The organism is Enterobacter sp. Ap-867 (assembly GCF_011752855.1).
Classification (GTDB): Bacteria; Pseudomonadota; Gammaproteobacteria; order Enterobacterales; family Enterobacteriaceae; genus Cedecea.
The window spans coordinates 1428057-1485727 of record NZ_VWWS01000001.1 but is presented as its reverse complement, the minus strand read 5'-3'; the positions used below and the strand labels follow the sequence as shown (position 1 = coordinate 1485727).

General features: G+C 57.0%; 50 protein-coding genes and 1 pseudogene (1 of these 51 only partly in view). 36 read left to right on the top strand and 15 right to left on the bottom strand.

The window, feature by feature from the left end:
* The first annotated feature begins 87 nt into the window (after positions 1-87).
* Together F3J26_RS06940 and F3J26_RS06935 are read left to right on the top strand one after the other, a co-directional pair.
* Complete coding sequence (locus F3J26_RS06940; RefSeq protein ID WP_166992647.1) at positions 88-1425, top strand: esterase-like activity of phytase family protein; 1338 nt, start codon at positions 88-90, stop codon at positions 1423-1425.
* Between the two features lie 693 nt (positions 1426-2118).
* Positions 2119-3087, top strand: coding sequence for a hypothetical protein (locus F3J26_RS06935; protein ID WP_166992644.1), 969 nt, complete (start codon positions 2119-2121; stop codon positions 3085-3087).
* 400 nt (positions 3088-3487) lie between these two features.
* Here F3J26_RS06935 and F3J26_RS06930 read toward each other — a convergent pair whose 3' ends face one another.
* The 4 genes from F3J26_RS06930 to F3J26_RS06915 form a co-directional block, all read right to left on the bottom strand.
* On the bottom strand, positions 3488-5224 hold the full coding sequence (locus tag F3J26_RS06930; RefSeq protein WP_166992641.1) for an ABC-F family ATP-binding cassette domain-containing protein: 1737 nt from the start codon (positions 5222-5224) through the stop codon (positions 3488-3490).
* Positions 5225-5712: 488 nt separating this feature from the next.
* Positions 5713-7854, bottom strand: a complete 2142-nt coding sequence (locus F3J26_RS06925) for a virulence factor SrfC family protein (protein WP_166992639.1) — start codon at positions 7852-7854, stop codon at positions 5713-5715.
* Positions 7851-10823, bottom strand: a complete 2973-nt coding sequence (locus F3J26_RS06920; protein WP_166992636.1) for a virulence factor SrfB — start codon at positions 10821-10823, stop codon at positions 7851-7853. Before F3J26_RS06920 ends, F3J26_RS06925 begins: the two co-directional genes overlap by 4 nt.
* A gap of 2 nt (positions 10824-10825) precedes the next feature.
* The gene (locus F3J26_RS06915) at positions 10826-12202 is read right to left on the bottom strand and encodes an SrfA family protein (RefSeq protein ID WP_166992633.1); all 1377 of its coding nucleotides are present in this window, start codon (positions 12200-12202) and stop codon (positions 10826-10828) included.
* Positions 12203-12481: 279 nt separating this feature from the next.
* Between F3J26_RS06915 and F3J26_RS06910 the strand changes: the two genes are divergently transcribed.
* The 4 genes from F3J26_RS06910 to F3J26_RS06895 all read left to right on the top strand — a co-directional run bounded on the left by F3J26_RS06910 (position 12482) and on the right by F3J26_RS06895 (position 15800).
* Complete coding sequence (locus F3J26_RS06910) at positions 12482-13033, top strand: flavodoxin family protein (RefSeq protein ID WP_008459077.1); 552 nt, start codon at positions 12482-12484, stop codon at positions 13031-13033.
* Positions 13034-13180: 147 nt separating this feature from the next.
* Positions 13181-13639, top strand: coding sequence for a MarR family winged helix-turn-helix transcriptional regulator (locus tag F3J26_RS06905; RefSeq protein WP_166992629.1), 459 nt, complete (start codon positions 13181-13183; stop codon positions 13637-13639).
* 48 nt (positions 13640-13687) lie between these two features.
* A complete protein-coding gene (locus tag F3J26_RS06900) occupies positions 13688-14749 on the top strand; it encodes an HlyD family secretion protein (protein ID WP_166992626.1) in 1062 nt (353 codons plus the stop codon).
* Positions 14739-15800, top strand: a complete 1062-nt coding sequence (locus F3J26_RS06895) for a DUF2955 domain-containing protein (protein WP_166992624.1) — start codon at positions 14739-14741, stop codon at positions 15798-15800. Before F3J26_RS06900 ends, F3J26_RS06895 begins: the two co-directional genes overlap by 11 nt.
* Before the next feature lie 2 nt (positions 15801-15802).
* Here F3J26_RS06895 and F3J26_RS06890 read toward each other — a convergent pair whose 3' ends face one another.
* Positions 15803-16321, bottom strand: a complete 519-nt coding sequence (locus F3J26_RS06890) for an Lrp/AsnC family transcriptional regulator (RefSeq protein ID WP_166992621.1) — start codon at positions 16319-16321, stop codon at positions 15803-15805.
* A 90-nt stretch (positions 16322-16411) separates the two neighbouring features.
* Between F3J26_RS06890 and F3J26_RS06885 the strand changes: the two genes are divergently transcribed.
* From F3J26_RS06885 to F3J26_RS22770, 14 genes are all read left to right on the top strand, one after another.
* Positions 16412-17611, top strand: a complete 1200-nt coding sequence (locus F3J26_RS06885) for an MFS transporter (RefSeq protein WP_166992618.1) — start codon at positions 16412-16414, stop codon at positions 17609-17611.
* A gap of 89 nt (positions 17612-17700) precedes the next feature.
* Complete coding sequence (locus F3J26_RS06880) at positions 17701-18420, top strand: glutamine amidotransferase (RefSeq protein ID WP_166992616.1); 720 nt, start codon at positions 17701-17703, stop codon at positions 18418-18420.
* Positions 18421-18555: 135 nt separating this feature from the next.
* The gene (locus F3J26_RS06875; protein ID WP_166992614.1) at positions 18556-20154 is read left to right on the top strand and encodes an ABC transporter substrate-binding protein; all 1599 of its coding nucleotides are present in this window, start codon (positions 18556-18558) and stop codon (positions 20152-20154) included.
* Positions 20155-20284: 130 nt separating this feature from the next.
* Entirely contained in the window at positions 20285-20518 is a 234-nt protein-coding gene (locus F3J26_RS06870) for a DUF2526 family protein (protein WP_008459060.1), read from the top strand.
* A gap of 12 nt (positions 20519-20530) precedes the next feature.
* The gene (locus F3J26_RS06865) at positions 20531-21403 is read left to right on the top strand and encodes an NAD(P)-binding domain-containing protein (RefSeq protein ID WP_166992611.1); all 873 of its coding nucleotides are present in this window, start codon (positions 20531-20533) and stop codon (positions 21401-21403) included.
* A gap of 209 nt (positions 21404-21612) precedes the next feature.
* Positions 21613-23409: an allophanate hydrolase gene (gene atzF / locus F3J26_RS06860; protein WP_166992609.1), complete on the top strand. Its 1797-nt coding sequence runs from the start codon at positions 21613-21615 to the stop codon at positions 23407-23409.
* A gap of 11 nt (positions 23410-23420) precedes the next feature.
* Positions 23421-27041, top strand: coding sequence for an urea carboxylase (uca, locus tag F3J26_RS06855; protein WP_166992607.1), 3621 nt, complete (start codon positions 23421-23423; stop codon positions 27039-27041).
* A 4-nt stretch (positions 27042-27045) separates the two neighbouring features.
* Positions 27046-27726 carry a GntR family transcriptional regulator gene (locus tag F3J26_RS06850; RefSeq protein WP_008459051.1) on the top strand — a complete coding sequence of 227 codons (681 nt, stop codon included), beginning with the start codon at positions 27046-27048 and terminating at the stop codon, positions 27724-27726.
* A 32-nt stretch (positions 27727-27758) separates the two neighbouring features.
* The gene (gene urtA, locus F3J26_RS06845) at positions 27759-29030 is read left to right on the top strand and encodes an urea ABC transporter substrate-binding protein (protein WP_166992605.1); all 1272 of its coding nucleotides are present in this window, start codon (positions 27759-27761) and stop codon (positions 29028-29030) included.
* Positions 29031-29214: 184 nt separating this feature from the next.
* Entirely contained in the window at positions 29215-30786 is a 1572-nt protein-coding gene (gene urtB, locus F3J26_RS06840) for an urea ABC transporter permease subunit UrtB (protein WP_166992603.1), read from the top strand.
* Positions 30786-31859 carry an urea ABC transporter permease subunit UrtC gene (gene urtC, locus F3J26_RS06835; protein WP_166992600.1) on the top strand — a complete coding sequence of 358 codons (1074 nt, stop codon included), beginning with the start codon at positions 30786-30788 and terminating at the stop codon, positions 31857-31859. Before urtB ends, urtC begins: the two co-directional genes overlap by 1 nt.
* Complete coding sequence (gene urtD / locus F3J26_RS06830) at positions 31859-32656, top strand: urea ABC transporter ATP-binding protein UrtD (RefSeq protein WP_166992988.1); 798 nt, start codon at positions 31859-31861, stop codon at positions 32654-32656. The genes urtC and urtD overlap by 1 nt, the downstream gene beginning before the upstream one ends.
* Before the next feature lie 9 nt (positions 32657-32665).
* On the top strand, positions 32666-33364 hold the full coding sequence (urtE, locus tag F3J26_RS06825) for an urea ABC transporter ATP-binding subunit UrtE (protein WP_008459042.1): 699 nt from the start codon (positions 32666-32668) through the stop codon (positions 33362-33364).
* Between the two features lie 94 nt (positions 33365-33458).
* Positions 33459-34637, top strand: coding sequence for a GNAT family N-acetyltransferase (locus tag F3J26_RS22770; protein ID WP_166992597.1), 1179 nt, complete (start codon positions 33459-33461; stop codon positions 34635-34637).
* Between the two features lie 14 nt (positions 34638-34651).
* Here the strand turns inward: F3J26_RS22770 and F3J26_RS06815 are convergent, their stop codons facing one another.
* Complete coding sequence (locus tag F3J26_RS06815; protein ID WP_166992594.1) at positions 34652-35863, bottom strand: MFS transporter; 1212 nt, start codon at positions 35861-35863, stop codon at positions 34652-34654.
* 199 nt (positions 35864-36062) lie between these two features.
* Here F3J26_RS06815 and eamA point away from each other — a divergent pair, with 199 nt between their 5' ends.
* Positions 36063-36965: an O-acetylserine/cysteine exporter gene (gene eamA / locus F3J26_RS06810; RefSeq protein WP_166992591.1), complete on the top strand. Its 903-nt coding sequence runs from the start codon at positions 36063-36065 to the stop codon at positions 36963-36965.
* 43 nt (positions 36966-37008) lie between these two features.
* Here eamA and marB read toward each other — a convergent pair whose 3' ends face one another.
* Genes marB through marR form a run of 3 tightly spaced genes read right to left on the bottom strand, consistent with a single transcriptional unit; the run spans position 37009 to position 38107 of the window.
* Positions 37009-37221, bottom strand: a complete 213-nt coding sequence (marB, locus tag F3J26_RS06805) for a multiple antibiotic resistance regulatory protein MarB (RefSeq protein ID WP_008459034.1) — start codon at positions 37219-37221, stop codon at positions 37009-37011.
* 38 nt (positions 37222-37259) lie between these two features.
* The gene (gene marA, locus F3J26_RS06800; RefSeq protein ID WP_008459033.1) at positions 37260-37652 is read right to left on the bottom strand and encodes an MDR efflux pump AcrAB transcriptional activator MarA; all 393 of its coding nucleotides are present in this window, start codon (positions 37650-37652) and stop codon (positions 37260-37262) included.
* Positions 37653-37672: 20 nt separating this feature from the next.
* Positions 37673-38107, bottom strand: coding sequence for a multiple antibiotic resistance transcriptional regulator MarR (gene marR / locus F3J26_RS06795; protein ID WP_008459031.1), 435 nt, complete (start codon positions 38105-38107; stop codon positions 37673-37675).
* A 186-nt stretch (positions 38108-38293) separates the two neighbouring features.
* Between marR and F3J26_RS06790 the strand changes: the two are divergent.
* Positions 38294-38962: pseudogene (locus F3J26_RS06790) on the top strand (MarC family NAAT transporter).
* A 46-nt stretch (positions 38963-39008) separates the two neighbouring features.
* Here the strand turns inward: F3J26_RS06790 and F3J26_RS06785 are convergent.
* Positions 39009-40208 (bottom strand): sugar transporter, encoded by a 1200-nt coding sequence (locus F3J26_RS06785; protein WP_166992588.1) that lies wholly within the window; start codon positions 40206-40208, stop codon positions 39009-39011.
* A gap of 196 nt (positions 40209-40404) precedes the next feature.
* Between F3J26_RS06785 and F3J26_RS06780 the strand changes: the two genes are divergently transcribed.
* Positions 40405-41196 (top strand): PhzF family phenazine biosynthesis isomerase, encoded by a 792-nt coding sequence (locus tag F3J26_RS06780; protein WP_166992585.1) that lies wholly within the window; start codon positions 40405-40407, stop codon positions 41194-41196.
* A gap of 122 nt (positions 41197-41318) precedes the next feature.
* The gene (locus tag F3J26_RS06775) at positions 41319-42155 is read left to right on the top strand and encodes an SDR family oxidoreductase (RefSeq protein WP_166992582.1); all 837 of its coding nucleotides are present in this window, start codon (positions 41319-41321) and stop codon (positions 42153-42155) included.
* Here F3J26_RS06775 and ptrR read toward each other — a convergent pair whose 3' ends face one another.
* Complete coding sequence (gene ptrR, locus F3J26_RS06770) at positions 42156-43025, bottom strand: putrescine utilization regulator PtrR (protein WP_008459022.1); 870 nt, start codon at positions 43023-43025, stop codon at positions 42156-42158.
* A 101-nt stretch (positions 43026-43126) separates the two neighbouring features.
* On the opposite strand from ptrR, the gene sad reads away from it, so the two are divergent.
* The 3 genes from sad to glsB all read left to right on the top strand — a co-directional run bounded on the left by sad (position 43127) and on the right by glsB (position 47318).
* Complete coding sequence (gene sad / locus F3J26_RS06765) at positions 43127-44518, top strand: succinate-semialdehyde dehydrogenase (RefSeq protein ID WP_166992580.1); 1392 nt, start codon at positions 43127-43129, stop codon at positions 44516-44518.
* Positions 44519-44720: 202 nt separating this feature from the next.
* Entirely contained in the window at positions 44721-46322 is a 1602-nt protein-coding gene (locus F3J26_RS06760) for a methyl-accepting chemotaxis protein (RefSeq protein WP_166992577.1), read from the top strand.
* A 69-nt stretch (positions 46323-46391) separates the two neighbouring features.
* On the top strand, positions 46392-47318 hold the full coding sequence (glsB, locus tag F3J26_RS06755) for a glutaminase B (protein WP_008459016.1): 927 nt from the start codon (positions 46392-46394) through the stop codon (positions 47316-47318).
* A gap of 9 nt (positions 47319-47327) precedes the next feature.
* Here glsB and F3J26_RS22660 read toward each other — a convergent pair whose 3' ends face one another.
* Complete coding sequence (locus F3J26_RS22660) at positions 47328-47450, bottom strand: hypothetical protein (protein WP_254902675.1); 123 nt, start codon at positions 47448-47450, stop codon at positions 47328-47330.
* 316 nt (positions 47451-47766) lie between these two features.
* On the opposite strand from F3J26_RS22660, the gene F3J26_RS06750 reads away from it, so the two are divergent.
* The 5 genes from F3J26_RS06750 (at position 47767) to F3J26_RS06730 (ending at position 52719) form a co-directional block, all read left to right on the top strand.
* A complete protein-coding gene (locus tag F3J26_RS06750; RefSeq protein ID WP_166992575.1) occupies positions 47767-49248 on the top strand; it encodes a GGDEF domain-containing protein in 1482 nt (493 codons plus the stop codon).
* 84 nt (positions 49249-49332) lie between these two features.
* Complete coding sequence (locus tag F3J26_RS06745) at positions 49333-50385, top strand: diguanylate cyclase (protein ID WP_205246360.1); 1053 nt, start codon at positions 49333-49335, stop codon at positions 50383-50385.
* Positions 50386-50442: 57 nt separating this feature from the next.
* A complete protein-coding gene (locus F3J26_RS06740; protein WP_008459011.1) occupies positions 50443-50910 on the top strand; it encodes a GGDEF domain-containing protein in 468 nt (155 codons plus the stop codon).
* Positions 50911-51167: 257 nt separating this feature from the next.
* Positions 51168-51692 carry a GNAT family N-acetyltransferase gene (locus tag F3J26_RS06735; RefSeq protein ID WP_166873978.1) on the top strand — a complete coding sequence of 175 codons (525 nt, stop codon included), beginning with the start codon at positions 51168-51170 and terminating at the stop codon, positions 51690-51692.
* 91 nt (positions 51693-51783) lie between these two features.
* Positions 51784-52719, top strand: a complete 936-nt coding sequence (locus F3J26_RS06730) for a zinc-dependent alcohol dehydrogenase family protein (RefSeq protein ID WP_166992572.1) — start codon at positions 51784-51786, stop codon at positions 52717-52719.
* A 3-nt stretch (positions 52720-52722) separates the two neighbouring features.
* On the opposite strand, the gene dsbG is transcribed toward F3J26_RS06730, so the two are convergent.
* Complete coding sequence (dsbG, locus tag F3J26_RS06725) at positions 52723-53469, bottom strand: thiol:disulfide interchange protein DsbG (RefSeq protein ID WP_442892464.1); 747 nt, start codon at positions 53467-53469, stop codon at positions 52723-52725.
* A gap of 128 nt (positions 53470-53597) precedes the next feature.
* Between dsbG and F3J26_RS06720 the strand changes: the two genes are divergently transcribed.
* From F3J26_RS06720 to F3J26_RS06710, 3 genes are read left to right on the top strand one after another with little or no spacing between them, the layout of a single operon-like run.
* Positions 53598-54080, top strand: a complete 483-nt coding sequence (locus F3J26_RS06720; RefSeq protein ID WP_166992568.1) for a GNAT family N-acetyltransferase — start codon at positions 53598-53600, stop codon at positions 54078-54080.
* Positions 54081-54091: 11 nt separating this feature from the next.
* Positions 54092-54733: an ECs1377 family protein gene (locus tag F3J26_RS06715; RefSeq protein ID WP_166992565.1), complete on the top strand. Its 642-nt coding sequence runs from the start codon at positions 54092-54094 to the stop codon at positions 54731-54733.
* A gap of 60 nt (positions 54734-54793) precedes the next feature.
* Positions 54794-55186 carry a VOC family protein gene (locus F3J26_RS06710; protein ID WP_034809394.1) on the top strand — a complete coding sequence of 131 codons (393 nt, stop codon included), beginning with the start codon at positions 54794-54796 and terminating at the stop codon, positions 55184-55186.
* A 9-nt stretch (positions 55187-55195) separates the two neighbouring features.
* On the opposite strand, the gene F3J26_RS06705 is transcribed toward F3J26_RS06710, so the two are convergent.
* Both F3J26_RS06705 and F3J26_RS06700 read right to left on the bottom strand, forming a co-directional pair.
* Positions 55196-55666, bottom strand: a complete 471-nt coding sequence (locus F3J26_RS06705; RefSeq protein ID WP_166992563.1) for an SRPBCC domain-containing protein — start codon at positions 55664-55666, stop codon at positions 55196-55198.
* Positions 55667-55722: 56 nt separating this feature from the next.
* The gene (locus F3J26_RS06700) at positions 55723-57126 is read right to left on the bottom strand and encodes a DHA2 family efflux MFS transporter permease subunit (protein WP_166992560.1); all 1404 of its coding nucleotides are present in this window, start codon (positions 57124-57126) and stop codon (positions 55723-55725) included.
* Between the two features lie 140 nt (positions 57127-57266).
* On the opposite strand from F3J26_RS06700, the gene F3J26_RS06695 reads away from it, so the two are divergent.
* Positions 57267-57671 carry the start of a LysR family transcriptional regulator gene (locus tag F3J26_RS06695; protein ID WP_166992558.1) on the top strand. Its footprint extends 537 nt past the window's final position, so only the first 405 of its 942 coding nucleotides appear in the window; the start codon lies at positions 57267-57269; the stop codon falls past the right edge of the window.

The following is a 57671-nucleotide window of genomic DNA, read 5'->3' as shown; positions in this document are numbered from 1 at the left end:
GGGAAATTTAGAGCACAAAGTGTAATCTTACTGTCATCTGGCTATTTTATAACTCCGGTACCTCAACCACCGATATATATAAAAACCATGAAATTAAAAATACTTGCCTTACTTTGCAGTACCGTATTCCCTCTGGCTGGTCACGCTGCGGATGCGCAGGTTGACCGTTACGTTGTCACGTTCCCGCAAGGGGACAGCGTGGCCTACAAAGGTGAATACGCCGCTAACTTCCCGCACGGACTGCCGGTAGGCGTTGGCTCGGGCCTGACCTTTATGGGCAAGCAGGGCGACGACCTGATCTTTACTACCGTGACGGATCGCGGGCCCAATGCTGACTCGCCGAAAGCCGGGAAAAAAGAGTCCAAGATTTTTGCAAATCCTGACTTCACGCCGCTGCTGATGACCATCCGCGTGAGCAACGGTAAAGCCGAAGCTATCGACGCGAAGCCGCTGCATGATGCGCAGGGGCCGATTAGCGGGCTGCCGCTGCCGGAAGGGCTGATTGGCGCAACCAATGAAATTGCCCTGAGCGATACGCTCCAGAAGTTGAAGAGTGACCAGCGCGGGCTGGACACCGAAGGCATCACGCCGGACGGCAAGGGCGGTTACTGGCTGTGCGACGAGTACGGCCCGTTCGTTATCCATGTGGATGCTAACGGCAAAATCCTGAAAAAATATGGCCCGCAGGCTGAGCACGGTGAACAGGGCGTGGCGGGCGGATTGCCGAATATTGTCAAATGGCGCCAGCCTAACCGTGGGTTCGAAGGCATCACCCGCATGCCGGATGGCCGGATTATTGCGGCGGTGCAGAGCACGTTGGATATTGACGGCAAAACCAAAAACAGCGCGCAGTTCACGCGTCTGGTCAGCCTCGACCCGGCGACCGGTAAAACCGAAATGTACGGCTACCCGATCGACGTGGACGTCTATAAAAAAGCCAAAGATGCCAAAATTGGCGATATCGTGGCGCTGGACAACCACCGCCTGCTGCTGATTGAGCAAGGCGGTGACAAAAACAAACAGATGCGCAACCTGGTCTACGTGGTTGACCTGAACGGCGCGTCCGATCTGGCCGGGTTCGATAAAGAAAAAGCCCCGGAGTTTGATGATGCTGAGCAACTGAAGGCGCGCGGCATCAAGCTGGCGAGCAAAAAAGAGGTTGTCGACCTGCGCAAGCTGGGCTGGCAGCAGGAAAAAGCCGAAGGCATGGCGCTGATTGATAATCAGACGATTGCCGTGATCAACGACAACGATTTTGGCCTGCAGGCCGTGCTGGCGAACGCCGATGACTACCAGGTGGACGGCAAAGGTCACCTGCTGAAAGACGGCGCGGAAGTGGCGACCAAAATTGAGCTGAAGCCGCTGGAAAAACCAGAATCACAAAACGATTTCTGGGTGATTAAGCTGCCCGAACCCCTGAAGTAATTTTTGCCCTTGCTCCTTTGTCGCCTGCGGCAGAGGAGCAAGCTACTGAAGTCTTGCCGTTTACCTGGCCCCCGAGAGCCTTTTATCCGGAACATTTCTGCCCATGGAAGGACTATTTCCTGAGGAGCGGATTGCCCTCTGAAAATATCATTCAGTACGCTATAATAAATAATGCCGTTTATACTCCAGAAAATTGATTTTCCAGCATCTGACATAAAGTCAACCAATCATATATTCACGCTGATTATAGTTTTCCCTCCGAAGAGTGCTTGCTTGTGTCGAGCATAATCGATGATGTGCCAGTCCAGGAATAACTGATCTGGTAAGGTTTTACGGCCATCAGTACGGTATTGACACATCACTGAAAAGTACTGGTGTAATGAAAATTGCTCGCCAACGCAGTATTGCCTGCGCCACGATTTATAAAACCCAGCAAGACGAAAAAATCTTGTGATATATTACTGTTTTATAGATTTAACTATTTGATAGTTAATGCATTTTTAACATTGCATGGTGTTTTTCTGGAAAGTATGCATGGGGCTACAAGGCGATAGTCTGGATAATGAGCTAAAGCAGCGCCATGTTTTTCTTGAAAACGATATGAGGCTGATTAATTATGTCAGTAGATAATGGAATCGATAGCATTAAGTGTCATTGAACTTCAGCCTATTAAAAATTAAGAGATAGAAAATTATGCTACCAGAGCCCACTTCCCTTTTTCCTTATGCCGTAAGTCAGCGTGTAATAGCTGACTTCCCAGAAAGAGAAACATTCATCAAATCTATCAATTTGGTTAAAAACAACCCTATTAGTGAGATGGACTCTTTAGTCTCATTTGATAGTGATATGCATAAAATAGATTTATTAAAATCCTGGAGTAGAGGGTTAAATAGAAAGAATTTTTGTCTAATTCATAGTGTAAGCAGTAATAATTATTCAACTCCGTTATTCAAAGGTTCTGCAAATGCCATCTTATCTAAATGGGATGTTATTTCATGCAGCTTAGTCAATTATGCCAATAGAGGAGATGCTAACTTTTCATCTGACGCTAATGGTGCACACCCTATTCATTTAGAGTTGGACGTTCCAGTGCAAAATATTCTTGGAACCCATAGCAGTGATGTAGCATTCCCTAATCATGCAGGCAGGAAATTTAATAGCCCGACAGGGAAGGTGCTGGATAGCTCTGCATTAACTCGACATATATTTAAAGGTATCAACAGATTTTCATTAAAAATCGACTCTCATAATGGATATGCCAATATAATTAATTTTCAGGATTTTATTGTTAAATGTTTTAGTTCGAGGGGCATGGGACATAATGAGATATTGTTAATAGGAAGGCCAGGTATTAATTTATACCGCGACATGCCTTGCACCAGAATGATAAAAGTCAAAGGAATAAGTTATGTGCCGGCACATCTTAAACGTTGTTACTATAATGCATTTTTACATGGAGGCCGTGATCATGCATTGAAAAAAGTCTCAGAACAAGTTGTGGTTGATATTGAATCCATCAAAAAATTAATGCGGGAAAATAATTTAATTTGTTTCACCAATCGCCTTTATAATGATCGCGGGGAATACGGTAAAACAGTAAGTGATTTATTATCCGAGCATTTTTTTAGTTCCGGCGTGGGGGTTTACAGGGGTGTTTCGTAAAATTTCGAAGGTTACGGAGTATGACGAAAATTTAGCATGACTGTGGGTTATGAATATGCTTTTTTATGATGTTGACTGATTGTGCGTGTATACGTAAATACAACAGACCGGGTTGACAGCCATCGTACCGAGCGCCGGGCACGCTATGTCCTGGGAAAACCCCGCCGGGCTAGCCAGGGTGCTCGCCGAGCAGTGCAGGGCATAATAAAAAAGCCATCCCGAAGGATGGCTTTTGGTGACAGACGAAGAGGAAAAAAGCGTGGTTTTTCCCTCTTCGTGGTTATCAGCCGAAAATCAATGAATTGATTTTCCTGTTTCTTTTGACGGATTGTCTGGTATTTCTTCTATTGATAGAGGTTTGTCAGCGGCCTGAAAGCCATCCCGAAGGATGGCTTTGGCTTTAAATCGCTAACTTTTTATTTAACGCCTCAATTTCTTCCCGCCACTGTTTTTGCAGCGCCGGTTTCTGGTGCTTTTCCTTGCGCGTCACGTCCTCCGCCAGCTTTTCCTCCAGCTCGATAAGTCGTTCCAGCAGCGCATCGCTTTCTCTATAGTGCGGTGCTTGCTGGATGACTTGCTCTGGCTGGGATTTCACTTCGGTCAGCGGCAGCCCGCTTTCCTCTGCTGTCAGCAGGGCGTACAGCGCGTCCAGGTCGTGCCATTCGCTCAGCACGCCGTTGTTCACCAGCCAGAAGCGGTTGCAGCCTTTGGCTATCAGCTCGCGGTCGTGGGTCACTAACAGCACGCCACCTTCAAAGGTTTGCAGCGTTTCCGCCAGCGCCTCTTTGCCTTCCATGTCCAGGTGGTTGGTCGGTTCATCCAGCATCAGCAGGGAGTAGCGGGCCAGCGTCAGGCCAACGAACAGCAGGCGCGAACGCTCTCCGCCGCTCAGCGTACTGACGGCTTGCTGGTGTCGCAGCCACGGAAATCCGGCGCTGATTAACGCCATTTTCCTGTCCTGCTCGCTGAGCGGGGCAAACGGCTCCAGCGCCTCCAGCAGCGAATCACCGTCGTTAAGCTGGTGCAGCGTTTGGTCGTAATACCCCAGATGCACCCGAGGATGCAGGCGAATAGCGTCCTCACGCTCTGACTGCTGGTACTGCTGCCAAAGCAGGCGCAGCAGAGACGACTTGCCGCAGCCGTTCCGGCCTATCACCGCCACGCGGTCGCCGCTTTTCACTCGCTGCAACGGCAGAATGAATAGAGGTTCACACTCCGGCGCAGGCCGAACGTTAAGCGCTTCCAGCTCCAGCAGCCTGTCGGCAATCAGCGCTTCACCTTTCAGCTTAAGCTGCCACTGGCTGCCCGCCGTGAGCTCAGTTTGCTCGTCCTTCAGCCGATCAATGCGCTTTTCCATCTGCTTGGCTTTTCGGGAAAGATCTTCGTTGTCGTAGACCCGGCCCCAAATTGCCAGCCGTTTGGCGCTGGCGGTAATGCGGTCGATTTCCTTTTGCTCCGCCTGATGGCGGTGGGCATCGGTTCTGTCCCGTTCCTCCAGCGCACTGCGCGCCTGAGAACACGGTAGCGCAAAGAAATGCAGTGAACGATCGCGCAAAATCCAACTGCCGTTGGTGACGTTATCCAGCAGGCTGCGGTCGTGCGAAACCAGCACGAAGCTGCCGCTCCAGCCGCGCAGGAACTGTTCCAGCCACAGCAGCGTGGGCAAGTCCAGGTGGTTACTGGGTTCATCCAGCAGCAGTAAATCTGGCTCACTAATTAGCGCTCGCGCCAGCAGCAGGCGAGTATGCTGCCCGCCGCTCAGCGTGCCGGAAGTCAGTCGCCAGTCCGTTTCGCTAAAGCCCATACTTGCCAGCAAAGCTTCTGCCCGCCAGCATTCGCTATCTCGCTGGTTTTCCTCAATTTGTGCCAGCACAGCATCGAGCATGGTCATCGTATTGAGGCTTTCCGGCAGATGCTGTTCAACCCTTGCCATCAGGCAGCTAGCCGCCTGAGTCACCGAGCCGCTGGTGGGCGAAAGAGTGCCGTCCAGCAGTTTCAGCAGGGTGCTTTTGCCACAGCCGTTATGACCGATCAGGCCAATACGGTCGCCTTTTTTCAGGGTAAAAGTGATGGACTCCAGCAGCGAACCGAAAGCGGTGTCGAGGTGCAGAGATTGGGCGGTTAATAAAGTGCTCATATGTGCTTACTCAAGAGTTATGGCGTGCAAACGCCTCGTCGTATAACGCTGACGATAACCCGGTAAGCCCGAGAGAAGGGATTCAGTAAGTTTCTTCGCTCAAGCCGAAGTTATCGCAGCACGGAACCGATAACGCTTGAGCAGAGACGATCGCCAAAAGTATGCGAACGGTTAAAGCGCTCACAAGACATCATGGGGATCCTCCTTATATATATTGAGTGAATGGGTGGGCGGATTGTAGCGGGAAAGTGAATGGGTTGCCACCTGCCAGAATTTGTTACGAATGCATTCGACGGCGGCGTCGCTGCTTACCCTCACCCTAACCCTCTCCCTGGAAGGGAGAGGGAATAGATGACCTACTGTTTTGACCTGTCGTTTCTCCCACGCCCCTTGGGGGGAGGGAATAGATTGCGTTCTGTTCTGACCTTTTATTTTCCCCCTATCCCCTTTGGGGAGAGGGCCGGGGTGAGGGGCTGACGCCCCCAAATTCATCCCAGCAGCTTCACCAGCGTCTGCCGCTGCTTCTCATTAATATCCAGCGGGTTTTGATAGCCGATATTCTCCGTGGCCCGGGTATATAGCGCGACCAGCCAGTCGTACACGTAGCTGGCGTTGCCGCGCGTTGGCTGCTCGCCCAGTTTTGTCAGTCGACGGCTGATATCCGCCTGGGCAGGGGGGGCAAACACGGCCTGACCTTTATTGACGCGGCTTGCCGGGCGATCGGTAACTGGCATGCTGGCGTAGCCCAGCCAGGCAATAAAATCACCCAGCACCGTGCTGGCACGGGAAATATCCAGCTCAAGCCCGGAGTCGCCGTTTTGCATGCTGCGTTCCAGCCTCATCGGCACATCCAGCCGGTAGCTGGCGACGATCAGCGTGTTGCACAGCGCCTGAAGCTGAACGCTGTCCAGGCCAAACTGGTGTGCGGCTTCCCGACGCTGGCCCAGCAGGCGCAGGTGGTTAACCCAAAGCTGATGCACGGCGCGGGCGTAGCTGATGCCTTCGGTCTGAGGGGCAACATGCTCGGCCGCGTCGGCAAACAAGTCTATCTCCAGCGCAAAGCCTTCCGGTTTAGGCTGATGCTGCTGTTGGTGCTGCAGCCAGATCTGCTGCAGAGCATCCCGGGATGGCACCAGGCTTGCCAGCAAATCACCGTGCTGGGTCGCCCGGGCCTGCAGAGCACGCACCAGATCTTCTGCCTGCTGGCGAGCCTGCTGTGGGGTGGCCTGCTGTGCGTCAATAAAGCGCTGGAACAGTTCGACGGTTTGCGTTTCCAGCTCACCGCGCAGGGCAGCGAGGCGCTGTTCACGGCGGGTGGGATTTAGCGCATCGGTCAGCCATTCCAGCAGGCGATGCATGTTTCTGCTGTCCAGCGCCTGCAGCGTGCCCCAGCGCTTGCCCGGGTTGCCAATCAGACGCTGAACGCCGTCGTCCAGGCTGGCACCGAGCGTAAACCGGGCGTCAAACGGCGTGATGGCCCAGACCAGGCCCGGCAGCGAGCTGTGCCCCGGGCTTTGGGTGCTGTCTACCCACCATGCCAGCGCTTTCCCCGTCGCCTGAACTTCACTGCGTTCGCTGACGGCGTTACACACCAGCAGCGTGTCCGGCTGAAGCCGGGTGGTGTACCAGCTAAGCTGATTCGCCGGGATATCCAGTAAATCCACGTTGCTCAGCGCAGTCGGCTGGCTGAGGGTGAAAATAACCTCGGCGCACAGCAGCGCCAGGTCGTTCTGCGGCAGGCTGAGGTGAGAACCAGGCTGATTTCCCAGCAGTGGGCAAACCATCACATCCGCCTGTTCCGGTGCGTCTTCCGGGCCGGAAGGAATGAGAAAACCTTCGGCAGGCAGCAGGAAACTGTCCACCACGAGGCTTGCCGGAGCCAGAACCTGTTCCACGCAGCTCAAATGCTGCAAGGCCTGCGCCAGCCGCAGCCAGGTTTCCGTCAGGGCGCTATCTTCGCCCCACAGCAGGGCGAACAGCAAGGCGCGATCTTCTGTCGAAAGGTAAGGTGCAAGCTCGGCCATGCGGTAAACCAGGCGCTCATCCAGGTGATGCTGACGGCGCTGGAGGCGGTGGTAGCCGTACAGCAGATCGGCCGTTTGCTCACGGGTTAATCCTGGTGCAGCGGCAGACAGACGGCGGGACTCCAGTTCGGTCAGCCGCAGGGCAACCGCGCTGGACGTTGCCAGACGGGGCGCGTCAGAGGCGTGATACCTGTTGATAAACTGCTGCGCCAGTTCGGCCTCGCTAAACAGCGTCAGCAGCAGCGGGTAATTCTCTACTTCAGGGGGCCGTTGGGCGCTGAAGCGCACCGCCATCGCCGCTGGCGTATGGCCTGGGTTGATGTGCGTCAGGTAGTCCAGTCGTTTATCACCGAGCTGAATATCAATGCGGCTATTCGGGCTGCCCTGCAGGGTATTCAGCAGATGATTTTTGCCGTCCAGGGCGTGGCCATAAATGCCTAGCGTCAGCGGAGCGTCCTCCAGCGCGCTGATGCGACGGTGGCGTTCGCTCAGCTGTTGGAGGCGCGCCAAAAGACTGTCCGCTTCATTGTCGAGCAGCGGGGAGAAAGCGCGGGTCATCTGAACCCAGTTCACCAGATGGCTGAGCGTGGTAGTTAGCTGCTTCATTTTTGGTATACGCTCCCGCTGTCTATCCAGTAATGCGTCGCCCCGCTGTAGCTGCCGGCGAGGGTATTCAGTTTAAAACTCAGTTGTTCGAGGGGGACTTTGCTGCCGTCCGACAGCCAGGCTTCGGCAAGGCTGAATGACTCGGCCTCGCGGGTCTGCTTCAGGCGCACGTTCAGCACGCCGTCTCCGGCAATTGATTTCGCCAGCTGCGGCGAGTTGATTGCCAGCGTGTAGAGCGGCGTGGCTGGCCAGCGGGCGTTATCCAACTGACGGAAGCCCAGGCAGGCGTTGCCGCGCAGCGGGAAGTGGACTCGGGTGTCCAGGTTCGCCTGCGGGCTGTCGAGATCGATATCCCGGTACCAGACGTTGTCTTCCAGCAGCCGGTCGTTGCCGTCCAGCATGCCCAGGTAGCGCACGGTGGAATAGGCCTGAATATCGGCGGCTTTAAAGTTAAAGCTCGGCAGACGCAGATCCATCGCCAGGCTGCACAGCATTGCGCCCACCGCGGCGGTAGATTTCGGGTTACCGATGCGCCCTTGCTGGCTGAACGGATACCACTCGTGGGTCTGGTAGTTATCGAGCCAGACAATGCGGTTAACCGGTACCGGCTGCAGGTGACGCAGAAGCGCCTGCACGCCAGGCAGACAGCCAGGGCGACCGGTGACTAACAGCACGTCGCAGCAATAATGGTTGATCACTTCGCACAGCGCCTGCAGCGGCGCGGTGAGGGTAAACTGGCCCGCCAGCAGCGCATCCTGCAGCGCGGCAATTTCCGCCTGCAGCGGCACGCTCATGATGTCAAACTGCGGCGCGTCGGCTGGCAGCTCGTGCTGCACGGCCTGCTGAACGTAGTTGATCACGTTGCGGGTTGGCTGCTGGGTCAGTAGCTCGCCGAAGGTTGCTTCCAGCACCGAATCCGGCTCTTCCGGGTCGCTCTCTTCCCAGAAAGAAAGCACTGCATGGCCGAGCGGAATAAACAGCTGGAGCGCAGTTTGCTGGCGTAGCGTGGCGCGGGTGTCCATGCGGCCGGATTCCCCAAACAGCGTGGTCATCAGGCCTGGTGCGTCAGCTACGCCCGCTTTGTGGATGTGGGCCTGCAACGCAGGCAGGACGCAGCGCTGAATCACGTCCAGCAAAATATCGTCCCCGGCGACTTTAAAGCCTTCACGGAACAGCAGGCGCGGCGCGATTTTCACGTTGCTGCCCACGCCGTCGTCCAGCTGATACTGGGTGATCGCCATATCGGTTGTGCCGCCGCCGATGTCAATCGACGCCACGCGCAGGGTTTTGCCGACGGGTTCGTCCGGCGTCAGGGCGCGGTCAGGGCGGGCGAGGCTTTCAAAGAAGCGCCCGGTTTGCCCGGCGTAGTTCACCAGCGCCTCGTTATACAGCCAGACCAGCTGGCCGCAGGTGGCTTCGTCCCACTCCATCTGCACTTCCGGCACCGGCACGATACTTTTCTTTTTGTCTCGCTCGAGGGTGAAACCTTCGTCGGTCGGGTGCCAGTCCATCGCTTTCCACACCAGGCCGACCGCCTCCTGCATACGCTGGCGGAACAGCTCGCGTTCCGGTTTTGGCATAGCGGAAGGTAAAGTCAGAATCAGGTTGCGCAGCTGGCGAGGCGAGGTCGGGTGCCCCATGCTCTGGCGGGAGCCAATACTGTTGATTTGCATCAGCGCCTGGGAGAGCAGCTCGCACAGCATCAGGGTCATCAGCGAGCTGCGGCTGTACTGCGGTGAAAACACCGGCAGGCGTTCGTCCATCGGCAGGGCGTACAGCGGCTGGCCGTCGTCGTTCATCAGGTTCATCAGCGGGAAAGCGGTCGCCAGCGGCTCACGCTGGGTTTTCACGCCCATCTGGCTGAAGCGCCAGTCCTGGCTGGCTGGCGTGACGTCCCACAGATAGCGGCGCGGGCTGGAGATCCCGCTGGCGCCTTCGGTACCCAGGCGAGCGCAGGCCATACGGCGAGCTTCGTCCCCCACGCGGGCAATAGAAGGCCAGACAAAGGCGTCGTCGCGCCCGCTTTCAACGGAGAAATGCTGCTTGCCAAATTTTGCCTCGCTGAACTCCAGGCGGCTGGTAAACATTGCGTCGTTGATCAGCTGTGGTTCGCTCAGGGAGCGGATCTGCAGCTCGGCTGTCTGGCGCAGACCGTCGTTTTCTTCGCCGTGATCTTCGATCAGGACGCCGCAGGTGTGGGTGTTCCCCACATCCAGCACCAAATCTACGTCAATCGGCGGGGATTGCAGCGTGGCGGTGACGATCTTCACTTCCGGCACGGCGAGCTGGTTGCCGATAAGCTCCAGAATATTCAGATAGTGAGCCTGATATTCAAAGGCTTTCATAGCGGCGGCGAGCTCACGCTCGGTGCGATTTTCCACGCGGGTGGCAAACTGGGTGAAGGTTTCGCGCAGCCAGCCGTCCACCCAGGTCTGGTCGAGAAAATCTTTGATCTCGTGGTTGTGCCAGGCCAGCGCAAAACGGGCACCGTTGCGGACGTCGTTTTCCGTCGGTGCCAGATGCGCGGCGGGGTGATCGTCCGCGTAAATTTTGCTGTCCAGCGCGAGGCTGATACGCACCGTATTCCCGGCGGAATCGGGCGTCTCCAGAACACGCACCTGCACGCGGGCCCAGTTATCCGGTCCACCCACAAAGGTACGCGGCGGGTTAAAGCGCAGGAACGGCAGCGGCAGCCAGGTTTTGTCCATCACCCGCAGGGAGTGGCCAAGCGTAATGGTGCTTTCGGGTTTCACCACTTCTGGCGCGGTGCCGTTTTCGCCCGGTAGGGTAAATTTCCCGGGCACAACATCGTAATCAAGGCGTAGCAGCGGGCCGTTGGCCGTCTGACGCACAAAGCGCCCGGCGTGGGCGGCGTTAGTCTGCGGCGCAAGGCCAAAGTCCAGGAACTGAATGCCGCTGTCTTTGATGAGCGTGACGCTCGGCTTGTAGTGAAAAAGGGTCGCCAGCATGATCAGTTACTCACTTTTCGGAAGGTGATCGGTATGACTTTGTCGCCTTGATAGCGGCCGGTGCAAACGGCGGCGCCGTTGCTGCCGGTTTTACAGGTCACTTCCGGCATCGGGTAGCGGCTGCCGTCACCGCAGCGCGCGCTACCGCGGGTTTTAATCATCAGCGCGCCATTTTGATGCAGGCCGGAAAACACCTCGGCTTTACAGACAATGTTATCGCCGTGCACCAGGCGCACCGTGCCTTTGTTGTTGGCTATCTGGTAGCGCAGGCTTGGCGCTTTACCGGTGATCGGGTCACTGAAATCGATCTGTGCTCGCCAGGTGCCGTTGAGGAATTTAGTGGAGCCAATTTTCACGGCCTCTGCCGGTAGAATTAACGCATTTTTCGGCACGTCTGCGGCAACGGTAATTGGTTCAGGATTTTCTTCCGGCGCGGCAACCGGCGCTGGCTCAGGCTTAGGCGGCACCACAACTTCGGCTGGCGTCAGCGGCAGGGTAGTTTTGGCCACATCGACGGCCTGTATTGGCGCTGGCGCAATAGGTTTAGGCGGGACTTCGGCCTGGGCGGTTGCCACCGGCGCGGTCTGGCTCCCGCTAAGCAGCAGATAACCCACCGGGGCCGCAATGGCGACGGCGATCACGGCGGCGACCGGCAGCAGCCAGCGGCGGCGCGGTTTCGCGGCTACGGCGACAGGTTCCGGGCTCGGGGCCGGTTTTTCTTCTTCGACTGCGGCTTTTTTCACTGCGGTGAGGCTATAAACCGGAGAATCATCATCCACCTGAACCGCCATCGGGGTTTCAAGCAGCGGCTTTTCTGGCTCGCTAATTTCTACCGGCAGTGGCCCTGGCTCCGGCATCGTTTCTTCAGGGATATACGCAATTTCAGGCTCGCGCGATTCCACCACCCGCAGGCACTCCAGCACATCGTCCCGTGCGCCCTGGTTAAGATTCACGAACCCCCAGAAGGTGATCACCGGCTTGCCGTTCACCAGGTAGACGTGCTGGCTGCCGGGGAACTGCAGAGCTTTTTCCAGCAGTGCGCCAAAGAGGCGAATCGAGGTTTTCTCCGCCTGCTGGCAGCGCGCGCTGAGCGAGGCGACGTTGGATAAGCAATTATCCAGATAGCGAAGGGCGGTGCGGCGTTCTTCGTCGCTGGCGGCGGCCCAACTGGTGACGCTGCCTTCCTGAGGCGCATACCAGTCGACGCGGTCGCCTTCGTCGTTGGGCTGGGGAATGGCCAGCGCGTCGGCGACGGCCTGCTGTTTACGAAGGCGTAATGTTTCGCGTATTTGAAACGCGGAATCAAACACTGCCTGACCGTTTTCGCCCAGCGCGAGAAAGTCATCCAGGCATCCGCTGCGCAATAATGTTTTTGCCACGTCATCAATCCTGCTGTTAACGGCTCACCCGAGAGCCATCTTCACGCTTTACAGTTTAACGAAGCGGCCCTAAGTCAAACGGCAGAAGAGACGGCAAAATGGGTAAATTATCTGGCTATTAGACAAAATGGGGCGGTGTGAAGCCGGCGATACTTACCCGGAAGTAAGTCACTTACTGGCAGGTAACTTCTTGACCAGAAAGAAAAAGACAGACACGATGAACCCCGATTTTGTGGCCTTCTGGCCGGGGCTTTCCCTCTAACCATGTCGAGAAAAATTATGGCTAAAATCGTTGTTATTTACTTTTCCGGATACGGTCACACCAAACGTGTGGCAGAGCATGTTGCACAAGGGGCAAACGCCGACCTCGTCGCCGTGGACAGCAATGGCGATATTCAGGAAGCAGACTGGCAAAAACTGAACGATGCCAAAGGGATCATCTTTGGGGCGCCGACCTACATGGGCAACGTGCCGTGGCAGTTCAAAAAGTTTGCCGATGCTTCCTCCAAAGTGTGGTTCACCCGTGGCTGGCAGGACAAAGTGTTCGGCGGTTTCACCAATAGCGCCAGCCTGAACGGCGACAAGCAGGTGAGCCTGCAGTGGATGCAAACGCTGGCCTCTCAGCACGGCGGCATTTGGGTGAGCCTGGGCCAGTTGCCTTCGAATACCCTGGCGGCAACCCGCGAAGACGCGAACAACCTGGGCGGCTCGGTCGGGCTGCTGGTGCAGTCTCCGTCTGACGCAGGCGCCGAACAAATTGCCCAGGGCGACCTGGACACCGCCGTCAAATACGGCGCACGCGTGGCGGATATTGCTGCCCGCCTGAGCTAAAAAATCCTTTCTTTTCTAAAGCGCCTGCGGGCGCTTTTGTCTTTGCCACCTCCTCAATAATTACCCCTGGTTATTGTCAGTTGTATTCACCAAATAAATACTTATCATGATAATTATCATGGTGACTATTTACATGGGGATTACCCGATGCATGACGATAAATACGACATTGTCGATTTTCCCGATCGCCCGCTGGGGATGCGCCTGGCGATGCTGGTGCGCCTGTGGCGTGGCATCGTGGATGATGCCGTGGCGTTTACCGGCCTGACCCAAAGCAGCTGGACGACGCTGATGCAGCTCAGCGTGGCGGGGGAAAAAATCACCGTCACGGATCTGGCCCGGGCGCAGGGCATCGACCTGCCGCCCCTGACGCGCACGCTGGCACAGCTGGAAAAAGAGGGCTATGTCACCCGCACGCCGGACGAAAAAGACAGACGGGTGAAATTTATCTCCCTCACGCCTGCGGGCCAAAAAGCAATTAAGGCGGTAAGTGAAACGGTGGAGCGGTGCCAGGCCCAGGTTGCACAGGGCATTCCGGCGCAGCAAATAGAACAGTTCAGCCAGACGGTAAACCTGCTGGCCGCCAACATGATCAAAATTCGATAGTTCTTTCACGCCTGGTCTCCCGGCGTGTTTCTCATTTAGCGAGTAGTTATGACCCCTGAACAACGATTTACCCGCTGGGTAAAAGTCACGCTGGCGCTGTTTGCCGCGATGTTTTGCTATTTTCTGGCCGCCGACATCTGGGTGCCGCAAACCCCGGACTCCACCGTGATGCGCGTGGTGACCCCGGTTTCATCACGCGTATCGGGCTACGTGACGCATATCTACGTCAGCAACAACAGCGTGGTGAAGAAAGGGGATGTGCTGTTCGACATCGACAATAAGCCTTACCAGAATCAGCTCGAACGCGCGGAAATTGCTTATCAGCAGGCGATTCTCGACAACCAGCAAATTGACGCCCAAATCAGTGCCGCGCGGGCAAAAATTAAAGCCGCCCAGCTGGATGCCGACAACGCCGGGCGCAGCTATCACCGGTTTAACGGACTTAGCAGCGGTAACCTGATTTCTAAACAGGATCTGGACGGGGCTTTTACGCGCTGGCAAAGCGCGGTGCAAAACGTCAACAACCTCCAGGCCGCGCTGGCACAGCTGGTGATTTCGCGCGGGGACCGCGGGGATCAAAACGTCACGCTGCAAAAATACCGTAACCTGCTGAACGACGCCCGGCTCAATCTGGATTACACCCGCGTGGTTGCCAGCAGCGACGGCATTATCAGCAATTTACAGCTGAAAGAGGGCTGGTATGCCGGGGCGGGATCCCCCGCGCTGGCGCTGGTTAACGACAAGCTCGATATCGTGGCCGACTTCCGTGAGAAAAGCCTGAGTAAAACCCGCCCAGAAACAACGGCGGATATAGTATTCGACGGGCTGCCGGGGCAGGTTTTCAAAGCCAGGGTCACCAGCAAAGATGCGGGCGTTTTGCCGGGGCAACAGGCTATCAACGGGCAGCTTTCCGCGCCGGAAACGTCAAACCGCTGGGTGAGGGACGCGCAGCGCATGCGTATTCATTTGCTGCTTGAAGACGGGAAAACGCCAGATCTGCCGGCTGGCGCACGGGCCACGGTGCAGCTTTACAATTCGCCTTCCGCTTTCGCGTCGTTTATCGGCGGGATGCAAATCAGGCTGGTGAGCTACCTGCATTATGTTTATTAAATTTATTCTTGGCCCGCTGAAACGCAATGCACCGACGCCGTTCAGCGGCAATGATTTCCGCCATATGCTGCGCATCGTCATGGCGGGTTGCGTGGGGATGTTTGTCTACAGCTGGGTTAACACGCAGTACGGGGTGTTCTACGTGGTTTACCCCATCATGCTCACCGGGCTGGTGCCCATTTTTAACGGCCATATTGCCCGGCAGATGATCGCTAACGCGCTGCTGAACTGTGTGGAAATGACGCTGCTGTTTGCGGTGCTGGCGAATTACCCGCTGCCAATGACGCTGATTGTGTTCCTGATGTACATGACGCGCTTCTACCTGATGAGCCGGGGGCCGCTCTTTCTGTTTGGCTCGATGGGCGTGGTCTGTTTAAGCGTGATGGCTAATTTCCTGAGCTACCCGACCACCGACATGAGCGACCTGATGTTTTCTAACATCATTGGCAGCCTTTTGGCGGTGGGGCTGTCGGCGCTTAGCTGTTATTTGCTGCCGGACGTAGAGCCGCGTAAGCCGCCGCCTGCGATTCAAAAGGACGGGCCACGGGTGATGCATGAAACACTGCTCGCCTCGTTAACGGCGACTCTCTTATTCACCGTGTTCCAGGTCTACACGCTGAATGACTCCCTGGCCGCGCTGATGGCGGGCATTTTTGCCCTGTTCCCCATGCATTTTCGCGGGGCGATCCTTTCGTCCTGGTGGCGCATTGTTGGGGTGATTGCCGGGTGTCTTTACGCGATTCTGGTGCAGCTGGTGATCTATGATTTCAGCCGTCACCTGATCCTGCTGATGCCGCTGATTAGCCTCGGCCTGCTGCTGGCCGCGCGAATTCACGTGTTTGAGAAGGTCGGGCCGGGCGTGGGCTTTTCTATTCTGACCACGCTGGCGCTGATGTTCGGGCAATACATGCACCCTAATCAGGATATCGTTTTTAGCGCGCTGTACCGTATTTCATCGGTGTCGGTGGCGATTGTCGGCACCCTGGCCGTGACCTTTATTATCCATAAGATACTGAATAACTTTGCCTCAACGCGCTATATCGTGAAATGACGTTAGTCCTGTTCCGGCCAGTCGCGGGTAATGCCCGGCTGGACAGGGCGCTCAAGATAGGTGGACAACACGATATACGTCCTGGTCGCCACCACGCCGTTGATCTCATACAGATGCGCCAGCAGGGCCTCAAGCGCCCTTGAATCCTCGGTGCGGACCTTCAACAGCATGGACGTGTCCCCGGCGACGGAATGGATCTCTTCCACTTCCGGGTAGGCGGAAATTCGCAGCAGATCCGGCGTTTTTCCCCAGCCTTTGGTATCAATGTGCACGAAGGCCAGCAGGGATTTGCTGATGGCCTTTGGGTCGAGCAAGGCCGCCGTCTGCTGGATCACCCCAGAGCGCTTCAGGCGTTTGACTCTTTCGTGTACCGCCGGGGCGGAAAGGGCGACCTTTTCGCCGAGTTCGGCGTAGCTGATGGTCGCGTCCTCCACCAGCGCGCCTAATATTCTTCGGTCGGCGGCATCGAGAGTTCGCTCTGCCGCACCGTTATGCTTAATACTGTCTGTTTCTTTTTTCATATTGCCCCTGACTAATGACGCTGAATTTCATTCGGATAAAATTGGTTTTTATCGAATGTAAGTCAAGTTTAATCCTTGTCAGGAAGAAAAATGAAAAACAGCCAGTGTCTGGAACTTCATCCAGAGCCGTCTCTGTCTCCCGCCAAAGCCGTGTATGTGCTGACCGGCTGCGTCGGCGTTATCGGTGCCAACTCAATGGTGCTGGGGCCTATTGCGCCGGCAGTGGCATCGTCTATAGACGCGGGAGTGCCGACGGTGATGATGGCCGCGGCGGCTTTTGGCCTGGGCACGGCGGCGAGCGCACTTTTTCTGGCTCGTTTGATCGACTTAGTCGGCTCGGCGCGGATGCTCAAATTCACCATGCTGCTGCTGGGCGCGGCGCTGCTGCTTTGCGCAGCTTCGCCTTCCGTGGCGGTATTTATTGCTGCTCAGCTGATTGCCGGTATGGCTTCCGGTATCGCGCTGCCCGCGATTTACGCCAGCGCGGCCGCCATTGCGGAGCCGGGGCGTGAAAGCCGGACCATCGGCAAGGTGCTGACCGGCTGGACGCTGAGCATGATCGCCGGCGTGTCGTTTTCCGTGGTGCTGACCGAGTTGTTCAGCTGGCGCGCGGTGTATGTGTCCGTGAGCTGTCTGGCGGCCCTGGCGCTGATCGCGCTCGTCAGGTTGAACATGCAGGATCGCCCGGCGGCGGGGATTGCGCCTTCACCGCTGTCTGCCCTGGGGCTGCCAGGCATCAAGTCGTTGCTCGTGGTGTGCGGGGCGTTTATGACGGCGTTTTACGGGATTTATGCTTATTTGGGCGACCATCTTCATCAGGATCTCGGCCTGCCGGTGACGGCCAACGGCGGGGTGGCGATTGCCTATGGGGCGGGATTCGGCTGTGCCGCTTTGCTCAGCGGGATGGTGGATCGGTTTGGCCCTAAACGCCTGATGCCGCTGGTGCTTTTGGTGGCAGCCTTTGTTTACCTGGGCCTGGCGATGCTCGGTGGTTCGCTGGTGGGGGTTATCTGCCTGCTGTTTGTGCTTGGCCTGGTGAACCACCTGGGGGTGAACTTACTGATTCAGCGCCTGACGGCCATCGACCCGGCCAGGCGCGGCACATTGATGGGATTGAACAGCGCCGTGACTTACCTGGCTGTGTTTGCCGGCAGCAGTAGCTACGGGCCGCTTTATACCGAGCACGGCTTTACTACGATTTCGCTGCTTTCCCTGGCGCTGATGGTCATTGCGGTGCTGACCTGCCTGTGGCGTGATTTTGCCGGGCAGGGCGTGAAGGTTGTGGGCTAAAGCTTCTACGTTATCGCTTTTTTATCTGAGACAAGCCGGGTTGCCTGTGCTAATTCTGAAGCCATTATATGGCTGCAGAGGTCCGAAATATGAGTCAAAGATTGCCGGTTTTGTTGGTGCAAATGGGGCGGCCCCCCGAGGAAATTCAGCAAGCCGTAGGGGATCAGCCGGCCTGGTTTGCGCAGGCGCTAAAGCACCCGGATGTCGAACTTAACATCGTCAGGCCGTTTCTGGGCGAGCCTTTGCCCGCGCCAAAAAGCTTTCAGGCGGCGGTGATTTCGGGTTCATGGTCGATGGTGACGGAGCATGAAGCGTGGAGCGAGCGCACGGCGGAATGGGTTAAAACCGTTGTTGCCGCCGGTACGCCGCTATTTGGCGTCTGCTACGGGCATCAATTGATGGCTTACGCGCTCGGCGGGAAAGTGGATTATCACCCGCAGGGCAGTGAGGTCGGGCAACTGCCGGTGGCACTGACAGAGGCAGGGCGAGACGATCCGGCGCTGAGTCATCTGCCTGAGTCGTTCCCGGTCTTTTTAAGCCATGCGCAGAGCGTCCTGGCGCTGCCGCCCGGGGCCGTTTGTCTTGCGTCATCGGCCCACGATCCTCACCAAATCATCCGCTACACGCCCAATGCGCTGTCGGTGCAGTTTCACCCGGAATTCACCGCCACGGTGATGAACAAAATTCTCGCCAGCCGCAGCGAGCAGGCATCGTTACGGCAAGAAAATAAACAGACATTGTCGAACGATGTCAGCGCTACGCCCGGGGCAAGAGCAATTTTGCAGCGTTTTGTTTTGCCTTCGGTCTGAACGCCCGCCTTAACCGCCACAATTGTATAGAAAGGAAGGGTTTGTCATTTGCTTGTCGCTAAGGGCTGTGCTGTTATTACTGTGAGAAATAATAAGTAGCTCAACCATTTGGCAAGCAAATAAAAGGCAAACACTATGTCTAAAGGGAAAACACTGCTCGGCCTGCTGCTGAGTGCGCTCCTCCCGGCAGGAAGCGCGATGGCGGCAGCCAACAGCACGCTGGTTTACTGCTCCGAAGCCTCTCCTGAATCCTTTAACCCACAAATTGCCAGCTCTGGCCCAAGCTTTGTTGCCAGCTCGCAAACCCTCTACAACCGCCTGATTGATTTCAGCCTGACCGACAACACGCCGGTGCCGTCGCTGGCGACGGAATGGAAAATCAGTCCCGACGGTAAAACCTATACCTTCACCCTGCGCAAGGGCGTGAAGTTCAACAGCAACAAATTCTTTAAGCCAACGCGTGACTTCAACGCCGACGACGTGGTGTTCTCGGTCATGCGCCAGAAAGACGCCAATAACCCGTATCACAAGGTGTCGCAGGCGAACTACGAATACTTCAACGACGTCGGCCTCGACAAGCTCATCGTGGACGTTAAAAAGCTGGATGACTATCACGTCCAGTTTACCCTGAGCGAGCCGAATGCGGCGTTTCTCGCCGACTGGGGCATGGACTTTGCCTCTATTTTGTCTGCGGAGTACGCGGATGCGATGCTGAAAGCCGGTATGCCGGAGCGGGTGGACAACAACCCGATCGGCACCGGGCCTTACGCGCTGCAGGACTACAAAGTGGATTCCGTGATTCGCTACGTCGCCAACCCGAATTACTGGAAAGGCGAAGTCCCGACCAAACACCTGATCTTCTCCATCACCCCGAACGTACAAACCCGGCTGGCGAAGCTGCAGAAAAATGAATGCCAGATTATCCCTGCACCAAGCCCGGTACAGTTCGACGCCATTAAAGCGGACAAAAACCTGGCGCTGCACAGCATTGATGGCCTGAACGTCGGTTACCTGGCGTTCAACACCAGCAAGAAGCCGTTCGATAACGCGCTGGTGCGCCAGGCGCTGAGCTATGCGGTGGACAAAAAAGCCATCGTCAACGCCATCTTTATGGGATCCGGCTCGGTAGCTAAATCGCCGATCCCGCCAACCATGCTGGGCTACGACAAGGATCTGAAAGACTACGGGTACGACCCAGAAAAAGCCAAAGCCTTGCTGAAGCAGGCCGGGATGGAGAAGGGCTTTGATACCGATCTGTGGTCTATGCCGGTGCAGCGGCCGTACAACCCGAACTCGCGGCGCATTGCGGAGATGATCCAGAGTGACTGGGCGAAAGTGGGCGTGAAAGCCAAAATAGTCACCTTCGAATGGGGCGAATACCTGTCCGGGATGCGGAAAGGGGAACACTCCTCGGCGCTGTTTGGCTGGATGTCCGACAACGGCGACCCGGATAACTTTGCCGATACCCTGCTGGGCTGCGGCAGCGTTGCCAGCGGCTCGAACGTCGCCCGCTGGTGTGACAAAAGCTACGATTCACTGGTACAGAAAGCGAAGCTGACCAGCGACCCGGCCGCCCGCGCGAAGCTCTACGTCCAGGCGCAGGAAATTTACTATCAGCAGGCGCCGTGGATCGCGCTGGCGAACGGTAAAACCTTCTATGCGACCCGCAGCAACGTGAGCGGTTATACCGTTAGCTTCGCCGGGAGTGATTTCTCCAAAGCGAAGCTGGATTAAATTTTATTAACCCTCACCCCGGCCCTCTCCCAGGAAGGGAGAGGGGGAATGCGGACGTCGGTGTTTTTATCCCCTCTCCCCGCTAGGGAGAGGGTTAGGGTGAGGGGCAACACATGATAAGGAACATGCCATGACCCATCTCGCAGACGTTATCAGCCGCGTAGACGACGCCATTGCCAAAGACATCATCATTCCGATGAACGAACTACTGATTGAACTCAGCGACGACGCAGCGCTCACGCGGGAAGACCGCTACGCCCAGCAGCAGCGGCTGCGTATCGCCATTGCCCACAAAGGCAATCACCACACAGAAGAAGCCGAAGAACGCCGCGAGCAGTTGACCCGCAGCGGCACCATTCTCTAGCCGGGAGTTATTATGCGTATTGGATTTATCGGGCTGGGCGGTATGGGCCAGCCAATGGCCGAAAACCTACTGAAAGCCGGGCATCAGGTTGCCGTCTGGAACCGCTCTCAGGCACCGACTGAAGCCTTAAAAGCGAAAGGGGCGACCATACACGCCACGCCAGCCGCTTTCACCGACAGCGAAGTGTTGATCACTATGCTGGCCGACGACGACACCAGCCGCCGCGTGGTAATTGAGCAGGGCGCGCTGGAAGCACTGCCGCAGGGCACAATCTGGATCAACATGGCCACGGTTTCCGTCGCGTTTACCAATGAGATGGCGGAAAAAGCCAGCGCAACCGGGCATCGGTATATTGCCGCGCCGGTACTGGGGCGTGTGGACGTTGCCGCCGCAGGCAATCTCAATATTCTTACCGCCGGGCCAGCGGCGCTGCTGGACAGCGTGCAGCCGATCTTCGATGTGCTGGGGCAAAAAACCTGGCGCTTTGGCGACAGGCCAGAGCAGGCTGCGGCGGTGAAGCTGGCGGCTAACTTTATGCTCGCCAGCGCCATCGAAGCGATGGGGGAATCTTCTGCGTTGGTGGGGGCCTATGATGTGGCCGCCGGGGATTTCCTCGGTATGCTGACCAGCACGCTGTTTGCCGCGCCAGCGTATAAAAACTATGGCGCGATGATCGCCGAATCACGCTACAGCCCGGCCGGGTTTACCATGAAGCTGGGGCTGAAAGACGTGCGCCTGGCGCAGCAGGCGGCGGAAAATAAAAATGTGCCAATGGGTTTTGCGGGCGTGTTGCGGGACAACTACCTCGATGCGCTGGCCCACGGCGATGAACATCTTGACTGGGCGGCATTAGCCACCGTTTCCGCGCGCCGCAGCGGGAAATAACCTTATCTGGCGGCGAGGATATTACTTTCGTCGCCAGATATATCCCTCTAAATATTCACCCGCACTAAAATAACGCCCCGTCGCGGTGCTTTAAATATAATAAAATCTTATTTATTAATATGAAGTCATTGATAATAAACAAGTAATATAATCTGGCATCGTAATTGCTTTATCTATTCCATCTTGTATACCAGGTGGGATGCCAGCTTATGTCAGTCGCTTTATTGTCGCAGTGGGTAGCCGATTACCAGCCTCAGCCGGAAAGGTTGTCAGACGCTTATCAGCAATTAATGGCCAATGTTTCACGCCAGGATAATGCGTGGATTTATATCGCCAGCGAACAGCAAATTAATGAGCAAATAAAGGCTTTATTGCAGGTCATTAAGGCCGGAGACAAAACACCGGCGGATTTCCCCTTATTTGGCGTGCCGTTTGCGGTCAAAGACAATATAGACGTGGCCGGGATGCCAACCAGCGCCGCCTGCCCGGTGTTTACTTATCATCCCTCTGAAGATGCCACGGTGATTGCACGCCTTCGCGCCGCCGGAGCCATTGTGGTGGGCAAAACTAACCTCGATCAGTTTGCGACCGGCCTGGTCGGCACCCGCTCGCCGTATGGCGCGGTGGTGAACAGCTTCAACCCGGACTACGTCAGCGGGGGCTCGAGTTCAGGCTCCGCATCGGTGGTGGCGCGCGGTTTGGTTGGCTTCTCACTGGGAACGGACACCGCAGGCTCCGGGCGCGTACCCGCCGGGTTCAATAACATCGTTGGCTTAAAACCGACCAAAGGCTGGCTATCGACGACGGGCGTAGTTCCGGCCTGCCGCCTCAACGACTGCGTTTCTGTCTTCGCCCACTCGGCGGCGGATGCGGCCCTCGTCGCCAACGTTGCAGGTGGGTACGATCCGCTCGATCCCTACTCCCGAAGCAACCCTCACACCGCCCCGGCTCGCTTTAGCCCGCGCTTGCGCTTTGCCATTCCAGACCGCCTGACCTTCTTCGGCGACAAACTCAGCGAAGAGGCCTTTCAGCTGGCGCTGGACAGGTTAATGGCAATGGGTGCGGAGCTGGTGGCGATAGATTTCAGCGATTTCACCCGGCTGGCCGAGCAGCTGTATAACGGCGCGTGGGTGGCCGAGCGAACCGTTGCGGTGAGAGAGACCCTCGAAAAGCATCCTGACGCCATGGATCCTACCGTACGCGGGATCGTCGCCAGCGGGCTGAGCTTCACGGCCTGCGATGCCTGGCAGGCGGAATATACCCGCGCCGAGCTTGCCCGCCGTATTCAGCGGCAGCTTGCCGCATTTGATGCCCTTGTGGTGCCGACGTCGCCGACGATTCACACGCTGGCTGAAATGCGCGACGAGCCGGTGGCCTATAACTCGCAGTTTGGCACCTACACCAACTTCACCAACCTGGCTGACCTGAGCGCGCTGGCGCTTCCGGCGGGTTTCCGGGCCGATGGTCTGCCAGCAGGAATAACGCTGATCGCACCCGCCTGGCATGATGCCGCGCTCAGCCATTTTGGTGCGCAATGGCAGGCGCGACTTGATCTGCCCGCCGGAGCAACGTTTCAGAAAGTGCCCGACCAACAGACCATGGCACCTGCCAGCAGCTTCGTGCGCGTCGCTGTTGTGGGGGCTCATCTGCGTGGGATGCCGCTTAACCACCAGCTAACCGACCGTAACGCTGTCTTCGTAGAAGCAACCCACACGGCAGAAACCTATCGCCTTTACGCCCTGGCGAATACTAAGCCGCCGAAGCCGGGCCTGGTGCGCGCCGCCGAAGGGCAGCCAATCGCCGTTGAGCTGTGGGATATCCCGCTCGCGCGCTTTGGCGAATTTGTTGCCGAAATTCCCGCCCCGTTGGGGATCGGCACGTTGACCCTGCAGGACGGGCGCAGGGTGAAGGGCTTCATTTGTGAACCGTGCGCGACAGAAGGCGCTACGGACATTACCCCATGGGGCGGCTGGAAAGCCTGGCTTGCTCGTCAACCTGGCGCTTGAGGAGAAGGATTATGTTTAGCAAGGTTTTGATTGCCAACCGCGGTGAAATTGCCTGCCGCGCCATTCGCACGCTGAAGAAAATGCACATCACCAGCGTGGCCGTTTATTCCGATGCGGATGCCAGCGCGCAGCACGTGATTGATGCCGATGAGGCGATAGCGCTCGGCGGAGATAAAGCCAGCGACACTTATCTGAATATCGAAAAAATACTGGCGGCGGCAAAAGAGAGCTGCGCGGAGGCGATTTTCCCCGGTTACGGATTCCTTTCCGAACGCGCGGAATTTGCCGAGGCTTGTGAAGCGGCAGGCGTTGTTTTTATCGGGCCAACGGCGCAGCAAATCAGCGATTTTGGCCTGAAACACCGCGCCCGCGAGCTGGCTTCCGGCGTAGATGTGCCGATGACACCGGGCACCGCGCTGCTGACATCCCTTGCTGAGGCGCAGCTGGCGGCAGCGGAAATCGGCTATCCGGTGATGCTCAAAACCACGGCGGGCGGGGGCGGGATCGGCCTGACCCGCTGCGACAGCGAACCGGCGCTGCTTGAGGCCTGGGAAAGCGTGAAGCGTATGGGAGCGCAGTTTTTCAGCGACGACGGCGTGTTTATCGAACGTTTTGTCGACAAAGCCCGGCACCTGGAAGTACAGATCTTTGGCGATGGCAGAGGCAAGGTGGTTGCCTTGGGGGAGCGTGATTGTTCTCTGCAGCGCCGCAACCAAAAAGTGGTCGAGGAAACGCCCGCTCCAAATCTGCCGCAGAGCACGCGTGAAGCGCTGCACCGTGCCGCCGTGGCGCTGGGTGAATCCGTTGATTACCGCAGTGCGGGAACCGTTGAGTTTATCTACGACGCCGCGCGGGATGCATTTTACTTCCTGGAGGTGAACACGCGCCTGCAGGTTGAACACCCGGTAACCGAATGCGTCACGGGGCTGGATCTGATCGAATGCATGGTGCGGGTGGCGGCAGGCGCGTCGCCGGACTGGCAAAAAATGGCCGAAGCGCCTCAGGGGGCGGCGATTGAAGTCCGCATTTATGCCGAGGACGCGCTGAAAAACTTCCAGCCTTCGCCGGGCGTATTAACCGATGTTTATTTCCCCGAGGGCGTGCGGGTTGACGGCTGGGTCAGCACCGGCAGCGAAGTCAGCGCGTTCTACGATCCGATGATCGCCAAGATCATCGTTCACGGCGATGACCGCCTGCAGGCGTTAAGTAAACTGAACGAGGCGCTGGCCGCTACCCGCCTGCACGGGATCGCCACCAATCTGGATTATCTGCGCCAGATCGTCCGCCTGCCGGAGTTCAAAGCTGGCGTAATGTGGACGCGGCTGCTGGATAGCGTGAGCTATCAGGCGCAGGCCGTGGAAGTGCTTGAACCGGGCACCTGGAGCAGCATTCAGGACAGCCCTGGCCGCCTTGGATATTGGGATATCGGCGTGCCGCCGTCCGGGCCGATGGATGATTTTGCCTTCCGTCTGGCGAACCGTATTGTCGGCAACCATCCGTCGGCCGCCGGGCTGGAATTTACCCTGCAGGGGCCGACGCTGCGCTTCCACAGCGAGGCCATCATCGCGCTGACCGGGGCTCCTTGTCCGGCCACGCTGGATGATCAGCCGGTGACTTTCTGGCAGCCCACAGTAGTGAAAGCCGGGCAGATCCTGACGCTGGGCAAGGCGACCAGCGGGTGTCGTACCTATCTGGCGGTGCGTAACGGCTTTGATGTGCCGGTGTATCTCGGCAGTCGTTCCACTTTTGCCCTTGGTCAGTTTGGCGGCCACGCCGGGCGCACGCTGCGGGTGGCCGATGTGCTGGCTATTTCTCAGCCTTGCCTGCCGGCCTGCACGACGCCGGCGCCGATTAGCCTACCGCAGGCCCCGGAACCGGCGCTGATCCCGCACTATGGCGAGCTGTGGGAGATAGGCGTGCTGTACGGGCCGCACGGCGCACCAGACTTCTTCACGCCGGAGTCGATGGACACCTTTTTCAACGCCGAGTGGCAGGTTCACTACAACTCTAACCGCCTCGGTGTGCGCCTTGTCGGGCCGAAGCCGGAGTGGACCAGGGCCGACGGCGGCGAAGCGGGGCTGCATCCTTCCAACGTGCACGACTGCGAATATGCTATCGGTGCGGTGAACTTTACCGGTGACTTCCCGGTGATCCTGACGCGCGATGGCCCAAGCCTCGGGGGATTTGTCTGCCCGGTGACGATTGCCAAAGCCGAACTGTGGAAAGTCGGGCAGGTGAAGCCGGGCGACCGGATTCGCTTTCACGCCATCAGCTTTGAGCACGCGCAGTCGCTGGAGATTGCCCAGCAGGTGGCGGTGACCAATCTGTGTGCCGGCACAAGCCTGCCGGATCTGCATCCTTCTATTGCGCCAGGCGCGACGACCAGTGCGGCGATTCTGGCGGAAATCCCCGCTCAGGCTGAGCTTCCGGCTGTGGTTTACCGTCAGGCAGGCGACAACTATGTGCTGATTGAATACGGCGATAACGTGCTCGACCTGGCGCTGCGGCTGCGCATTTATCTGCTGATGAAGGCGATTACCCAGGCGGCGCAGGCTGGCATTGAGGAGCTTTCCCCCGGCGTGCGTTCGCTGCAGATCCGCTATGACAGCCAGCGTATTTCCCAGAGCCAGCTGCTCACGCTGCTACTGGGCATTGAACAACAGCTGGGCGATGTGACCCAGCTGAAAATTCCTTCACGCATCGTGCATTTACCGCTGGCCTTCGAAGACAGCGCCACGCTGGCGGCGGTGGAGCGTTATCAGCAAACGGTGCGGGAAGACGCGCCGTGGCTGCCGAACAACGTGGACTTTATTCAGCGCACCAACGGGCTGCAAAGCCGCGACGAGGTGAAGAAGATCCTGTTTGACGCCAGCTATCTGGTGCTCGGCCTGGGAGACGTGTATCTCGGCGCACCTTGCGCCGTGCCGCTCGACCCGCGTCACCGGCTGTTGAGTTCGAAGTACAACCCGGCGCGGACGTGGACGGCAGAAGGCACGGTAGGGATCGGCGGGATGTATATGTGCATCTACGGCATGGATTCGCCGGGGGGCTATCAGCTGGTGGGCCGCACGCTGCCGATCTGGAACAAATTTCTCAAAAACGACCAGTTTGGCGACGAGCCGTGGCTGCTCAAGTTCTTCGATCAGGTGCGTTTCTACCCGGTAAGCGAGGAAGCGTTAACTGCGTTCCGCACGGCGTTCCGGGAAGGGCGTGCGCAGGTTGAGATCGAAGAAGTTGAGTTCGATTTTGCCGAATATAGCCGTTTTCTTGCGGACAACGCCGACGATATTGCCAATTTCCGCAGCCGTCAGCAGGCGGCTTTCCTGAGCGAAGTGGCGCACTGGAAAGAGCAGGAAAGCGCGGCGGTGGAGAGCGCGCTGATGGCGGCGGATCTGCCGGAGGAAGAGCAGGCCGGGCAGCTCGTCAGCGCCGACCTGAACGGCAATATCTGGAAGATTCTGGTTGAGCCGGGGCAAAGCGTGAAGCAGGGCGAGCCGCTGCTCGTCGTTGAGGCGATGAAGATGGAGCTGCTGGTTAGCGCCCCGTGCGACGGCAAGGTGGTGCGGATCCAGTGCCAGCAGGGCCGACCAGTGGGGCCAGGGGATGCGCTGCTGTGGCTGGAGGCGGTGTAGCACTATGCCAAAGCGACCAGAAGCCGTAGCCGAGCGCATCTACCAGCAGCTCAAAAAGGAAATTTTCGACTTCCTGCTGCTGCCGGGGGACCGCTTTAGCGAAAACGAAATTGCGGAGCGCATGAGCGCCAGCCGCACGCCGGTTCGCCAGGCGCTTTATGCCCTGCAGCAGGAAGGCTATGTCGATGTACAGCCCCGCAGCGGCTGGCAGATCCGCGCCGTGGATTTCGATCATCTCGAAGCGCTTTACGATCTGCGTATCGTTCTGGAGCTGGAGGCGGTGAAGCGCCTTTGCCTGCGGGCAGACTCCGTTTTCCCGCTGTCGCTGCAGGCGCTGAAACAGTTCTGGCTGGATGAACCACCGCTGGCTGAGGGAATGAACGTCGCGCCGCACGACGAGGCTTTTCATATGACGCTGGTCTCTGCGGCGGGCAACCCTGAAATGGCGAGGGTTCACCGGGAGATCACCGAAAAAATTCGCATTGTGCGCAGGTTGGACTTTACTCGTCAGCCGCGCGTCAGCGCGACGTATGCCGAGCATGGGCAGATCCTGCTCGCCGTCCGGGACCGTAACCTTGAGGAGGCCCAAACCCGACTACACGACCATATCGCCGCCAGTCAGAAAGAGGTTCGTCAGATAACGCTTCATATGCTGCACCAGGCCCGGCAATTCAAGCTGAGCTAATCACTTATTGTTTCTTCAGGGGAGTCAGACTTATGCAACGTCGTACCTTTGTTAAAGCTTTCGCGCTTTCCGCTTCGTTTGTCAGCTTCGGGTTGGCCTTCGCCGCCCAGGCGGCGGACACCATCAAAGTCGGGATCATGCACTCGCTGTCGGGCACCATGGCTATCTCAGAAACGCCGCTGAAAGACGTGGCGTTAATGACCATCGACGACATTAATGCGAAGGGCGGCGTGCTGGGGAAAAAGCTTGAGCCGGTGGTGGTTGATCCGGCGTCTAACTGGCCGCTGTTCGCTGAAAAAGCCCGCCAGTTGCTGAGCCAGGACAAAGTGGCCGTGGTTTTTGGCTGCTGGACGTCCGTGTCGCGTAAATCCGTGCTGCCGGTCTTTGAGGAGTTGAACGGCCTGCTGTTCTACCCTGTGCAGTACGAAGGGGAAGAGATGTCGCCGAACGTGTTTTATACCGGGGCGGCACCTAACCAGCAGGCGATCCCAGCGGTGGAATACCTGATGAGCGAAGACGGCGGGGCGGCTAAACGCTTCTTCCTGCTGGGCACGGACTACGTTTATCCGCGCACTACCAACAAGATCCTGCGCGCCTTCCTGCACTCTAAGGGCGTCCAGGACAAAGATATCGAAGAGGTCTACACGCCGTTTGGCCATAGCGACTACCAGACCATCGTGGCCAATATCAAAAAATTCTCCGCTGGCGGTAAAACGGCGGTGATCTCCACCATCAATGGCGACTCCAACGTACCGTTCTACAAAGAGCTGGCGAACCAGGGCCTGAAGGCGACCGACGTGCCGGTGGTGGCCTTCTCCGTGGGTGAGGAAGAGCTGCGCGGCATCGACACTAAACCGCTGGTGGGTAACCTCGCGGCCTGGAACTACTTCGAGTCCGTCGATAACCCGACCAACAAACAGTTTGTCAGCGAGTGGAAGGCCTACGCCAAAGCCCACAACCTGCCGAACGCCAATACCGTGGTCACTAACGATCCGATGGAAGCGACTTACGTCGGCATTCATATGTGGGCGCAGGCCGTAGAGAAAGCGGGGACGACTGACGTGGATAAAGTCCGCGCGGCGATGGCCGGACAGACCTTTAAAGCGCCGTCCGGTTTTACCCTGACGATGGACGCCACCAACCACCATCTGCACAAGCCGGTGATGATCGGCGAAATCGAAAGCAACGGCCAGTTCAACGTGGTGTGGCAGACGGATAAGCCGGTGCGCGCCCAGCCGTGGAGCCCGTTTATTCCCGGGAATGATAAGAAATCGGATCTGCCGGTGAAGACTGCCAGCAACTGATGTTCGACCTTCGGCGCATTAACCCTCACCCCGGCCCTCTCCCTGGAAGGGAGAGGGAGAAAGAGGGAAAGCCCTCTCTGAAAAGGAGCTGGGGAAATCTTTTATTCCCTCTCCCCTTTGGGGAGAGGGTTAGGGTGAGGGGCTGGCCGAGGGGCATCAGGGTAAAACCATTCAGGAGAACGCCATGACATTAGCAACACTGGCCCGGCTGCTGCTGGTTGTGGCCGCAATATTGCCGGGACTAGCCGCCGCCGGGGATGCAGAAACGTTTGCGGCGGCAAACCGCACGGCGCAGGCTGACCTGCTGCAAAGCTGGACGCTGGCGCCCGATCCCGCTCGTTTACCGCTGCTCAATGCGCTGCAGCAGGAAACGCTGGTCACCGACGGGCATTCGGCTTTCAACCAGACCGGAGCCGTGCTGACGCCGTTGGGCGACGAAGCCCAGCCGCAGGGCGAAACCAAAAAACTCCGACTGACCAACCGGCTGCGCGTTTTGGTCGCCGGAGCGCTGGCCAGCCATCAATTGATAAGTGACAACGTCACAGCTCGTTTAAACGCCGCGAAAGCTTTGCAGAAAGAGGCGCCGCCGGAGCTGCTACCCGTTTTACAGAAGCGGATGAGCGCAGAAAAAGAGCAAAGCGTGCGTGATGCGCTGATGCTGGCCGCCGCCCGCCTTGAGCTAGCCAGCCCGCAGGCCGCCGTGCGCCTGGAGGCGGTTAAGCTGCTCGGCAAGTCCACCGACCCGGACACGGAAGCGTTACTCAAACCTTTAACCGATGCTGGCGCAGAGACGGATGCCAGCGTGCGGCAGGCCGCCGCTGACGGGCTGCGTCAAATCGAACGCCGCCAGATGCTGGGGGATATTCTCGGCCAGGCGTTTATGGGGCTTTCTCTGGGGTCGATTTTGCTGCTTGCCGCTCTGGGGCTGGCGATCACCTATGGCCTGCTGGGCGTGATCAATATGGCGCACGGCGAAATGCTGATGCTGGGCGCGTACTCGGCGTGGGGCGTTCAGGCTGCTTTCCAGCAGTTTGCCCCGGCATGGCTGGCGCTTTATCCCCTGGTTGCGCTGCCGGTGGCTTTTGCGATCACCGCCGGGATTGGCATGGCGCTTGAACGCACCATTATCCGCCATTTGTATGGCCGCCCGCTGGAAACGCTGCTGGCGACATGGGGTATCAGCCTGATGCTGATTCAGATCGTGCGCATGCTGTTTGGGGCGCAGAACGTGGAAGTGGCTAACCCGGCCTGGCTGTCCGGTGGGCTGCAGGTGCTGCCGAACCTGATCCTGCCGTGGAACCGCCTGGTGGTGCTGGGCTTTGTGCTACTGGTGCTGCTGTTTACCTGGCTGCTGCTGAATAAAACGCGGCTGGGCATGAACGTGCGAGCCGTGACGCAAAACCGCGCGATGGCGGCCTGCTGCGGCGTTTCGACCGGGCGCGTGGATATGCTCGCGTTCGGGCTTGGCTCCGGCATTGCCGGGTTGGGGGGCGTGGCGCTTTCTCAGTTGGGTAACGTCGGCCCCGAGCTCGGCCAGGGCTATATCATCGACTCCTTCCTGGTGGTGGTGCTGGGCGGCGTCGGGCAGCTTGCCGGGAGCGTGGCGGCGGCGTTCGGGTTGGGCATCTTCAACAAGATCCTCGAACCGCAAATCGGCGCGGTGCTGGGCAAAATTTTGATTCTGGTGCTGATTGTACTGTTCATTCAGAAGCGGCCACAGGGGCTGTTTGCGCTCAAAGGGAGGGTCATTGACTGATGAGTATGCCGCTGACTTTAACGCTCGGACGTAAAGCCCCGCGCCTGACTTTGGTGTTGGGGATGCTGCTGGTGGTTTTGCTGCTGACGCTGCCGTTTCTGACGCTGTTGCCTGCCAGTAATCCGTTCAGCTTGTCGACCTACACCCTGACGCTGATCGGCAAAATCCTTTGTTATGCCATCGTCGCGGTGGCACTGGATCTGGTCTGGGGCTATGCCGGGTTGCTTTCCCTCGGGCACGGTCTGTTTTTCGCTCTCGGCGGCTACGCCATGGGCATGTACCTGATGCGCCAGGCCGCCGGTGACGGGCTGCCCGGCTTTATGTCGTTTCTCTCCTGGAACGAGCTGCCGTGGTACTGGTCCGGCACACAGTACTTCGCCTGGGCGCTGCTGCTGGCGATGGCGGCCCCGGGGCTGCTGGCGTTTGTGTTCGGCTATTTCGCCTTTCGCTCAAAGATTAAGGGCGTGTACTTCTCGATCATGACGCAGGCGTTGACCTATGCGGGGATGCTGCTGTTTTTCCGCAATGAAACCGGCTTTGGCGGCAATAACGGGTTTACCGGCTTCACCACTCTACTGGGGATGCCCGTTACAGCGGTCGGGACGCGTATCGGGCTGTTTATCGCTACCGTGCTGCTTTTAGTGGCGAGCATTGGCCTCGGCTTCTGGCTGGCGCGCAGCAAGTTTGGTCGCATTCTGACGGCGGTGCGCGATGCGGAAAACCGCCTGACGTACTGCGGGTACGATCCCCGGGGCTTCAAGCTGCTGGTGTGGACGCTTTCTGCGGTGCTGTGCGGCCTGGCCGGGGCGCTGTACGTGCCGCAGGTGGGCATCATTAACCCGGGCGAAATGTCGCCGACCAACTCTATTGAGGCCGCTATCTGGGTGGCGCTGGGCGGGCGCGGCACGCTGATTGGTCCGGTGCTGGGCGCGGGGCTGGTGAACGGGGCGAAAAGCTACTTCACCATGGCGGTGCCGGAGTACTGGCAGCTGTTCCTTGGCCTGATTTTTATTCTGGTGACGCTGTTTTTACCGCGCGGGGTGATTGGCCTGCTGCGCAAAGGAGAGAAATGATGCAGCCTGCCGAATCTCTGTTTACCCGCCAGTACGCCACGGATCGCTTTCGCGAACAGACCGACCCGGTGCTGGCGCTGGAAAATATCAACGTTAACTTCGATGGGTTTCAGGCGTTAACCAACCTGTCGCTGAATATCGGCGTGGGGGAGCTACGCTGCGTGATTGGGCCGAACGGTGCGGGAAAAACCACGCTGATGGACGTGATCACCGGCAAGACCAAACCCCAAAGCGGCAAGGCCTTTTACGATCAGTCCATCGACCTGATGCGGCTGGAACCCATTGAAATCGCCCGGCGGGGCATTGGCCGTAAATTTCAAAAGCCCACGGTATTCGAGGCGCTGACGGTCTTCGAGAACCTGGAGATCGCCCAGAAAAACGCGAAGTCGGTATGGGCAAGCCTGCGGGCAAAACTCAGCGGCGAACAGCGCGACCGCATTGATGACATGCTGGTGACGCTGCGGCTGACCGGGGAGCGCCATCGCCGGGCCGGGCTGTTGTCCCACGGGCAAAAGCAGTTCCTCGAGATCGGCATGTTACTGGTCCAGGAGCCGCATTTGCTGCTGCTGGACGAGCCTGCGGCGGGCATGACCGATGCCGAAACCGAATACACGGCGGAGCTGTTTCGCAGCCTGGCGGGGAAACATTCGCTGATGGTGGTTGAGCACGATATGGGTTTTGTGGAAACCATTGCCGACCACGTTACCGTGCTGCATCAGGGGCAGGTGCTGGCGGAAGGTTCCCTGCGCGAAGTGCAGGCGAATGAGCAGGTTATTGAGGTCTACCTTGGCCGTTAAGGAGCAAATATGCTGCAGGTGAATGAGCTTAACCAGTATTACGGCGGCAGCCATATTCTGCGCGGCGTCAGTTTTGAGGTACGCGTGGGGGAAGTGACCTGCCTGCTCGGGCGTAACGGCGTGGGGAAAACCACGCTGCTGAAAAGCCTGATGGGGCTGGTGCCGGTGAAAGGCGGCAGCGTTAGCTGGCAGGGGAAAACCATCACCCAGCGTAAACCACACCAGCGTGTTCAGGCCGGTATTGCCTACGTGCCGCAGGGGCGGGAAATCTTTCCGCGGCTGACGGTGGAAGAAAACCTGCTGATGGGGCTGTCGCGCTTTTCCGGGCGCGAGGCAAAGGCCGTCCCGGACGAGATTTACCAGCTCTTTCCGGTACTAAAAGAGATGAAGCTCAGGCGGGGCGGCGATCTCTCCGGCGGGCAGCAGCAACAGCTGGCGATTGGCCGCGCCCTGGCCTGTAAGCCACAGCTGCTGATTCTGGATGAACCGACGGAAGGGATCCAGCCGTCGATCATCAAAGAGATCGGCCAGGTGATTCGCCACCTCGCCGGGCGCGGGGATATGGCAATTCTGCTGGTGGAACAGTTTTACGATTTTGCCGCAGAGCTTGCGGACCAGTATCTGGTGATGTCGCGCGGGGAGATAGTCCAGCGCGGGCACGGCAGCGCCATGGAACAGGAAGGCGTCCGGGGGCTGGTGGCGATATAAGTGGTCTGCCAAAAAACACCGATTGTGGTACTTTTGGCTGAACCTCTGTGCGCCTATAGTTTTCGACATTCACCATCGAATTCCAGAGGTTAGCATGTCTTTTACCGTCAACAGTTTCCAACAGCCGATTGGCTTATCTCTTCCTGACTGGCAGCGCCGCCCGCTGCCGGAACGCGTCACGTTAAACGGACAGTTTTGCCGCCTCGAGCCATTAAGTGCGGCTCGGCACGGGGCGCAGCTTTGGCAGGCCTGGGGGCAGGCTGAAGATGCGCGAGGCTGGACTTATCACAGCGTTGGGCCGTTCGATACCGAAGCCGACTTTATGCAGTACATTGCCGGGGCAGAAACAAGCGCCGATCCTTTTCATTTTGCCGTGGTGGATACCGCCAGCGGCCAGGCGCTGGGCACGCTGTCGCTGATGCGCCTTGACCCGGCGAACGGCAGTATTGAAGTCGGCTTTGTGGTGTTTTCGCCGTTGCTGCAGCGTACCGCTCTGGCCACGGAAGCCCACTTTTTGCTGATGAAGTATGCGTTTGAAACGCTGGGCTACCGCCGCTATGAGTGGAAGTGCGACAGCCTGAACGGGCCATCTCGCCGCGCGGCGCTGCGTCTGGGCTTCCGTTTTGAAGGCGTGTTCCGTCAGATGGGCATCTACAAAGGGCGTACCCGCGATACGGCGTGGTTCTCTATCACCGATAGCGAGTGGCCGCTGGTGAAAAGCGCGTTTGAACGCTGGCTTGCCGCGGACAATATGCCTCACGGCGTACAGCGTGTTGGGTTGGCGGCTATTCGCGACGCACTTAGCCGGCAGAAAAGTGAACCCGCTCGGCAGGTGAATGTCCGCCTGCTAACGGCGGGCGACCGGGCACAGTGGCAGGCGCTCTGGCAGGGCTATCTGACCTTTTATGATGCCCAAATAAGTGACAGTGTCACCGATTTGACCTGGGAACGTATGCTGGATGCGCAGGAGCCGCTGTGGGGATTCGGGGCTTTTGACGACCAGGGAACTATGCTTGGTTTCACCCACTTCCTCTATCACCGCAGTACCTGGTCAGCAACCAACTACTGCTACCTGGAGGATCTGTTTGCGACGCCGCAGGCGAGGGGCAAAGGCGTTGGTCGGGCGCTGATTGAAGCGGTACGTCAGCATGCTGCAACCAACAACAGTTCGCGCCTGTACTGGCATACCCATGAAACCAACGCCACTGCGCAGACGCTGTATGACAAAGTGGCGAAGAAATCCGGCTTTATCAAATACGAAAAAGACGTGTAATCACGAGCGCCTCGTCAGGCCGTTATGGGCTGGCGGGGCGGCGTATTCATGCCGATCACGATGGCGTAGTAAGCCAGTACAATTGTCGCCATCAGCACCACGAACAGCATGTAAGGCGGCAGCCAGCTCAACAACAGCCCGGTGACCAGCGGGTTGCAGGCTCCACCAAGCCAGCCGAGCTGCTGGGCGGCAAAGTAGCTTGATTTCAGCCCCGACGGCGCGATGTTGTCGACAAGCATGTATTCCCCGGGCGCGTAGATCAGCTCCCCAATGGTAAACACCAGCGAAGACAAGCCCCACAGCCACAGGTTAGTGCCAGAAATCATAAAGCCGCCGAGGCCGCAGACGAAAAACAGCGTGCCGTAGAACATCATCTTTTTGATGTTATCGGGGCGAATGTTTTTGCCAAGGAAGTACTGGAAAGCGACAACCACAATGGCGTTGACCGACAGCACGACGCTGACCACCTTTTCCGCCAGCCCGGTATCGCCGATAACAATCGCATATTGCGACAGGCAGCCGGCGAACGCGCCGTAAACCATCGAGCCTAAAAATGCCGAGGTCGTGAACCACATCAGCTGTTTGTCGCGCAGCATCATGCGCGGCGATGGCAGCACCTTGTCTTCCACTTCAGTAGCGCGGCTGCTCACCGGCTGGCTTTGTACGTAACGGGCAATCATCAGAATCGGCAGCAAGGCGGTCATGGCGGAGAGCCAGAACGGCAGATTGGTGCTGTACATCACTACGCAGGTGCCTATCGGCGGGCCAACCGTCCAGCCAACGTTGACGAAGGTGTAGTTGAGGGAGAAGATTTTGGGCTTCAGGCTGATGTCCAGCGTTTCGGAAAACCAGGCTTTCACCACCACGGAGAACACGGTGTAAGAGCAGTTGATAATCGAGTAAAACAGCACCACCAGCCCGGCGTTGTGTACCAGCGGGATAACCGCAAAACCGCCGAGGAAGATGACGATAGCCAGCAGCATCGCTTTTTTCTTATCAAATTTATCCGCAAGGATGCCAAACCACAGGCTGAAGATCACCCCGGCCACCAGCGCGACGGTAATCGCCAGGCCGATATCCGTCAGCGCCATCTGGTATTCGCGCGAAAGATAAATGGTCATAAATGGCAGCGTCAGACCCCGCCCGATAGTCAGCAGCAGCGAAGAAATAAGTAACACAGTTGTTGCAAGTTGTTTGCCTGCAAACAGATTTCTGAGGGCGGTCATGGCGGCCTGTTTTAGTCATCGTGAGGTAAGAGAACAAGAAAGATTTATCACGAAAAATCAGCCTGGTATAGCAACCAGATCTGACATAAGCACGATACATCACATCTGTACTCCTGACAAAAAGTGGGATCTGTATCTATTTACTCAGGGGGATAAGGTTTATTTTTTTACAAATCGATAATAAATACAGGGCGGGACAATGACGCGTAAAGATGGATTGCTGGCGTTGCTGGTGGTAGTGATTTGGGGCGTGAATTTTGTGGTGATTAAGCTGGGGCTGCACAATATGCCGCCGCTGATGCTGGCGGGGCTGCGCTTTTTGCTGGTGGCGTTTCCGGCGCTGCTGTTTGTGGCCCGGCCAAAGCTGCCGTTCCGGCTGCTGGCGGGCTATGCGCTGACCATCAGCTTCGGACAGTTTGCCTTCCTGTTTACCGCGATCAAGTTTGGTATGCCCGCCGGGCTGGCTTCACTGGTGCTGCAGTCTCAGGCGTTTTTCACCATTATTCTGGGAACGTTTTTCTTTGGCGAGCGGCTGCAGGCTAAGCAGCTGGCCGGGATCACCCTGGCGGTCTTCGGCGTGCTGGTGCTGATTAAGGGCAGTTTCGAAGGCCAGCACGTCGCGCTGCTCGGCTTTATGCTGACGCTGGCGGCGGGCATGAGCTGGGCGTTCGGCAATATCTTTAACAAGATGATCATGCAGCATGAACAGCGCCCGGCGATCATGTCGCTGATTGTCTGGAGTGCGCTGATCCCGGTGCTGCCGTTTTTTGCGGCAAGCTGGCTGCTGGATGGCCCGGCAACGATGCTGCAAAGCCTGGTGAACATCGATACAACGACCATTCTGTCGCTGATCTACCTGGCGTTTATCTCTACCATTGTGGGCTACGGGATCTGGGGCACGCTGCTGGGGCGCTACGAAACCTGGCGCGTAGCGCCGCTGTCGCTGCTGGTGCCTGTGGTGGGTATGGCCAGCGCGGCGTTGCTGCTCGGTGAAAAGCTGACGGTAATGCAGTTGCTGGGCGCGATGCTGATTATGGGCGGGCTGTATATCAACGTCTTTGGTCTGCGTTTTGGCCGGTCGGTGAAGCGGGCCTCATCCTGATATTCGCGGCACCCGCCCAGCATCGGGCGGGTCAGCCTTTATCTTACGAACGCGAATGACCGTGGTAGTACGGGGAGCCCAGCTCTTCTGAACGTTCAGCCGCCGTTTGCTGCGGGCCTTTAGACAGTTGACTGCCGGAGCAGGTGATCATGTTGCCGTAGTTGGCCTGGGTGGCGTTGAAGCTGCCGGACTGCTCCGCAAGAGCGTTGGTTGATGCCAGCGCCAGAAGGAGCGCGGCTGCGGAGATGACTTTCATATTTCCTCGGTTACGTCTGTAAAACGGACGGTGATGCGTTAGTTACACAAACTGCAATACTGGTTGTACGGGTGCAGATATTTGCCTTCGCCAGCGAGACGGGTTACGCGGTACTTGTGTGGCGGCACCGAGAAGTAGTTCTTGAAGGTGCGGGTTAACGTCTGCTGCGATTCAAAACCGTAGCGCTCGGCCAGATAAAGGATCGGTTCGTTGCTCTCTTTAAGCTTCAGGGCGATTTCGGTCAGCTTACGGTTGCGGATGTACTGGCCCATTGAGTGGCCGGTTTCTTTTTTAAACATCCGCTGCAGATGCCACTTGGAGTAGCCTGAGCGCTGAGAAACCTTCTCCAGCGAGAGCGGGGTTTCCAGGTTCTCTTCAATCCACCCCAAAATGCTTTGAATTGTGACCGCATCATTGTTGCGTCTGGACATCGTTTCACCTCTTTGCAGGTTTACGGCAATACCTTTTTCAACAGGCGATAAAGCGTATCGACTTCGTCGTCCGTAAGGTTTTTAGTGAGTTCTTTATGGAGGCTAAGCCCCACCAGGTTTCGGCATTCTTCACACAGCGCCACGCCTTCCGGCGTCAGCCTGATCAGAACGCCGCGCTTATCGTTGGGGTTCGGCAAACGCTCGACCCAGCCTTTGCACAGCAGGCGGTCCAGCATTCGGGTTAACGCACCGAGGTCAACGGAAAGCACTTTTTTCAGCTCGACTGGGGTAATACACACTTCATAGTGAATGGAGCACAGCACCTTAAACTGGGTCGCGGTGATATCCAGCGGGGAGAGAGAATCGTTTAACAGGCGATCTTTATGCTGATTCACCATGTGGATCAATCGCCCGAGGGGGATCATTTCGTTAAACAGATCACAGGTGCTTTTCACTATGTTTGCCCAGGCAAGTAGATTAGTCACGGCAGATACTATTGCCGAGGCAAGTATAAGTCAACGTGATGATTCAGCCGATGCCACGAAAAGCTAAAACGCTTCAACAGCGGTCAGTAAACTGCGGGCTGCTATAGTCTAACCTGCGCTATAGCTGTTCAATAAAGGACAAAAAAGGATAAAAATATGATGGATTTACTCAGGGCTATCGGCCTTGGCCTTGTGGTACTGCTGCCGCTGGCGAACCCGCTCACCACCGTGGCACTGTTCCTTGGGCTTTCCGGGGACATGAACAGCCGGCAGCGCAATCGCACGGCGCTCATAGCTTCGGTGAATGTGTTCGCCATCATGATGGTGGCGTATTACGCCGGGCAGGTGGTGATGAACACCTTCGGGATTTCGATTCCCGGGCTGCGTATTGCCGGGGGCTTGATCGTCGCCTTTATCGGCTTCCGTATGCTGTTCCCGCAGCAGAAAGCACATGAATCCCCGGAGGCGAGAAGCAAGTCGGAAGAGTTAAGCGAAGAGCCGTAAGCCAATATCGCTTTTGTGCCGCTGGCGATGCCGAGCACGGCAGGGCCGGGCACCATCGCGATGATTATCAGCTCCGCGTCTACGGTGCGGGCGGGCTCTGACTTCCCGAGCTGGGTCATTACCGTTGCGCCACCGCTGATTTTCCTGGCCGTAGGCGTGATTCTTTGGGCCAGCCTGCGAAGCTCCGGTGCGATTATGCGTCTGGTGGGTAAAAGCGGCATTGAAGCGATTTCCCGCCTGATGGGCTTCCTGCTGGTATGTATGGGCGTGCAGTTTATTATTAACGGCGTGCTGGAAATTATTAAAACTTATCCCGCCTGATTTGAGCGTGATGGAAAAAAATGCCCTCGTGATGAGGGCATTTTTATTACTGCGTAGGCTGGGGCCGCTCTTCCAGCGCCACCGGCCAGCGGCGGAACACCAGAATGGACCAGACCAGCGCGATAAGCGCCGGAATCGCGCCGATAAAGCCGATATCTGACATGGAAATATGCAGGCTGACCTGGTTCCCCACCAGCGCGCCCGCGCCAATGCCGATATTAAAGATCCCGGAGAACAGCGACATCGCCACGTCGGTGGCATCCGGCGCCAGGGCCAGGACTTTAACCTGCATCCCCAGGGCCACGATCATAATTGAAATGCCCCAGAACAGGCTGAGCCCGGCAAGGGTGAGTTCGCTTTGCGCGGCTGGCAACAGAAGGACCAGACAAGCGGCCATCAGCGCAATCGCGCCGGACACCAGCCCCGAAGCGTATTTATTCCCCCATTTGCCAAACAGCACGCTGCCGATGATGCCCGCGCCGCCAAACAGCAGTAAAAGCAGGGTGGCGAAGTTAGCGCTAAGCCCGGCAATTTGCTGGACGAAAGGTTCGATATAGCTGTAGGCGGTGTAATGCGCGGTGACCACCACCGCGATTAAGGCATAGATATTGACCAGCGCCGGGCGGCGGAACAGTTTGGGCACGCTCGACAGCGAGCCAGAATGCTCGCTCGGCAGTTTGGGCAGCAGTTTCATCAGGCAAAACAGCGTGATGGCCGCCACGACGCCAATGACGAAGAAGGTGGTACGCCAGCCGAAATACTGCCCGACGATACGCCCGATCGGCAAGCCCAGCACCATTGCCAGCGCCGTGCCGGTGGCGAGCAGGCTTAACGCCTGCGCTTTTTTGCCCGCCGGAGCCATGCGAATGGCCAGGGAAGCGGTAATCGACCAGAAAATGGCGTGGGCGAAAGCAATCCCAATGCGGCTGATGACCAGCACGGTAAAGTTCCAGGCGAGGAACGACAGCACGTGGCTGGCAATAAACAGCAGGAAAATGCTAATCAGCAGGCGGCGACGTTCAACCTGGCTGGTCATCAGCATAAAGGGCAGCGACATCAGGGCCACCACCCAGGCGTAGATAGTCAGCATGATCCCGACCTGCGCGGTTTCCATGCCAAAGCTTTGCGCAATGTCGGACAGCAGGCCGACGGGCACAAATTCGGTGGTGTTAAAAATAAAGGCGGCGACGGCGAGAGTGACGACCCGCAGCCACGCCGTTTTACGCGAAACGGTAGCAATTGTCATAAGGGAATATGCAGGTAAATAAGGGGTAGGAATGGGGCGATCATAAAACCATCAGATCGACGACACAACCCATTTTGTGATTTATGTCTCATTTGGGGCCGGCGCCTGGGTACGGTAGAAAAAAAACAGCACAGTTCGGGCGAGTATGTCATGGTAGAGGTGAAGAAAATAACAATGAAAAGCAGGAGTAACGCCAATGCAAGCAATTGACTTTTATATGGTAGACGCCTTCGCAGACGCAACGTTTGGCGGCAACGCGGCGGCGGTTTGCCCGCTCAGCGAATGGCTGCCGGATGAAACGCTGCTGAAAATGTCGCAGCAGCATAATCAGTCGGAAACGGCTTTTTTTGTGACCACGGATGAGGGCTTTGAGCTGCGTTGGTTCACCACCCAGGGGGAGATCAACCTTTGCGGGCACGCTACGCTGGCGGCCTCCCACGTTATTTTCGAGCATCTGGATTACCCGGAGGCGACGATCCGTTTCAGCACGCGTTTTGTTGGCCCGCTGACCGTGACGCGTAGCGGTGAGTGGCTGACGCTGGATTTCCCGGCCTGGGAAACGCAGCCGATTGCGCCGCTGCCCGAGCTACTGGCCACGCTGGGTATTAGCGAGTGTAAAGAGATGCGCGTCGGGCGTGATTATATGGTGGTGCTGGAAAGTCAGGCGCAGGTTGAGGCGATTCAGCCCGATATCAGCGCCATGATCCCGCTGGAGAAAATGGTCTGTATTACCGCCGCAGGCGAAAGCGAGTATGACTTTGTCAGCCGCTTCTTTTGCCCGGGAGAATCGGTGCCGGAAGATCCCGTCACCGGCTCCGCTCACAGCATGCTGATCCCTTACTGGGCGGATAAGCTGAATAAAACCCATCTGCTGGCGCGGCAGGTCTCTTACCGCGGCGGGGATCTGCGCTGCCAGTACAAGGGCGACCGGGTGTTGATTGGCGGCAAGGCTGTGACCTATCTGGTGGGGAAAGTGCTGCTGCGTTAACTTGCCGGGCAAAATTCCCCGGAATTAATGAATGCAGTTCATAAAGGCTAGCACGTCGGAGGCGATTATTGATGAATCCGGCCGTGCTAGCCTTATTGCATTCCATTATTCAGGAGAAAAACATGCCTTCTTCCCAGGACGTTATTGTTGTTATCGGCAGCGGATCGATTGCTCAGGCGATTGCCCGCCGCGTCGGCACCGGTAAACATATTTTGCTGGCCGATATCACGCCGGAAAATAGCCAGACCGCGCAGCAAACGTTGCAGCAGGCGGGTTTCCGGGTCAGCACCACCGTGGTTGATGTTCGCTCGCGGGAATCGATTCAAAATCTCGTGAGTCTGGCTTGTGGCCACGGAGAAGTGAAGGGCGTGATCCACACCGCCGGGCTTTCACCTTCCCAGGCTATCGCTCAGGATATTCTCCGGGTCGATCTTTACGGTACGGCAGTGGTGTTTGAGGCGTTTGGAAAGGTTATTGGCGCGGGAGGTTCCGGGGTGGTGATTGGCTCGCAGTCCAGCCACCGGCTGGATGTGGACGCGCTGAGGCAGGCCGAGGCCGACGAGCTGGCAACGCTGCCGCCGGAACAGCTGCTGGAATTACCGCGAGTCAAAGCCATTGACGACAGCCTGTATGCCTACCAGGTGTCAAAACGGGGCAATGCGCTGCGGGTGATGGCCGAGGCGGTAAAATGGGGGCGGCGAGGCGCGAGAATCAACTGCATCAGTGCCGGGATCGTGTATACCCCATTGGCCTATGACGAACTGAACAGTGTCGAACGCGGGGAGTTCTACCGAAACATGCTGGCGAAATCCCCGGCGGGAAGAGGCGGCACGCCGGACGAAATTGGCGCCCTGGCTGAGTTTCTCTTTGGCCCGAACGGCACCTATATCAGCGGGAGCGATATCCTGATCGACGGCGGGGTGACCGCCGCTTATAAGTATGGGGATCTCAAGGCTTAGTTAAGGCACCTGCGAAGGCAATTCCAGCAGCGAGATAAAAGCATCCAGCTGGCGGGTTTTGGCGTCTCTGCGCCACAGCAGCCAGGTATCAAGATAGCGCTTATCCTCCGGCAGCGGCCAGGTGCTCACCTGATGGCTGCCCGGCATACTCTCCAGCATACTCCGTGGCATCAGCGCCAGCCCCGCGCCGGCAATCACGCAGGCCAGCATCCCGTGATAAGACTCCATTTCGTGGATCTTGCCCGGCATAGCCTGGCTGTCGTGAAACCAGCTCTCAAAGTGACGGCGATAGGAGCAGTTGGCCCGGAAAGCGTAAATACTCTCGCCGTTCACGTCGGCCCCGCTGAGAATAGGGGCATGATCGGCGGGCGCGACGACGGTCATCTCTTCGCGATACACCGCCAGGCCCTCAAGGGACGGATGCAGCACCGGGCCGTCAACAAAGGCGGCGGCGAGGCGGCCTTCGAGCACGCCGTCAATCTGGTCGCCTGAAGGCCCGGTGGTGAGAGAAAGGTGGATTTTCGGGTAACGCTGGTTAAAGTTTGCCAGTACGCCAGGTATGCGCACCGCCGCCGTACTTTCTAACGAACCCAGCGCCAGCGGGCCCTGAGGTTCATCGCCGGACACCACCATGCGTGCTTCATCCACCAGCGCCAGAATACGCTTGCTGTAGGCCAGGAAGCTGTGGCCGGACGGGGAGAGCTTCAGGCGCTGGTTCTCGCGAATAAACAGCGCCACGCCTAAATCGGCCTCGAGCTGCTTGATGCGGGTCGTGAGGTTCGACGGGACGCGGTGTACCTGCTGCGCGGCGGCGCTGATGCTGCCGGTTTCAGCGACGGCGTTAAACATTTCCAGCTGAGTGAGGTCCATGGCTTTCTCAAATCGTGAAGGGTTTGCTTAGTATTATTCATTTTTAAACTTTGTGCCTCAAGGCTACTGTTAACATCTCATTCACCTGTCGAGGCACCACCATGCAATCAGTAACCGGGCAAACCCACGCCATTTCACGCAATCCCGCTACCGGTGAGCGCATTGCGGTTTATCCTTTTGAGAACGCCGCCGAGATTGATGCCGCGCTGGCCCGTAACCAGCAGGCTTTTAACACCTGGCGCGTTACCCCGCTTAACGAACGTGCGCAAAAGCTGCGTGATTTGGGCGCGGCGGTGCGTAAACACGGCGAAGCAATGGCACAAATGATTACCGCCGAGATGGGCAAGCCTATTTTGCAGGCGCGCGCTGAAGTGGCGAAGTCCGCTAACCTTTGCGACTGGTATGCCGAGCACGGCCCGGCCATGCTGGGGGCGGAAGCGACTCAGGTTGAACACAATAAGGCGGTGATTGAATACCGTCCGCTGGGGCCGATCCTGGCGGTAATGCCGTGGAACTTCCCGCTGTGGCAGGTGCTGCGTGGGGCGGTGCCGATTCTGCTGGCCGGTAACAGCTATATTCTGAAACATGCGCCAAACGTGATGGGCTGCGCAGAACTCATTCGCCAGATGTTTGTTGACGCGGGCTTTGTGCCTTCGCTGTTCGAACTGCTTAATGTGACGCCGGAAGGGGTCAGCCAGGCGATTAACGACCCGCGTGTGGCTGCCGTCACCGTGACCGGTAGCGGTAGAGCAGGTGCCGCGATTGGTGCCCAGGCAGGTGCCGCACTGAAAAAATGCGTGCTGGAGCTGGGCGGGTCCGATCCGTTTGTCGTGCTGAATGATGCCGATCTCGACGAAGCCGTGAAGGCCGCCGTGGCAGGGCGCTTCCAGAATACCGGGCAGGTTTGTGCCGCCGCGAAACGCTTTATCGTTGAAGAGGGAATTGCCGCTGCCTTTACCGACCGCTTTATTGCCGAGCTGAAAAACTATGAGGTTGGTACGCCGCAGGAAGAAGCTAATCGCATTGGGCCGATGGCACGCTACGATCTGCGTGATGAACTGCATGAGCAAGTGACAATGTCACTTAAGCAGGGCGCAAAACTGCTGATCGGCGGGGATAAACTGCCTGGCGAGGGCAACTACTATGCGCCGACCGTGCTCACTAATGTCACGCCAGAGATGACCGCGTTCCGCCAGGAGCTGTTTGGCCCGGTGGCCGCGATTACCGTCGCCCGCGACAGCGAACATGCCCTTGAGCTGGCAAACGACAGCGATTATGGCCTGTCCGCGACGGTTTATACCGCGAATGAACAGCTGGCGCTGGAGATGGCGGCACGCCTCGAATGCGGCGGGGTGTTTATCAACGGCTATAGCGCCAGCGATCCGCGCGTGGCGTTTGGCGGGGTGAAAAAGAGCGGGTTTGGCCGCGAGCTTTCCCATTTCGGGCTGCATGAGTTCTGTAATATTCAGACCGTGTGGAAAGACAGGCGCTAGCTTAGCCCGCCTGACGTCGGTTTGCCGGGGAGGAATAATGCTTGTTTTCTCCGGTAAGGGCAGACGTTATGCTGGTTTGTGCCCGCGCAATCAGTAAAAAGTAAGGCCGCCTTGAAGGTGGCCTTGTTTGTCATGAGAATGAAATAATTCTGTCATTTTCGCTCAGTACACTCGCGGCATCGTTGTGTTACTGAAGAAAATCATGAACATAAGTCAAATTTTTCGCCGTTTAAATCCCTTGATGCTGCTTGCCCGTCGCCCTCGTGAGTTCGGGCTGCTGAGCGGGGTGGTTGGCGTTATCGCACTCTTTTCCGTGCTACAAATTCTCTCCACCGTGTCCCTGTCCAACATCCTGCACGAAACCCGCCAGAGCGTCCTCGAAAATAACCAGCTTCATCAGCAGCAGGTGGTCATGGAGAAGGCGAGAACCTCGCTGCTGATGACCAGTGACCTGCTGAACCGGGCGGGCGTTTACTTTATGCAGGACAAAGAGACCGGGTCGGTCGGTAGCTGGAACAGCCTGGTGGATGAGGCCGACGCCGCCCTGAAAGTTTCGCAGCAGAATTTTGCCGCCTGGCAGCAACTTCACCCGGCGGGCAGCGAGAGCCTGGCCAACAGCTATCAGCTGTTCTTCGGCGGATTGAAAGAACAGCTGGAAGGGATGCAAAAGAAGGCCTCCATCGATGCGTTCTTTGAAGTGCCGATTCAGGCTTTCCAGTCCGATTTCAACGAGCAGTACGCGCGCTATCAGACCGAAGGCGAGAAGCAAACAGCTGCGGCCAGCCACACATTGCTGGACAGCCTGAGTCAGGCGCAAACGCTGTTTATTATCGCGCTGGGTATATTACTGGTCGTGGCGATTGCCGTCTGGCTGGGCGTGGCTCGCTGGGTGATTCGCCCGCTGCGCAGCCTTATCGAACATTTACATATTCTGGCCGCCGGCGATCTGTCGCGGCTCCCCGCTGAGCGAAGACTGGTTAACCGCGAGGTGAAGCAGCTGCACGGCAGCGTACTGGAAATGCAGCAGGGCATTCAGCAACTGGTGCAAGAGGTGCGGGAATCCTCGGCCATTCTGTTAAGCAATATTGGCCAGCTTGCGGAAGGGAATAACGAGCTGTCTACCCACTCTTCACAGCAGGAGCAGGAGCTGGAGAAAGTCACGCTGCATATCACCGAGCTGGAATCCCGCGTACAGGAAAACAGCCAGTACGCTATTCAGGCGAACCAGCGCGCGGACGAAGCGCGTGAGATGGTGGCCGGTGGCGACCAGATGATGCACACGGTAAATACGTCAATGCAGGATATTGTGACCCGTTCCTCTGAGATGCGCGGCATTGTAGCGATGATTGATAACGTTGCTTTCCAGACCAATATCCTGGCGCTAAACGCCGCCATTGAGGCGGCTCATGCGGGCAACCAGGGGCGAGGTTTTGCGGTGGTGGCACGTGAAGTTGGCCTGCTGGCGAAACAGAGCAGTCAGTCGACCAGAAATATTCAGTCGTTGATCAATAACTCGCTGCAGGGTATTGAGCAAGGCAGCGAAGCCGTCTCAGAGCTGGAGGCGCAGTTGAAAAATGTGATTGCCCTGGTGACCCGCCTGAGCGGGCTGCTGAATGAAATTTCCAGCGCCTCCGTTGATCAGGGCGCCAGCGTGCATCACGTCACGGCGCGGATCACCACGCTTAATCAGGCGGTGAGCCAGACCGGGCTGCTGATTAAGGCCTCGGCTAATACCTCAAAACGTTTGCTGGATGAGTCCCAACGCCTTGAAAAAGCTGTCGCTCGCTTTCAAATGACCGCCTGAGTTCGTCTTATTATCGGCCCGTGGCTCTGGTATACTTTCGCCGCTTAACATATGCCTCAGGAGCGCACGGTGCCGGTTCAATTAAACAATCAGTTACTGGAAGAGATCCTCGACCAGGTTCGCCCTTTGCTGGGGCAAGGAAAGGTCGCGAATTATATTCCGGCGCTGGAAGAGGTTTCCGGCAATAAGCTCGGGATTGCTATTTGTACCGTGGACGGAGAGTTCTTCAGCGCCGGGGATGCGTCAGAGCGTTTTTCTATTCAGTCGATCTCTAAAGTGCTGAGCCTGACGCTGGCGATGGGTCGCTATGATGAAGCTGAAATCTGGCAGCGCGTAGGCAAAGAGCCGTCCGGCCAGCCGTTTAACTCTCTGTTACAGCTTGAGCTTGAGCAGGGCAAACCCCGCAATCCGTTTATTAATGCCGGTGCGCTGGTGGTATGTGACATGCTGCAAACCCGCCTCAGCGCGCCCAAACAGCGGATGCTGGAAGTCGTGCGGGCGCTCTCCGGTGCTGACGATTTAGTCTATAACACACGCGTCGCGCGGTCTGAATTTGAGCATTCGGCCCGCAATGCCGCGATTGCCTGGCTGATGAAGTCATTTGGTAATTTTGAGAATGATGTCATTACCGTGCTGCAAACCTATTTCCATTACTGTGCGCTGGAAATGAGTTGTCTGGAGTTAGCCAAAACGTTTTTATTTCTGGCCAATCAGGGGCGGGCTCTGCACATTGCTGAACCGGTGATCTCTGCTCAACACGCTCGGCAGATTAATGCGCTGATGATCACCAGCGGCATGTATGACGGCGCGGGGGAATTTGCCTATCGCGTGGGATTACCGGGGAAATCGGGCGTGGGTGGCGGGATTATCGCCAACGTACCGAATGAAATGTCTATTGCCGTGTGGTGCCCGGAGCTGGATGCTTCCGGTAACTCACTGGCCGGGACGGCCGCGCTGGAAATTCTCTCTCAGCGCATCGGGCGCTCTATTTTTTAACCGACGCAGTTATTGCAGTAATAATAATCCCGGTATGCGCAACCATAGCACGCCAACCAGGCTAACGGTGGCCAGCACGGCCAGCATTATGGCGGTAATGATGAGTCGTTCCGCCCAGGGTGTTTTACGCATTTCAGCTCCGGGAAATCCTACGTTTATGGACTATAAGGCAGCAACGTTAAACATCGGTTAAACCTGAGGCTGCTAATTATTCCCCGGCAATAAGTCTGAATTTTTAGCCACAAAGCCTGCCATTGACAAAAGGCGGGGGAGAAGGTGGCAAAAATTTAACTTATGGCTAATAGTTCATGCGGAACGCTGGCGAGTTGAGTGAATTTTCTTCTTTCTCTCAATGCCCTGGATTGTTAGCGGGATAAACATGCTAAGCTAATGCTTATTTTCGCAATCACCTGATGGCGCTATTTATTTTCAGCGGTGATGAATAGATATGAACCAGGATAGCATGGTTAATCGACCTAAGTTTTCATTCTTTTCCCCCGATAAAATGCTGTTAAATGCGATCAGTGTTTTTGCGCTTACCACGCTATTTTACTTCTTTGGCGCTTCGCTTCGGCTGGTTAACGATCTTTCGCTATTCTGGCCGCTGAATGCGGTGCTGGCCGCCATCTTTGTGCGTAATCCGTGGCTGAACAAAGCCATTTATTATTTTATTTGCTATGCGGCAATGCTGGTTTATGACGCCTTTACCACCCAGTGGGGCTGGCAGTCGACGATCATCAACTTTTCAAATATGGTGTTTATTGTCACCGCCGCCCGTTTATTGCTGCGCTATTCGCGCAATATGGATGAGAGTAACTGGGCGCTAAATGCGTTTAATATTTTTAACTTTTCGCTGATTGCCGCCATATTATCTTCATTATTTGGCGCGGTAGGATCGCTGGGGATAAGCGGCGATTACCATGAAAAGTTTATGCCGCTCTATGCTGACTGGGTGAGTGAGCAGTTTTCAACCGGCGTGCTGATGCTGCCCTGTTTGCTGACCGCCAGCTGGCCTTCCTGGCGGAAACTGACCGGTATCGTGCCGTCAGACATGTATCCGTTTTTTTCCGTGGTGATTGCAGTCTGCACGGCGATGATTATCGGCGGGGCCGGCAGCCTGGCGTTTCCGCTCCCTGCGCTTATCTGGTGCGCCATTCGCTACCCCCTCCCGGTTACTGCGCTGCTGACGCTGATTACCGGCGGGGTGGAAATTGTGCTGGTGGCCCACGCGGCAATTAATCTCCATTCCGAACAGCCGTTGTTGCTGGTCGATCAGATGTTCTCGGCGCGCCTGGGCATTGCCACTATCGCGATTTGCCCCCTGATTGTTTCCATCAGCGTGGATGCCATTAATCAGCTGATTAAGCAGACTTCGCGGCGTGCCGACTATGATTACCTGACGGGCGTTTATTCCCGCTCCGGGCTGTTTGAAGCACTCAAGCGCAGCGGGCGGCATCAACCAATCCCGCAAGAGCCGCTGCTGTGCGTGATGCTGCTGGATATTGATTTTTTCAAACGAATCAATGACAGCTGGGGCCACGAATGCGGGGATACCGTGCTGGCCTCTTTCGCCAGCAGAGTGCTGGACACCGTAGGTGAGCGAGGAATGGTGGCGCGCATCGGCGGGGAAGAGTTTGTGGTGGTGTGCCGGGTTCGGGATAACCAGCAGGGTTTTGAGATTGCCGAGCAGATCCGCAAAACGATTGAAGTCAGTACTTTTCACTACGAAGAACAATCGCTGTTTATCACCGTCAGTATTGGCCTGGCTGAGGCGGCGCTGGGTAATAACACGCTGGAAGCAACCTTTAATCAGCTTATTCCCGAAGCGGATAAGTATTTGTATTTATCGAAGCGGCAGGGGCGCAATAAAACCAGCGCGAGTAACGTGCACGCTGAAGTGTTTCCGGCCTCGCACATGCGTGATTCTTAATAGCCATGTTCACTTCGGATCCTTTATTATCGCGTAGTATGCCCGTGCAGTTTGTCGTGGCTGGTTCGTTTGCCTGAGATAGTTATGCGTACACCCGATCCTCACAAAAATGCCAGAACTCACGGCTCTCGCTTCGTTAATCGCATGTATATCATGCGTATGCTGGGGACGTTTCTGTGCTTCTTGCCCCTCTTTTCGGTACTGAATGAGCAGCAGTCCTCTGTGCCGGTTATGGCGCTGTTGGTCGTTAACGCTTTTGTCTGGCCGCACGTGGCGCTGTTAAAAGCGCGCTTTTCTGCTTCTCCGGTCAAGAGTGAAAAACAAAACCTGGTGATCGACGCGGCAGCCGGGGGCTTCTGGATTGCGATGATATCGCTCAGCGCGCTGCCGTCGGTAGTGATTATCACCATTCTGGTTTCCGACCGGCTGGCCGCCGGGGGAAAACCGCTGATGAAGCGGGCGATGCTGGCAATCTTGCTTGCGTTTGGGCTGACCTGGATAAGCCACGGGATGCCGTTTAGTCCGGCGGTTTCTGCCCGGACAATGTACGCCACGCTGCCGCTGATTGCCGTTTACACTATCGCGCTCAGTATGCTGACGGCTTCGATAGCGCTGCAGCTACGGGAAAAGAGCCGCGAGCTGGAAAACATTGCCATGATGGATCCCCTGCTGGGGATTGCCAATCGCCGCCTGCTTGAACGAAAAATCAGTAATGAGCTGGCGCGGTTGCGCATTGCCTGCGGCAGTTCGGCGCTGATGTTTATCGACATAGACAATTTCAAAGAAGTGAATGACCGTTTCGGGCATAAAGTGGGGGACGCCATTCTGATGGCGGTGTCCGACGTGCTGCGGATTGTCGCCCGCTCCAGCGACACGCCGGCGCGCCTTGGCGGGGACGAGTTTGTGGTCCTGATGCCGAATACATCCCTGGAGGAAGCCGAAGGTATTGCCCAGCGGATCCTGCTGGAGTCCATTAATGTTCGAGTCCTGCCTGAAAAAAATGCGTTCTGTACCCTGAGTATCGGGATTGCCTGTGCGACAAAACAGATGCCGGATGCCGCCGAATGGTTAAAAGCGGCAGATGATGCACTCTACAACGCTAAACGTGCCGGGAAAAACCGCATTTACGCCGCCTGAGTAATGATCATCTAAACTGTAAGCAGACCCCATGATGAGTCTGCACCGGAGGATGAGATGCTCGATACCACCCTGACCGACGAGCTGACGGGCCTGCTGAACCGTCAAGGCCTTATGTTTTTGGGGCAATACGCCACGGGGAGCGCTAACCGCCGGGCTGAGCCGCTTTCTCTGGTATTTATCCACCTTGACGGGATGGCGCAGATTAACGACAGTTTGGGCCATGAGCAGGGCGATCGTGCGCTGGTCGCTTTCTCAGAACTTATGCGTTCTTCTTTCCGTGAAACGGATCTGATCGCCAGGCCGGGCGGCGATGAGTTTGTTCTGCTTTTTAACGGGACGAATGAAGAAGGGGCATTTATCGCCATGCAGCACCTGCAGGGCAAAGTGACCGATTTTAATCAGCGAGCAGATAATCGCTGGATGCTCTTCTTTCGCTGGGGAAGCGCGGAGTACGACCCCCGGCGACATCTCAGCCTTGAGGATGTGATAGCTGAAGCCAGCCAGGCTGGGATAAAATTATGAAAAGCTACAGACGATCGGTGCAATCATAATTCCTTATGGTGGAAGGGAATTAACACCCTGAGTGGATATCTCTCCTGATGCGCTTTTATTGGCTGCAGCAAGGGGGAGATTCTATTCTGAAACGAAAACCGCATCCCCCCAAACCGCCCATCCATATCTTTTCTGAATAGTGGGTTCCTGAGTTACCGGGTAAGCTGGACTATTCTTATGTCCGGTAATATTCCGACATAACTCTTAACCACTGTTCAGGAGTCGCTGTGCCCGAGTATCGTATTCGTTCCCTGAAGGCCTGTGAATTTGCTGCCGCAACCGCATCATTAACGGATGTACTGATTGATTGTGTGGCTGGTGGGGCTTCGGTCAGCTTTTTACATCCTTTGGCGCCGGAAAAGGCCGCGGCGTTTTGGGGGGAGGTTGGCCAGAGCGTGGCGCGGGGAGAACGCACGCTGATTGTGGCGGAAGATGGGCAGGGGCGCATTGTGGGCACCGTGCAGCTGATCACCAGCCAGCCGGAAAATCAGCCGCACCGGGCCGATGTGGCCAAACTTCTGGTTCATCGCGTGGCGCGGCGGAAAGGCATTGCCCAGCGCCTGATGGCTTATCTGGAAGCCGTTGCCACCACGCAGGGAAAATCAGTGCTGGTACTGGACACCGCCACCGGCAGCGATGCGGAGATATTCTACCAGGGCATGGGCTGGCAGCGCGTGGGGGATCTCCCGCATTATGCGTTAATGCCGGACGGCAGCCCGTGCTCCACGACGTTTTACTACCGTAATTTATGAGGCAATAGGTGACAATGTCACTTATTCGATGCGTTTATGCTGACTCAGCCGTGATATAGTGCCTGCAATATGGCAGTTGCAGGCATTCAGTATGGAAAACGCAGCCCTCTGGTTCCGGCAGTTTGGCGAACCTGAACAGGTCTTAACCCTCGAACAAACGCCGCTGGCGCCGTTTATCTCCGGCACGCTCCGGGTGCGCATGCACTATGCGCCGGTTAATCCCTCAGATCTTATTCCCGTTACCGGGGCTTATCGCCACCGGGTATTTCCGCCGCGTATTGCCGGGTACGAAGGCGTCGGCATTGTTGCGCAGGCTGATTCTCCGGAGTGGATTGGCAGGCGTGTGCTGCCTCTGCGCGGGGAAGGCACCTGGCAGCGGTGGGTTGACTGCCCGATTCAGTGGGCCGTGCCCGTGCCGGACAGCGTGCCGGATGAGCTTGCGGCGCGCGGGTATATCAATCCTCTGGCGGCCTGGTTAATGCTGAAAAAGTGGCCCGTGGCGGGAAAAAATGTGCTGGTCACGGCGGCAGGGTCAACGTGTGCTGGTTTACTGGCGCAGTGGGCCAAAAGGCAGGGCGCCACGGAAGTCTATGGTGTTTACCGCTCGGCACAGCGTCTTCCGGCGTTGCTTGAATCCGGCATTATCCCGCTGAGCGGGGATGACGAGCATCGCATTGCCGAAGCTGCTGGCAAAGTTGACGTTGTGTTTGACGCCGTGGGCGGTGAGTTAGCCACATTGATGCTCGATCACCTTAATCCGAATGCCGAGTTGGTTTCTTACGGTTTACTGAGCGGGAAGGCGTTCTCTCCGCGCGGGAAGAACATTACCGCGCAGCGATTTCATCTGCGCGATACGCTGGCGGTCACGCCGGTTGCAGAATGGCAGGGCTGGTTTATCTCACTCTGGGAACTGTTGCTACAAACGCAGCAGCCCGATGCGGCGATGTATGCGCTGGAGGAGTGGCGGCAGGCGCTGGCGCTGTTCCGTGAACCTGGCCGCCAGCGCAAACCGCTGCTGAAGCTATAAGCGTTATTTATCGCCGAGGATGGTATTCAGCGTTTCGGCATCCGGCATGCCCTGATGCTGCTGCAGGCGGCCTTCGGCATTCAGGTAGTATATTGAGGGCGTGGCATTGCCGCCGAGATCGTCCATCAGCGTCAGGTTATCTTTTAGGGCTTCCCCGATAACCGGATCTATTTTCTCCGGTTTTTGCAGCGCCAGCTTACCTTTGCTGTTCTCATAGTCGGCGAGCGTTTTGGCCGGATCTTTCGACATCAGAATTGCCGCCGCTTTTTGACCGCTGTCCGGTCGCAGCATCCCGACGAGCAGCACGCGGAGCTGAACTTTACCCGACTTTATCCAGGGCTGAGCCTGCTCCCAGAACTGGGTGCAGTACGGGCAGTACGGATCGGCAAATACGTAGACAATACGCGGGGCTTTTTCACTCCCGGCGGCGATCCAGCGGTGTTTTTCCAGGTTTTGCCACATGGCTTTGGCCATTGGCGCATAGACAAATTTCTCCACTTCCGCGTCGCTCAGGTTTTTCCCTTCGGCATCGACCATGTTGCCCATAATGGCGTGCTGTTTATCCGGCGTCAGGTATACGATTGTGCCTTGCCCCTGATACTGCATCGCGTACCCCTGCAGGTCGCCCGGTGCTTTAAATTCCCCTTTCAGTTCGAAGCCTTGTTTTTCCAGGGCGGCTATTGGCGCAGGCAGTTTAGCGCCAGCGGCAAAGGCCGAAGCGTTAAAAAGCAGGGCCAGCGAAACGGACAGGGCAGATATTTTTTTCATCGAGCGGTCCTTAATTAAATGCTATTTTCTTCAAAGGGTAACATTCCTTTTTGCGTTAAGTCATCAGACTCATTTTCCTTTACGTAACGGAGCATTTCGGAGGTCAGAGAATGACGGTCAGACGAGCCACGCTTAATGAAGCTCAGGCGCTGTGGACAATAAGAAACGAGGCCATTCGCTTTGGCTGTCGGGAAACTTATCCAGAAGATGTGCTGGCAGCATGGACGCCAGATGAGATGCCCGAGGGTTACCGAAATGAAATCGTGAATAATCCTTTTTTTGTGGCGGATAATGAAAACGGCGAGCCGATAGCCACGGGATTTTTGGATCTGAAAAACGGCTCGGTTGAAGCCATTTTTACCCTACCGGCATGGACTGGCCGCGGGCTGGCCAAACAGATTCTTCAGGCCATCAAGCAAGAAGCCAGATCGAGGGGAATGAGCCGACTGACGCTTTCTTCCACGCCCAACGCCCGCGACTTTTACCTGACGCAGGGATTTCGCGTGGTGAAAGAGGGGCTTTATCCTATGTCGCGCAGCGGCACACTGCTGCGCTGCTACGAGATGGTTTGCGAGCTGGATCCTGACATGTGAAAGGTGCCTGAATGAACGATCGCATCGATTACCAGATTGAAAAGTACAGTTTCACCGAAACAGAAGCGTCGCCGCGCCTCAGCCGCCAGTGGGAGGAAGTCCAGGAGGAGTTCCAGAGAGAGCCTCAGGATGCGGAGCAGCGCCTGCGCCTGGCGTTGCTGAACGTGGACTACGTGACCAGCTTCGAACTGCCTTTTCGGCTGCTGCTTCTGCGGGCGCCGCAGCTGATCGATAAACTGCGCGCTGAGCTGCAGCTTAACCAGAAGAGCGTGACGATCAATGACAATAAGCGCGGGGAAGTCTACAGCATCAAAGACGATCTCAGCGCCGTGCCGGATGCCTTCCGCTATCGTTTTTCGAATCGCATACGTAGAATCGAACCGGGCGGTACGCCCGCGACGGGCTATCAGCAGATTGCGCTGCAGGTTAGAAACCCGAGAGAGCGGCTGAAAATCGCCCTGGAAGACGGGCTTCAGGTCAACGCCCTCGATGGTTTGTTTTGGTTTGGGCTGCAGCGCATTGCCGCCGATATCTCAGTGCTGAGGCAGTCCGGGATGCCGATTATCACGACAGAACGCACGGTCTTCGACAGCCTGACGGGAACAACCCGCCCAATTCCTGCCTACAGTTTGTCGCCTGAGATCGCACGGTGAGGAAAATGATGGCAAAGGAATACCTTTAAGGTTGAGCGAACATCAGAACAGGAAAAAATGATGAACTTCAGCCATATGCGTATTGCCCGTCCGGTGAGCAGTCTTGAAAGAAGCCGGGAGCTGTACTGCGAGGGACTTGGTCTTCAGCAAATAGCGCAATTTAGCGATCACGACGGTTTCAGCGGCGTGATGCTGGGAGGTCCGTCGCTGGGCTGGCATCTGGAATTTACGGTCTGCCAGCATCATCTCATTACCCCACGACCTACCGAAGATGACTTACTGGTGCTTTATGTGCCCGATCGTGTCGAATGGGAGGCCTTCTGCGCCAGAATGGTCGCAGCCGGTTTTACCCGGCTGGATGCATTCAACCCTTATTGGGACGTGAAGGGGGCTACTTTTATCGATCCCGATGGTTATCGGGTGGTTTTGCAGAAGAGCGACTGGTCACTTTAGTCAGAGGTATCAACGCCTCAGGCCTTTGGCGTACTCGACAAGCTGATCGACAACAATATTCCAGCCGATGAAGAAACCCATTTCCTCATGTGCCTGTCGGGCTTCTGGTGTACGGTGGCGGGCGATAGCCGTGTAGCGCGTTTTGTCGTTGTCCGCATCTTCCAGAAGCAGGATCGCCGTCATGAACGGATTTTCAGCAGGCTTCCAGTCTTCGCCGTAGGCATCGGTAAACACCAGCTTTTTACCGTCCACAATATCCAGCCAGACACCGTTATTACGCATTTCATTCCCGTCGATGTTAAACACCGTATTGAAACGTCCGCCAACCCGAAGATCTATGTCACAGGCCGTTACGCTATGAGGCCGGGGCACAAAGAACTGCCTGATATGCTGCGGCTGGGTCCAGCACTCCCAGACAAGCTGCCTGGGAACGTCAATAATGCGCTCTAGTTTTAAATCGGTTTCAGCATCCAGATTCATAGTATTTTCTCGGCGAGTGGGTACCCGTATAGCCTGGCTGAGGATCCTTTCTACGGCTAACTATTTTGCTGTTGTAGCTGCCGGGTACGCAGGCCGCTTAAGCCTACAGCCAGCAATGTCGTTCCGGCGGCCAGCCAAAGATTGAGGGTAATGGCCTGCGACTCAAACGAGGCGGCATTTCCGTAAATCGCAAGCACAATACCGACGATGGCCGCCCCGAGACACTGGCCGAAAGTTCGCATAATGGCCAGTATGCCTGAGGCGTAGCCGCTATTTTCTCGTGAGGCGTTAGCCATCATTTCCCGGTTGTTGGGGCTCTGGAAAATACCAAAGCCAATGCCGCATACCAGACTCCGTAAACCAATGTCCCATGCCTGAGCGTGGGCGGGCAACAGGGCTAAAAGTATCAGGCCAGCCGCAAACACGCCTAAACCTGTGGTGGCGATAAGCGCCGGCGAATATTTGTCGGCCAGTCGTCCGGCCCGGGGGGCTGCGAGCATTATTCCCACAGGCCAGGGCGTAAAGAGCAGGGCCGATGCAAAGGCGCTGTAGCCATAAACGTTCTGGAATAAAAACGGCAGGGCGACAAATGTGATCCCTTGCCCGATAAACGAAATCAGAGACGTCAGGGCCGCCAGCGAAAATCGCGCGGAGGCGAACAGCGTCAGCGGCAGCAGGGGCTGAGCGGCGCGGCGTTCTCGCCAGATAAATGCCGCGCCCGCCAACAATGCCGTCAGGCTATAAGCCACCGCCTGGGCAATCCCTCCGCTTTTAGTAAAGCTGTCGGCGGCCACGATCAGCGCGCCCAGCAGCAGAGCAGACAGAAACGCACCGGCGTAGTCAAAGGGCTTGGGATGGGTGGCCTTTTCCCCCGGCAGGACGCGGAGGCTGAGCCAAAGCGCCACAATGCCTAACGGTAAATTAACCGCAAAAAGCCATTCCCAGCCTAAGGTCGAAAGAAGCGTTCCCCCAAGGAGCGGCGCTATGGCCGTACTGGTAGCGATTAAGAAGGCGTTCAGACCGAGGATCCTGCCCAGCAGGCGGGTGGGGAAAACCGAACGCAGGATTGCCGGGGAAATGCTCAGTACCGCCGCGCCGCCGATGCCCTGCAATATCCGCATCAAAACCAACATCTCGAGCGAGGTGGAAAGCGCACAGCCCGCGGATGCCAGCGTAAACAGGCTCAGCCCAAAGACGAAAATTTGCCTGAATCCCAGCCGGGTCGCCAGCGCGGCAAAAATCGCCAGCGTCATGGCGGCGGCCAACAGATAGCCATTGGCGACCCAAACCGCGTCGCTGGCGGAAACGTCGAGCGCGCGGGCGATATTTGGCAGCGCGATGTTCACCATTGAGCCATCGAACACCGCCATTGTGACCGTCGTCATCACGGTAAACATCGCCATCATACGCGGGCGGCCCGGCAGGCCCTCATCTCCTGGTTGGTTTGAAAATAACTCCATCGTTGTTCCTTCCCGCTGCGCGGTCATCAGTCTCAGGTTGTCAGTGCTGCAAATATAGTGATACTTAAAGAGAGGCGGAAGACGCACCATATGCAGATAATAGTTGCACCAGACGCCATATCTCTTTACAGGATGCCTGAATGAATGACCCCGATCTGAATTTGCTGCTGGCGCTGGATACGTTTCTGGCGGAAGGCAGCGTGGCCGGCGCCGCGCGACGCCTCGGACTCAGCGCGTCGGCGATGAGCCGCACGCTGAGCCGCCTGCGGGCTGCAACCGGCGATCCGCTATTGGTCAGAGCGGGCAGAAATATGGTGCTGACGCCCTATGCCGAAGCGATTCGCGAGCGGGCGAGAAACGCGGCGCTGGAGGCTCGGGCTTTGCTGAGCCCGTCCACGGCAGAGCTAACGCTTTCAACCCTGGAATGCACGTTTATCCTCCGGGCCAACGATGGTTTTATCGAAGCCTTTGCGCCTGCGCTTATCACTGCAGCGGCGGCTGTAGCGCCTCGGGTGCAGCTGTGCTTCACCTCCAAACCTGAAAAA

Bases quoted from the DNA above. Each gene is read 5' to 3' on its own strand.
- F3J26_RS06760 (WP_166992577.1), top strand. From the start codon at position 44,721: ATGAACATAAGTCAAATTTTTCGCCGTTTAAATCCCTTGATGCTGCTT.
- F3J26_RS22770 (WP_166992597.1), top strand. From the start codon at position 33,459: ATGTCTTTTACCGTCAACAGTTTCCAACAGCCGATTGGCTTATCTCTT.
- F3J26_RS06870 (WP_008459060.1), top strand. From the start codon at position 20,285: ATGACCCATCTCGCAGACGTTATCAGCCGCGTAGACGACGCCATTGCC.
- F3J26_RS06940 (WP_166992647.1), top strand. From the start codon at position 88: ATGAAATTAAAAATACTTGCCTTACTTTGCAGTACCGTATTCCCTCTG.
- F3J26_RS06935 (WP_166992644.1), top strand. From the start codon at position 2,119: ATGCTACCAGAGCCCACTTCCCTTTTTCCTTATGCCGTAAGTCAGCGT.
- eamA (WP_166992591.1), top strand. From the start codon at position 36,063: ATGACGCGTAAAGATGGATTGCTGGCGTTGCTGGTGGTAGTGATTTGG.
- F3J26_RS06900 (WP_166992626.1), top strand. From the start codon at position 13,688: ATGACCCCTGAACAACGATTTACCCGCTGGGTAAAAGTCACGCTGGCG.
- uca (WP_166992607.1), top strand. From the start codon at position 23,421: ATGTTTAGCAAGGTTTTGATTGCCAACCGCGGTGAAATTGCCTGCCGC.
- F3J26_RS06720 (WP_166992568.1), top strand. From the start codon at position 53,598: ATGACGGTCAGACGAGCCACGCTTAATGAAGCTCAGGCGCTGTGGACA.
- ptrR (WP_008459022.1), bottom strand. From the start codon at position 43,025: ATGGACCTCACTCAGCTGGAAATGTTTAACGCCGTCGCTGAAACCGGC.
- urtC (WP_166992600.1), top strand. From the start codon at position 30,786: ATGAGTATGCCGCTGACTTTAACGCTCGGACGTAAAGCCCCGCGCCTG.
- F3J26_RS06745 (WP_205246360.1), top strand. From the start codon at position 49,333: ATGCGTACACCCGATCCTCACAAAAATGCCAGAACTCACGGCTCTCGC.
- urtE (WP_008459042.1), top strand. From the start codon at position 32,666: ATGCTGCAGGTGAATGAGCTTAACCAGTATTACGGCGGCAGCCATATT.
- marA (WP_008459033.1), bottom strand. From the start codon at position 37,652: ATGTCCAGACGCAACAATGATGCGGTCACAATTCAAAGCATTTTGGGG.
- F3J26_RS06875 (WP_166992614.1), top strand. From the start codon at position 18,556: ATGTCTAAAGGGAAAACACTGCTCGGCCTGCTGCTGAGTGCGCTCCTC.
- urtD (WP_166992988.1), top strand. From the start codon at position 31,859: ATGCAGCCTGCCGAATCTCTGTTTACCCGCCAGTACGCCACGGATCGC.
- F3J26_RS06880 (WP_166992616.1), top strand. From the start codon at position 17,701: ATGAGTCAAAGATTGCCGGTTTTGTTGGTGCAAATGGGGCGGCCCCCC.
- F3J26_RS06740 (WP_008459011.1), top strand. From the start codon at position 50,443: ATGCTCGATACCACCCTGACCGACGAGCTGACGGGCCTGCTGAACCGT.
- F3J26_RS06715 (WP_166992565.1), top strand. From the start codon at position 54,092: ATGAACGATCGCATCGATTACCAGATTGAAAAGTACAGTTTCACCGAA.
- F3J26_RS06920 (WP_166992636.1), bottom strand. From the start codon at position 10,823: ATGCTGGCGACCCTTTTTCACTACAAGCCGAGCGTCACGCTCATCAAA.
- F3J26_RS06780 (WP_166992585.1), top strand. From the start codon at position 40,405: ATGCAAGCAATTGACTTTTATATGGTAGACGCCTTCGCAGACGCAACG.
- F3J26_RS06785 (WP_166992588.1), bottom strand. From the start codon at position 40,208: ATGACAATTGCTACCGTTTCGCGTAAAACGGCGTGGCTGCGGGTCGTC.
- F3J26_RS06775 (WP_166992582.1), top strand. From the start codon at position 41,319: ATGCCTTCTTCCCAGGACGTTATTGTTGTTATCGGCAGCGGATCGATT.
- marB (WP_008459034.1), bottom strand. From the start codon at position 37,221: ATGAAAGTCATCTCCGCAGCCGCGCTCCTTCTGGCGCTGGCATCAACC.
- F3J26_RS06815 (WP_166992594.1), bottom strand. From the start codon at position 35,863: ATGACCGCCCTCAGAAATCTGTTTGCAGGCAAACAACTTGCAACAACT.
- F3J26_RS06905 (WP_166992629.1), top strand. From the start codon at position 13,181: ATGCATGACGATAAATACGACATTGTCGATTTTCCCGATCGCCCGCTG.
- F3J26_RS06730 (WP_166992572.1), top strand. From the start codon at position 51,784: ATGGAAAACGCAGCCCTCTGGTTCCGGCAGTTTGGCGAACCTGAACAG.
- atzF (WP_166992609.1), top strand. From the start codon at position 21,613: ATGTCAGTCGCTTTATTGTCGCAGTGGGTAGCCGATTACCAGCCTCAG.
- F3J26_RS06705 (WP_166992563.1), bottom strand. From the start codon at position 55,666: ATGAATCTGGATGCTGAAACCGATTTAAAACTAGAGCGCATTATTGAC.
- F3J26_RS06925 (WP_166992639.1), bottom strand. From the start codon at position 7,854: ATGAAGCAGCTAACTACCACGCTCAGCCATCTGGTGAACTGGGTTCAG.
- urtB (WP_166992603.1), top strand. From the start codon at position 29,215: ATGACATTAGCAACACTGGCCCGGCTGCTGCTGGTTGTGGCCGCAATA.
- F3J26_RS06930 (WP_166992641.1), bottom strand. From the start codon at position 5,224: ATGAGCACTTTATTAACCGCCCAATCTCTGCACCTCGACACCGCTTTC.
- F3J26_RS22660 (WP_254902675.1), bottom strand. From the start codon at position 47,450: ATGCGTAAAACACCCTGGGCGGAACGACTCATCATTACCGCCATAATG.
- F3J26_RS06750 (WP_166992575.1), top strand. From the start codon at position 47,767: ATGAACCAGGATAGCATGGTTAATCGACCTAAGTTTTCATTCTTTTCC.
- F3J26_RS06865 (WP_166992611.1), top strand. From the start codon at position 20,531: ATGCGTATTGGATTTATCGGGCTGGGCGGTATGGGCCAGCCAATGGCC.
- F3J26_RS06850 (WP_008459051.1), top strand. From the start codon at position 27,046: ATGCCAAAGCGACCAGAAGCCGTAGCCGAGCGCATCTACCAGCAGCTC.
- F3J26_RS06910 (WP_008459077.1), top strand. From the start codon at position 12,482: ATGGCTAAAATCGTTGTTATTTACTTTTCCGGATACGGTCACACCAAA.
- F3J26_RS06885 (WP_166992618.1), top strand. From the start codon at position 16,412: ATGAAAAACAGCCAGTGTCTGGAACTTCATCCAGAGCCGTCTCTGTCT.
- F3J26_RS06710 (WP_034809394.1), top strand. From the start codon at position 54,794: ATGAACTTCAGCCATATGCGTATTGCCCGTCCGGTGAGCAGTCTTGAA.
- F3J26_RS06890 (WP_166992621.1), bottom strand. From the start codon at position 16,321: ATGAAAAAAGAAACAGACAGTATTAAGCATAACGGTGCGGCAGAGCGA.
- F3J26_RS06700 (WP_166992560.1), bottom strand. From the start codon at position 57,126: ATGGAGTTATTTTCAAACCAACCAGGAGATGAGGGCCTGCCGGGCCGC.
- F3J26_RS06895 (WP_166992624.1), top strand. From the start codon at position 14,739: ATGTTTATTAAATTTATTCTTGGCCCGCTGAAACGCAATGCACCGACG.
- urtA (WP_166992605.1), top strand. From the start codon at position 27,759: ATGCAACGTCGTACCTTTGTTAAAGCTTTCGCGCTTTCCGCTTCGTTT.
- sad (WP_166992580.1), top strand. From the start codon at position 43,127: ATGCAATCAGTAACCGGGCAAACCCACGCCATTTCACGCAATCCCGCT.